The organism is Butyricimonas paravirosa (assembly GCF_032878955.1).
GTDB classification, from domain to species: Bacteria; Bacteroidota; Bacteroidia; order Bacteroidales; family Marinifilaceae; genus Butyricimonas; species Butyricimonas paravirosa.
This window is the reverse complement of sequence record NZ_CP043839.1, coordinates 5,015,481-5,073,151: the sequence shown is the minus strand read 5'-3', so window position 1 is coordinate 5,073,151 and position 57,671 is coordinate 5,015,481. Positions and strand designations below refer to the sequence as shown.

Below are 57,671 nucleotides of genomic sequence, written 5' to 3'. Positions count from 1 at the left end.
CTTTTCGTAATCAATCATTTCGGCAGAATTCATGATCGGTAAGGTATTAAAACGAGGGGAACCGGAAGTCGATACATTCATTCCAAAATTTACGGTTGTTCCCCCTTTACCTTTTTTACCTTTTTTTGTCTCAATAACAATAACCCCATTGGCCGCACGTACCCCCCAGATAGAGGCTGCTGCCGCATCTTTCAAAAAAGTAATCGATTCAACATCGCTGGGATTTATATTCTTCATTTCCATATCCGTGGGGAAACCGTCAACAACCAGTAAAGGCCTTGTTGTGTTCAAAAGAGAACTTTTTCCCCGGATATTCATGGAAATATTCGTCTGCTCATCAACATAACCATCCGTACGATCGGAACCATACAAAAAAGTCATATCCGAATTCTTGACATCCACGTAAACTCCCGGAACAACACCTTCCAAACGATTCATGATATTCGGACTAGGACGTTTTTCCAATTCTTTAGCTGTAACCACGCTAAATGAACCGGTGGCACGCTCTTTCGGCAGACGAGTGTAACCTGTTGAAACAACAACAACCTCATCCAATGCCTCCGTGGCCTCCTTCATTTTGATGTTTAAAGGGGAATCGCTATTAATTGCCACGGTCTGCATCTCGAAACCGACCATCGAGAAAAGCAAAGAATCACCCCGTGAACAAATCGCAGTGAACTTTCCTTCCACGTCTGACACGAATCCTAGCGTGGTTCCTTTGATAATAATATTCACTCCCGGAAGAGGCAGACCTTGTTGATCCGTGATCTTACCTGCCACCGTAAGTTTATTCTCTTGCTGTTGGTTCGTTGATTTCACGGGACTAACCACCACCGTGTTATCCACGATCGAGAAAGTAAGTCCTGAATTCTTTAAACAATACTCTAAAACGGCTTTTACATCCGTATTCGTGAAATCAGGATTCAATCCCGTAATATTACCTACTTTTGCATCATTGTACAAAAAAGTCAACTCCGTTTGCTTTTGAATTTCTTTAGCAACTTGGATAAATGAACTATTCTTCATCTTCACAGTGACATTCTGAGCCACTGCCGTGAATGACGAAAACAATAATAAAACGATCGTCATTCTCATCATTAATCGGTTCTTTATTAACCATAAACCTCCTGGAAGAGACTTATTGCGGTTCTTCTTCATAATGTAATTAATTAATTTAGTTAGTTTTACACACTTGCCTCCCCTCGTGGCCATCGAGGGTTTCACTCTGTAGTTATATATACATCATTTCCATGTAATTCAAATCGCACATCTCCCGTCATCTGCAACATTTTCATCACCTGAGAGAAATCACCGTATCGTTTCAAATTTCCCGACAGAGAAATTCGTTTCGCCCCCTCATCCTTGAATATCACACGAATATCGTACCATCGTTCCAATGTTCTCATTATATCCTCCAACGGTTGTTGTTCAAACACGAAACGCCCGTCTTTCCAACTCGTAAAGCTCTTTACTTCAACCTCCCTCTTTACCATCTCTCCCGACAAAGCGTTCACTTCCACCTGTTCTCCCGGTTTCAACAGCATTGAACTACCGGGGCTGTATATTCTCACGGAACCTTCCGCAAGAGTCGTTTGCGACTGTTTCTCTTCCGGATAAGCACGGATATTAAAGGAAGTTCCCAACACCGTTACCGACGAACTCATAAACTGTACGGTAAAAGGTTTATTCGCATCCTTCGCAACTTCAAAATAAGCCTCTCCCTGCACGAAAACCCGCCGTTCCTTTGCTCCGAAAGCCACCGGATACTGGATAGAAGTTTCCGAGTTCAACCACACCCTTGTTCCATCTGAAAGCGTCAGACAAAACTCTCCCCCGCGAGGTATTTCCAATTTATTATAAACGATCGATTCACTTTCTCCACCACTAGCATATGTTACCCCAGAACCCGAAGCATTAATTTGTGCCCCATCCGTTATAATCGTACTATCCGCAGCCTCCTTGCCTAAAGGAATCATTTGTCCGTTCGCCAGTGTTAACACGGCTTTACTCGTCCCCGGAAGGATATTTGTTGCCAAAGAAGGACGTAACGTTTGTTCTTCATCTCGATTCAACCCGACATAAAGAACGAGTGCAATTATAAACGGTAACGCAACAGCAGCTACCCGAGCCACGTTTATCAGAAATCTCCTTTTACGACGCTGTTGGTATTTCCTTTGCAAGAAACGCCCGTAGGCCACCCGGTAATCATACGTTTCCACCTTCTCCATCTCAACCGTGTAAAAATCTTCTGAAATCATTCGTTGAAAAGCACGTTCATTCTCTCCGGAAGCCTTTCGCCAATCGGATAATTGTCTTTCCTCTGATTCTGAAAGTTGTCCTTTCAAACTCTTCTGAATAATTCGTGCTATTTCAAATGCTTCTTTCATCTTGATTTCTTTTACGACCTAAAAACAACTAAGTCTCGAAAAAGTGTCACGAAAAAATCTTTATTTTGAAATCAACACGTTTTTTTCTAGTTTTGTAAAGCAATAGATATAGTTACCGTGTCAAATAAACAAAAATTATCAGAAACAGATAACCTGTTGGAAAGATTCAATAAACGGGACATCCCTGCTTTCGGAGAAGTCTACTCATTGTACTATGATGATTTGTTCTACTATGCCTTAAAACTATATGAAAACACGAATATCGAACCACAGGATGCTGTACATGACACGTTTCTAAAATTATGGCAGCAATCCGAAACCAAATTTAAAAGTCAGGGTGATTTAAAAGCTTATCTTTTTGTCGTTATCCGTAATGATTTTAACCAGTTCATCCGCCATAATCATTACGTGGAAGAATACAAAAAGTATGAAATACAAAACACGAGAACCATTGAATTTGATATACTGGAAAGTGAATTAAGAGGGAATTGTAAATACATTTTAGGCCTACTACCGGAAGAATGTGCGGAGGTTCTTCGTCTTTTCTTTGAAGGACTGAACACGGAAGAGATTGCATTAAAATTAGGAAAGACAAAACAAACCATCTACAACAAAAAACACGAAGCCATCTCCATTCTTAAAAAGAAAATATCTAAAGAAGACATTTTTCTTATCACGTTGTTTTTAAGCCAATTATAATTATTCATTTTATTTTTTCCAATTCTTTTGAAAAAACTTGAAAAAAGGAAGTAGAATTTTCAAGTTCATGCATTTTATTATTAAAACAGATCGATAAAATGTATGAAAGAATTTAATAAAATCAGATATAATGCCATACACGAGATCGTTGAAGAGATTCTACAAGCGATCAAGACGAAAAAAGATGTAAACTCATGTAAGAAATTACTTGATCTCTTGCAAGATGAGAGTCCCGACCACGAATTTCTGCAAAGAATAAGTTCAGAAAAGATATTCATACAATATTACAATGAACGACAGAAAAGAGACAAACAAAAAGATATAGAACACCTTGTGAATGATTTGAATAATCAGAAAAAGAGGAAACGGGTACACAGGCTTTACGCAGGCCTCACATCTATCGCAGCTGCAGCCATCCTTTTATTCGGAATTTTCATTTGGCAATTTACAGGAAACAAACCTGACGAACTAGCCCATATTCGTCAATTCAAACAAGATATTCAATGTAAACGACCAATCCTGGTTCTGGACAACGGTTCAAAATTAGAACTTCAGAAACTGGACACGCTATTAAATGATAACCAGAACGGTATAACGACAATCACCCGGGAACAAATAGCATACAATACGCAAAAAAGCGACGTTATCAAATACAATACATTAATTATTCCTGCCGGCTATTCTTATCGTGTAAAACTGGCTGACGGATCGGAAGTCATGCTAAATGCGGGAAGTCGCTTAAAATATCCCGTCAGTGGTATGACAGAATACCGGGAAGTAGAACTGGATGGAGAGGCCTTTTTCAAAGTAACGAAATCCAACCATCCTTTTATCGTGAAAACGGGAAAGTCATTTGTAAAAGTATATGGAACCGAGTTTAACGTTAATAATGATCCGGCAGGCGATGTCGAGGTCGTACTTGTTAACGGCAGTGTTGGATTCAACACGGATAACGGTCAAGAATTAATGCTTTGCCCTAACCAAAAATGCGAATATAATTCGACCGACAATAATGTCACGATAAAAGACGTGGATGTTCATTCTTACATCGCCTGGTTAAATAACGAATTCAATTATGACCAAGTCCCGCTGGATTACTTTCTCAAGAAAGTGGCCACGTGGTATGGCGTAGAATTCAAATATGATAAACCCCGGCTTGAATCCATAGAATTTTATATCTCGACCAGTAGAAACACCAGTTTGTCCGACCTACTCCTGTTGATCGAAAAGAGTACTGATTTAAAATTCACACAAGAATCCGATAAAGTATTTATAATTAAATAATCATGAATATGGAATACACGTAAACGAATAAAAAAATAAGAAGCATCCCAGGGACGCTCCTTACATTAGTACCGCTTGTATCAAGATTTGCCGTCACAATACATGGATACTATTTATTAATACATAGTTGTAAGCCCACAACTAAATACCAATTAATTTACTAAATTATGAATAAAAATTCACATCACAAAGGAAGTCTATTAAAAAAAGGAATCAGTTTCCTCTTATTACTGATTATGACTGTTCCCGTGTTGGCTGTTAACAATGCTACATTGTTTCAACAAGTCAAACAAAAAAAAGTTACGATCAACAAGACAGATGCCCCTGTCAAAGAAATCCTGGAAGAGATCAAGCGCCAGACAAACTTTGACTTCGTGATCAACGCAAAATTTATTACAGACTTGGGTAAAAGAACTCTAAAAGTAAATGATGTTACGGTTGACGAGGCGCTTCTTTCACTACTCCAAGGAACAAAATATAAATACCAGATCGTAAATAATCATATCACGTTCGTTCTGGAAAATTCCCCCCAAAAAAATACTGGGAAAGAAATCATTACTATAAAAGGAACGGTAACAGATGCCAACCAAAACACGCTACCCGGAGTAACCATTCTGTTGGAAGGCACCACGATAGGAATTTCAACAAACTTGGAAGGAAGTTACGTGTTAGAAATTCCCCAACAGGAGAAAATAGTCCTTGTATACTCTTTTATGGGAATGAAAACAAAGCGGGTAGAATACAAAGGACAAAATACGATCAACGTGACATTGGAGGAAGATGTTGTAACTTTTGATGAGGTTGTCGTAACTGGTTATGGTAACGTGGACAAAGGAAATTACACTGGAGCAGCAACAAATGTAGACATGAATAATGTCGTGATGCCCGGTGTCCCTTCCATTGATCAAATGTTACAAGGAGTTGTTCCGGGGATGCTCGTAACGAATACGTCCGGGTTGGTAGGAGCTTCTCCTAAAATAAGAGTTCGAGGAACAGCAACATTGTTAGGAACACAAGAACCGGTTTGGGTGGTCGATGGCGTGATTCAACGTGATCCACAACCTTTTAACTCTAGTGATAACACGAATTTCTCTGCCGACATTGATGACATCAAACAACTAGCAGGAAATGCTATTTCTTGGCTGAATCCCAATGATATAGAATCCATCACGGTCTTAAAAGACGCCTCTGCCACAGCCATCTACGGTTCGAAAGCTGCTAATGGAGTGATAGTGGTCACCACCAAAAAAGCCAAAATCGGGAAAATATCGGTAAACTATTCTGGAGACTTTTCCATCGGTCAACGCCCTCGCTATGGCTTGTATGACTTGATGAATTCACAAGAATTCATGCAATTTTCGAAAGAAATATATGAAGAAAGACGCCAATATCCTTCCGGCTCTTCCATACTTCCCATCGGTTTCCAAGGATTATTGGAAAAATATCTATCCAAAGAGATTACATTGGACGAGATGAACCAACAGTACCAATATTTAGCCAGTCAAAATACGGATTGGTTTAAAATACTGTTCCGCAATTCATTCAACCATTCTCACTCCGTTGGAATCAGCGGTGGTTCCGATAAAATACAAAACCGGACCTCGATAAGTTTCACCCAACAAAAAGGAGAGGCAAAAGGAAATGACATGACCTCTTTCCAAGCAAATTCAAATACGACCATCAATTGGGGAGAAAAATTAATTGTCAACCTATTATTAAAAGGAAGCATGCGAGAGGTGGATGGCTTTGCCTATGGAGTTGATCCTTTCAAATATGCTTACAACACATCTCGGGCAATCCCAGCCTATAACGAGGACGGTTCTCTATACTATCACGAGAAATCAGGTCAAAATAGTAAAGCTATATTCAATAAATACATCTACAATTACAATATTTTAAATGAACTGGATCACACCGGGAGTAATAGTAACAGCCGAATTTGGGGCGCCACCATTGACTTGAAATTCAGAATTTTCTATGGATTAGAATATCAAGGGCTTGTCTCATATAATTCTTCATCAGTAGATACAAAACAATATGCTTCGGAACGTTCCTTCTACATTACCCAATACCGGGGATACGAATATGGGAGCGTTCAACCCAATGGAATAGAAACAAAATCTTCTCCTTTACCTATGGGAGGCATCTTGGCAACAAGTCTAACGAACACATCAACAATCACAGTAAGAAATAGTCTGGTATTCGACCGTTTATTCAAAGATAAACATCGGGTAACCTTACAGTTGGGAATTGAAACCAATTCCGTAAAAACCAAAGGACACTCAAGTTCTCGCAATGGATATATGCCAGACCGGGGAGAATCATTTGCAACCCCACCCAGTTCATATCTGGATCATGGTGATCCAGACTACGAAATAGATAACAATAATTACGTACGGGGAAGTTTCAGCGTGGTCAACCGAGTCGAAAATGAACTCAGTGAATACGCCTCTGCCATATATACTTATGATGGCCGCTATGTCTTCAATTTTAGCGGACGTGTAGATGCTTCCAACCGTTTCGGACAGGACAAAAATAAACGTTTCGAACCAACATGGTCTGCCGGATTAAAATGGAGAGTTGCCAGAGAACGTATTTTCGAGGGTTCATGGTGGCTAAACAACCTGGACATCTACAGCTCTTATGGCTATCAAGGGAATGCTGTCAGTTCCGTATCTCCCGAATTAATTGCCACCAATTCATACTCCACGTTAATTCGAGCTTATGTACTAAAAATTAAAACCCTTCCTTACCCGGATTTAGGTTGGGAAAAAACGAAAACATTTAACCTAGGAGTAGATGCCTCTTTCTTGAAAGATCGTATCAATTTCACGTTCAACTATTTCAAAAAAATCAGTAAAGTACTTTCTTCCAAGAGTGTACCATACGAAAATGGCGTAAAAAATGGAATCGTTACCGGATCTACTTTAGAAAACTTCGGTTATGATTTTGTTATCAATGTAGTACCTATTCGCATGAAAGATTTCTCTTGGCAACTTTCTTTAAATACAGCCGTCACCCGTAACAAAATCAAAAAGAACGAACGGGTAAATACATTAAGTGACTACACCAGCGGTTCTTGTATCGTACCCGGTGAACCCTATTCCACGTTCTATTCGTACGAATTTGATCAGTTAAATCCAGCAAACGGACAACCCATGTTTAAAAATATGGACATCGAATATGGCAAGACTCCGGCAGATTATTTAGTGAAAAGCGGTAAATATATTCCGGATTTTTCTGGGGGATTAAATATGCAATTCAAATATAAACGCCTTGCCTTGTATGCCCTATTTGCCATACAATGGGGTGGCAACCGCCGTTTACCCAAATTATACCCGAATGCGACAAGTTCAGATCCTGGTCTTCCCAGACCTGAACAAAATGTCTCAAGAAAACTAGGTAAACGATGGAAAAAACAAGGAGACGAGGCATACACGAACATACCTTCTCTTCCGGGAATTGGAGGTGAATCACAAAAATTACCGGCAACAGAAACCGCAACGTCAACGATCACCACGACTTATTCAATGTATAACTACTCTAATATACGAATTGCTAATACTGATTTCGTACGTTGTCGCTCCTTGTCGTTATCTTACGAATTCAACGAAAAATGGCTAAAACAAATACACGTAAACCGACTATTATTAAAAGCCAGCATGACAAACCCGTTCATGTGGGTACGAGACAAGAAATGGGACGGTCTAGACCCGGAAACCGGAGATTGGCCAACCCGTCGAACAACGTCATTATCATTACAAGTCATGTTTTAAAGATTTACGAGTAATTTAAAAATAACGGAAATATGAAACAATACAACTCAATCATAACAAGTTTGATATGCATGATGCTCATAAGCGCATGCTCTGGTTTTCTGGAAGAGAAATCTCAGGACGAGGTGCTCGTAAGAACTGTCCAAGACTACGATGAACTATTATTAGGATATATGCACAATTCCAACGGTTATCTCATGTTATACGCCTTAGACGATGATATTGGTATCAACGAGGCAAAATTAGGAACAGGAACTACTGAAAATGGCGTTATTTTGGATTATTCCGGATGTCTTACCTGGCAACCCAATATGTGGGAACAAGAAAATAAGATCGACGACGGCTACCAATACACGTATGACAATATCAAGGGACTAAATGCAGTTTTAGACGGGATTGACGAAGTCCACGGTTCTCAACAAGAAAAAGAACTTATAAAAGCGGGAGCTCTTGGAATGAGAGGATTCTGTTATTATATGCTCGTGAATTTGTTCGGGGAGCCCTACAATTATAATAAAAAAGCATTGGGAGTACCCTTAAAATTAACAGCGGGATTGACTGAAAACGGAATTCCCCGTAATACGGTTGAAGAAGTTTATACACAAATCCTAAAAGACTTGAACACATCAGCTACCTTATTCGAAAAATACCCGAAAGAAACGGCAAACTACAAACTCAACGTAACTGTTGTGAACATCTTGCTATCCCGGGTATATCTTCACATGGAACAATGGGAGGATGTCATCAGAACTGCCAACAAAGCTATTGAAACAGCAAAAGGCTTAACCGATTACACCCAAATATCCGCTGATGCGAAATATTATCTCCCTTCGTATGATCTTTCCGAAGTGGAATGGGTCTATGCAAAAAACGCAATAGTACGCCCACTAGGCCCATCCGCTGATTTACTGTCAAAATATAAAGAAGGTGACAGACGTCTGGATTTATGGTTTTCTGCTAATCGTGCCGATGTAACGAAAAAGATTCCAGAGACCCCAACGACCGATCCCACTTCTACCATTCGAATTTCAGAAGCCTACTTGAACCGGGCTGAAGCGTACGCACAAAGCCAAGGATACGCAAAAGAGGCCTTGGCAGACTTAAATCAATTGCGTCGCTACCGTATCGTAGGCTATCAAGACGTTACGATCACGGATTCCAAAACTTTATTGGAAGAAATCCGTTTGGAACGTCGTCTGGAACTATGTTACGAGGGACATCGCTGGTTTGACCTACGTCGTTACGGCATGCCATCCATCTCCCACGATTACAAAACTAGAATTGTAGACCCGTGGATAACTTACACGTTACAGGAAAAGGACCCGCTTTACACGCTACCAATCCCGGAAAAGATGATAAGCAATAATACCAGACTGGAACAAAATGCCTCTGCATACGAACCGGAAAGAACAGGAGTCCTAAAAAACCAATAATAAATAAAACGACTTGTCATGAAAAGATTGAGAATATATATCATTACTCTTTGCTGTCTTTGCTACATGGCCTGTGCAGAAGACAAAGAAATCGGAGAAATTGCACCCCTATCTCCGGATTATACACTGCCACAAGGGAAATCTCCCGCTGACGACCGTATCGTGGAATTGCATAGCCAATATGGAACCTATATTCTGTACGAGTACTCGCAATTAGACTTTGTATATGGTTTTTCAACTAGTTACAGTTATTTATACACGTTGCCGGATCCTCAATACGTAGGAGATATGCTGGATTTACTGGAAAAAATCTGGTTCCAATACTATCCACAAGAATTCCATAAAAAATACATGCCTTATAAAATACTTTTGGCCGATTCGTTAATACTCCAACAATCCGGTCAACTCAAACTGAAGTACTTAAATACAGGAGAAAATGTAATGGCTATCGGTTACTGTTCGGACACATTGAGAAAAATGTCAGCGGCCACGAAACTGGCTTTTAAAAATGAATTACACAAACAACTTTGGAATATCTGGACCTATTCTTCCATGGAATTCCCGGATGAATTCTTTAAAGTAAGCGATTATTCAAGTCCTGCCAGTAAGGATAATACGTCAGAAAATTATGCTCGAGCCAGAGGGTTCATTAAAAACCTCTCAACGGTATTTAACTCGGAATGGAGTACCGCATCTTATTTAACAGATCTAAAAGACTATTTGAAAACGGATTTATACACATTCATGTTGGCCATGACCACCCGAACATCCGAAGCATGGGCTACAGATATAGCATATCCCTTAGTAAAAAAGAAATATGACATCTTACAAGAGTATTTCTTGGAAAAATACAACATCAATCTAAAACAAATCGGGGATGCCACTTACGAATAATCGAACTTTTTTTAAAAAGTTCGATTCTATAAATTCCCATTGATAACCAAACCTTTTCCCCTCCTGCACAAGGAGGGGGTAGGGATGGTAGTCATTTACCACAACAAATTATCTATTAAATAACATTTTAATCATGAAAAATATCATTTTAACCGCAATATTATTAATTGCCAGTTTCACGGTATTCTCTCAGAAAGGCGTGAACTTCGAGGATCTCACGTTCAATGAAGCCTTGGCCAAAGCCAAAGCAGAAAATAAATTAGTTTTCATGGATTGTTGCACGAGATGGTGCGGGGCCTGTATCCAGATTGCAAAAAACCTGTTCCCACTAGAAAGTGTCGGAAAGCTTTTAAACGAAAACTTCATTTGCCTCAAATACGATATGGAGAAAGGAGAAGGACCGGAATTAGGTAAAAGATTTAATGTAAACGTTTATCCCACTTTCTTGATCATCGAGCAAGATGGAAGTATTCGCCATAGATTCATTGGTAACACCAAAGAAAAAGTGTTCATCAAACGAGTAAAAGAAGGGCTTGATGAAAATACGGCATTAAAACCTTTAGCAACCAAATACAATGCCGGGAATCGAGAAAAAGATCTCTTGTTCCAATACGCAAAAAATTTGATTGATTTAAAAGACCCATCGGCCTCAAACGTGGTCAAAGATTTATTTAATGTCACCACGGACAAAGAAAAAACATCCGAAGAATACTGGTTTATTTTCAAAGACGAAAAAATCTGTACTCAGAATTCTGATGTATGGAAATACTTGCATGAACATAGAAAGGAGTTTTACAAAACAATCGGGGTAAAAAAAGTAGATTCTCGTATAGCAGCCAAATTAAACCACGAAATGCAAACAACCATTTCCGGAGAAAATACAAAGATGAACAAAAAAAGACTGGTAGAAATTGGTAAAGAAATAAAAGCCTTGGATTTGGCAACAGAAAAGTCATTATTAGCTTCACTAGCCATCACCAAGGCAGCCTTCACGGGAGATACGGGTAAACTATTATCGACTTGTGAAAAGAAGTTAGGCCAAGTACAAAATGGAAATCAATCAACTTTAATTTACTATATATCCGCTCCTTTTAAAAAAGCTCCGGAATCTCAAAAAACTCGCTGGAAAGAACTTGTAAAGAGCTTGTAAAACATTTATCATGAAAAAACAATTAATCAACTATTAAAATATTTTATATGAAAAAAGGATTTGTATTGTTACTTGTATCACTGTTTCTGATTCCATACCTAGGCTCATCTTACGCCTCTGACAGAAAGAAAAAGAAAAAAGCCCCCATAGAACAAAAAAATGTAACCCCTAAAAAGCCCATATCCAAATACGAAAAACTGTTTAAAGGGAAACAACATCAAGCCTTCCCTGGTAAATTCGCCACGATTCACCGGGTTGGAGACAAAATCTATCTGGAGTACCCGTTAAAATACATGGGACGAGATCTGTTAATCGCCCTAACACCATCTGCCACGAGTGATCCCTCTCTGGTTAACGTGGGGTACAAAAACAAAGGCCTGAAACACGTTCGCTTTGTATTGAAAGACAGTATGATCTTCATGAACGATTGTTCCACGTATACCACCTACGATGATACAGAAGAGATGAAAGAAACTGCCGCATTGAATTTTATGGATGTACGGAAACAGAAATTCAAACTGGAAACCTACAACCGGGACAGCACGGCTGTTATTTTCGAGGCCGGAAAGATTTTTTTAGATGATGCCCAAAGTCCGATCGGGGGATCATACAAAGGTTTACCTATCACGGGAAAGGTGAAGGCGGAACTATCAACCATTGGAAAAATCAAATCGTTCGATGACAATATCTCTGTCGAGACTGAAAATGTATACAGTTGCTCGGCTAAACAGATGTTTTCCACGTTTATGCTCGGAGAGGTTTTAGTAAAAACGGTAAAAACGATGTTCTTATTGCCGGAAGAAAAAATGAAACCAAGAATCTCTGATCCTCGTATCGGTATATTCTTGACCGGGAAACAAAATATCTCTTTGAAAGAAGGTTCTAAAAATTACTCCTATGCCAACCGGTGGCGCTTGGAACCCAAAGATATGCAAGCATGGGAACGAGGGGAATTAGTAGAACCAGTGAAACCTATCGTGTTCTATCTGGACAACACGTTTCCGGAAAACTGGAAAACAGCCTTAAGAAAAGGGACTTTGGATTGGAACAAGGCGTTCGAGGCGATCGGTTTCAAAAATGCGGTACAAGTGAAAGATTTTCCCAAAGATGATCCTAATTTTGATCCCGATAACCTGAAATATTCCTGCATCCGCTATTGTCCTGCGGGGGTTGCAAATGCTATGGGGCCCAGCTGGGTCGATCCGACCACGGGAGAAATCGTGAATGCCTCGGTAATCATCTATAATGATATTATCAAGTTAATCACACAGTGGCGTTTTGTACAAACGGCCCAAGTTGATGAGTCTGTTCGTGGGAAAGAGTTACCGGCTGATGTTTTATACGAGGCCCTTGTCTACGTTGTCGCTCATGAAGTGGGACACACGCTTGGACTGATGCACAACATGGCTGCCTCTCACGCCTACCCTGTTGATTCTTTACGCAACGCAACATTCACACACAAATACGGGACAACCCCGTCTATCATGGATTATGCCCGATTCAATTATGTTGCACAACCCGGAGACAAAGGGTTAAAATTAACGCCTCCCGATCTCGGTGTTTATGACTACTATGCGATTAAATGGCTATACTCTCCCATTGCAGGAAACAAAAGCGTAAAAGAAGAAGCAGAAATCATCCAGCAATGGGTAGACGAAAAAGCCGGAGATCCCTTATACCGCTATGGACAACAACAACTTTACAGCACGTATGACCCAAGTGCTTTAACGGAAGATCTCGGAAACGATCCGATCAAGGCAAGTAACTACGGGATTAAAAACTTGAAATACATTCTTCCTAACGTGAATCAATGGATTTCTGACGATGATTTCTCAGAGTATAGGCTAACCCTATATTCTCAAATATTGAACCAATACTATCGCTATATTTCCAACGTGTTATGTCAAGTTGGCGGAATATACTTAAATCCGGCAAAAGAAGGCACACCCGTGGAACGTTATCAACCGGTTGCCCGCAACATCCAAAAAGCCTCCATGCTATGGACCATTAAACAGTTGCGTGAAAGTGACTGGTTAAATGAAAAAGCCCTGGAACAAAAAATATTTGCTCCTAAATATTCCCTGTTACTGCAAAGTACAGCAGCCAAAACGTTATTTAATCTAGGAGCGAACGTAACGCTTACAGCCCATTTGTCCAAAGATCCTTACACCATAAAAGATTACTACGATGATTTGTACTCCGGAATTTGGAAACCTACAATGCAAGGGAAAAAATTAACCAACGGGGATAAGTTATTACAACGTATGTGTGTCAGCACAATCACGACAAATGTTCGTAAAGTCACGAACCCGAAAGAATTTGCAGATAACTCCGAGGTTATTGACCCTTCTATTGCTTTGTCTATCGATGAAATCATCCGGTACGGGATGGATCAGACCGGATTCATCCGTCGTTTCCGGGATCAGTTCCAAGCATTCGAAATCGAACACGGACAAGGTTTAATAGCAAATCAGATTGCACGGGAAACCATTTCCGCAATCTCTCCCTACACTTGGCAAAAACCAGTAAATATTAGTACGATAGACGAATCTTTAGGTTATAACACCGCCATGCTGAATAAGATTCAAAAATTAGTAGAAAGCCGTATCGCTAATGCAAATACAGCCGACAAAGCCCATTATCAAGGTATTTTACTTCAAATAAAAACACTCTCAAAATAAAACATTCATATAAAGAGGCTCCGCTGGATCGTGGAGCCTCTTTATATTATAAAATTACAATCTTCTATTTCTTGAATATCAGCAATTCGACAGGAATAAAAGGATAGCCGTTATATCTCCTAACCGACTCTTCAATAATTGTTTTCCACGCTTTTTATGTGACTTTACCGAATCTATGGAGAGATTCAGTTTCTCCGCAATTTCCGCATTATCGAAACCTTCCATCACCAGTTGGAACACTTGTCCCGTCTGTTCCGGTAAATCCTGAATAGCCTCTGACAACAAGGCCAGTAACTCCTGCTCCACGATCTGGTTAAAAAAGAAGGTCGTTGTTTCCCGTTCCTTCAAGAAAGACATATACTCCTGCTCGATCCGGGCATGTTTCAAATAATTCAGACATTGATTCTTGGTGACCAGATACAAGTAAGATTTTAAGGCCACCACGACATCAAAAGCCGGTTTATCCGTGTATAATTTGAAAAATATCTCCTGTACAATATCTTCCGCCACGTCCGGGTCATTCACGAAATTAGTGGCAAATGCACAGAGTGAGGCATAATACTTTTCAAACAGGACTTTAAAAGCCCGGTCATCCCCAACTCTTAATCCCTGTAACCATTTTACCTCATCCTGTTCCGACATATTACTATCACGTGTTAACCCATCATTTAGAACTATACAAATATACGAAAAATCAACATAAAACTACTCTTTCACAGAATCATGACGATATACCCGCATGACCCCCTGTATACGTTTCAACCGGGAAATCAGTTGTGACAAATGTTCCGTATCACTAACCAACACGGTGATTTGCCCATCAAATAATCCCTCGCTCGAATTAATGGACAATCCCCGTAACGTGATCTTCGGGTCCTTCGCTATCACCTCGGTAATCTTGGTCACCATTCCCGCATCTTCACGCCCCACGATACTCAACACCGTCTGGTAAGAAGTTGCCCCGGCATTCGTCCAAGCCGCCTGCACGATTCGGTACGGGTAGCGACGCTGCAAATCAAGAGCATTCTTACACTGGGTCCGGTGAATCTTAATCCCCTCACCAATAGAAACGAATCCCAGAATATCATCCCCGAATACCGGGTTACAGCAACGGGCGAACTTGTACACCACGTTATCCACGTTCCGGTCGATCAACAACACATCTTCACTAATCGGGCGGGACGGGGTAACCTGCACCTCTTCTCTTGGGGTAGCAACCGTACGTTCCTCTTCTTTCGGGCGAGTAATGAACTCCTTGATCTCCGCCATATCCAACTTTTCCTCGGCAATCGCCTGGTAAAGATCGATAGCAAACTTGTATTTATAATGTTGTTGCAAACGATGAATCACCTCGTCCGTCAACTCTAACTTCCAATTCTTAAACCGACGAGCCAACATTTCCTTACCCAGCGTGGCCTGAGCCCGCGAATCTTCGGTGAGAAACTGACGAATCTTGTTACGAGCTTTCGAAGTTGTGGCAATATTCAGCCAGTCGGCATTCGGCTGTTGATTATTCGAGGTTAGGATGGATACCTGATCCCCGTTCTTCAACACATAGCGCAAGGTCTCGTTACGTTGGTTTACCTTTCCTCCTACACAACGGGATCCCACGGCCGTGTGGATAGCATAAGCAAAGTCAAGTAACGTCGCACCCGCCGGTAAAGTCTTCAAATCTCCCGCCGGGGTAAACACGTGTACCTCCTTATCTTGCAGGTTAATTTTAATATCGTCCAGCATATCCACGGCTCCGACTTCCGAACTCTCCAATATCTCTCGTAACTCAGTCAGCCACTCCTCGATCGCCTTATCCGCCGTTCCCCCCTTGTACTTCCAGTGAGCCGCGAATCCCTTTTCTGCAATCTCATCCATCCGTTCCGTACGAATCTGCACTTCCACCCATCGGTTATTAGGTCCGAGAACGGTGGTCTGCAATGATTCATAACCATTGGATTTAGGCACTGAAATCCAATCCCGCAATCGCTGCGGGTTAGGCGTGTACTTGTCGGCCACGATCGAATATGCCCTCCAACAATCGGCCTTCTCTTCCGGCCCCCTGCTATCCAGTATAAAACGAACCGCGAATATGTCATAGATTTCCTCGAACTCCACCTGTTTCTTCCGCATCTTGTTCAAGATCGAAGCGATCGTCTTGGTACGCCATTTCACCTTGAATTTAATTCCCCGGTTATTGAATTCTTCCACGATAGGGGCAATAAACTCGTTGATATATTTTTCACGGGCCTCCCGTGTTCCTTCCAGCTTCAAAGAAATCTCCTTGTACACCTCAGGCTCCCCGTAACGCAAAGCGAGGTCCTCCATCTCCGATTTGATATTATACAAACCTAAACGATGGGCAAAAGGAATGTAGATATAACTGGTTTCCCGGGCTAACTCCCGTTGTTGTTCCGGAAGTAAAGTCTCGGCATGTCGTAAATCATACAATTTTTCCGCCAGAAAAATCAACTGCACCCGTACATCTTCAGCAAAACTCAGTAGTAATTTCCGGAAATTTTCGGAATCCACCACCCGGTGAGTAGCGTAGATATGGCTTATATCCCGTAAACCGGCTAATATCTGGGCTACTTTCTCTCCAAATACCGTTTTTATCTGTTCCAATTTCAACGTTCCGGACTCTATTGCCCGATGCAACATCAAACAAATAATAGAAGTCCTCCCCAACCCGATCTCGGACGTGATAATTAATCCGGTATCCAACAAACGATGAATATCTTTCTCGGTAACCGCTCGTGAATTTGCCTCGCTGCTCATTGCCGTGTCGAAAGCTTTTCGCACGAGACGAATATCCTCGGTTGAAATCAAGTTCTTACATGACTTTAATAAAGATCTATATTTTTGTTGTACAGTAATGTATGTCGTAGTTTCTGCCATAACAGGTTAATTTAGTAAATTCCAATTCCTATTAATCATATCAAAAAAAATGCCGTACTCCCCGATTTTCATTCTATTCAAGATGTAATAACAACTAATTATGCAGGACAACGACAATACCCGGCCAAAGGTTACCCGCAAGCCCCTAAAATTAATTTATTTCAAGCTACACAGGATAAAACCGTATCGTTACTGTCGTTCTTTTATGCTATCACCGTGAAAAAATCTGAATTATTTGACTACCGGTTTCACGATAATCTCGAAATTCCGACCATAGTTAATCAAGAACAGCCCCCGATTCTCCAAACCACCAAATCCATTCACCGGATGAAACCGGAAACGGGTAAATGCCCCGCTTATATCCTTTTCCCGCAACACGTTCAAGGTGTTTCCACGTTCCATGTCGACCAAAGGGATAAAGCACATAACAATGTCAAACGCCCGGTTCACCACATTACTTGGCTCCGAATAAAAATAATCCCGGTGTTTCGCGGAAAACTCTTTAGCCACATCACCTTGATAATCCACGTAACTATTCGCCATCATCTTCACGTTCAACTTAAACAACACTTCCTCGTCGATAGAAGTAAATTTCAACCAATCGGGGAAACCAATTACCGTGATCCGGAACTGATCTGCCAGTGCAGACAACACGGGCAACGTCCGACTGGCCGCCGCTTCATTTATAGTTGGAAACAAGATCATATTTTCCATTCCCGGCCTCATAATCTTGCGTAATGAATCCAAATGCATTTGAGGTCGCCATTGACAATTCGTCATATCTTCCATCCCGTTCGCCTGTAAGCGACTCCGTACCAGATCTGTCAAACGACTCTCTTCCCCGGTGCGAACTCCCCCATCGGGAATGATATTTATCAGATGAGCTTGCGTACCGTTCGCGACAATCCAGTCCGCCATCTCTTCTACCAGAGAAACCGTAGACGTATTCAACTGCACGAAATTCGGGAAACGGACTAAATCTCCTCCCCGTGAAGAAAGCGGAAAAATCATCGGAATCGTCCGGTTTCCTAGCTGTTCGGCAACCACCTTATACGTGTTCGCGTACACGGGACCAATAATCAAATCCGGAGATAACAAATTCAATTCCCCTACCAAACGTTGCACGGTATTGGGATCACGTTCCGTGTCATAAACATGCAAATCGATCGTGTATCCCTGCCGTTTCAAACTATCCACGGCCATCAATACCCCCTGATAAAATTGCAGGAAAGGTTCCGTGCGAGAAGATAAACGCCAACGCTCGTTCCGTATATTCACACCCAGCGTGTCCACCGGAATTTCCTCCTCAGATAAGGGCAACTTGTTTTCCTTCACGTACAAAGGCAACATAAGAGCAACTTTCACGTGGCGTTGCTCATGAGCAACTTCAGGAATAATAAACACGGTATCACCCACAACCTGCTGCACCATTCCTTCCAATGAATCGCGGGCAGGCGGGAAAGTATTCGGATGACTTTCCTCATGTTTTTCCATCTCTTCACGCCGAGCTTGTTGAACCTCTTTCGCCTGACGTTTTTCCCAACGTAATTCAGCCTCCAACACAGTCCGATCAATCTGCCTCAATGCCAATTTCACGACAGCACCTTCCGCGATCGGTCGGCTCACGTCGTACTCCGGATTATCTTTCAGAATTCGTTTCATCTTGATATTAAACTTCCGGGAAAGAGAATATAGCGTCTCTTTCGGTTTCATCCGGTGATAATAAAACTTATCATCAATAGATTTAAAGGGTTCGACCACAGGAATTCTCAACACGTCCCCAATCGAAAGAGCATTGTCACTCTTATCATTTAATGCTTTCACTTCATCCACGGAGACACCGTAAGCCTTACATATGGAAAAAAGCGTTTCCTTGGCTTTCACCGTATGGAGATAATAGGACTTTCCCTGATACACGATTTTCTCTGTCGATTTCTCTATCTTGATTTCCTGCGCCCCGACATAACCCGTCAAACCCAGCAACAGGAATACTAAAATGAATCTTACCATCTTTATCACTTCTTATTTTCAAAGCAAAAATAGTAAAATAGTAGTGATAATTGAAAAATCTCTGCTATTTTTGCAAAGTTAAGGTATTTCAATACCAGCACTGCCCGTGTTCAGTAGTGATGAACACGGCAAGTTTTATAAATTTACAAACGTTACACACTCTATGGGTTTCTTTAAAAAAGGACATATCATCGTGTTATTGATCAACATAGCCGTAGCCTGCATCGTGTTGTTCCTGATCGGGTACATCGTGTTGAATCGATTGGAGAAATACACGAATCATGGTTACTATATTACTGTTCCCGAACTCCGGGGACTCACTCCCGACGAGGCGGAACCTTTCGCCAAAGAGAAGAATTTGCAAATCCTTGTCATCGATTCTATCTATGACAATAATGCCAAACCGGGAACTATCGTAGAACAATTCCCGTCACCGAATGCTCACGTGAAGAACAACCGGGCCATTCAACTGACCATCAACGCCAATGCCCCGGAAAAAATCATTTTCCCGAACCTTCGCAACGTGGCCTTCCGTCAATCCTTGCAACGATTGAAGAACTTGGGACTCAACGTTGGAAGAATCGAATACGTTCCTTCCAACTTCAAAAACCTAGTACTTGATTTCAAATACGAGGGCAACATCATCGAACCCAATAGTTTGATACAAAAAGGAGAAACGGTGGATATTGTACTCGGGAACGGGAATACGTCCAATGACCAAGTAGCCATCCCATCGTTAGTGGGGAAGACACTGGCAGAGGCAAAAGCCATGCTATTGCGGGCATTCTTAAACGTGGGTGAAATCCAACCCGACAACACGGTCAAAACCGAGGCGGACCAATCCACGGCAATTATATACCAGCAAGAGCCTGAATTCGAAGAGAACATGACGATGAAGATGGGGGGAGACATCACGCTCTACCTCACGAAAGATAAAGAAAAAATAATGGCACTGGACTCCCTGTCCATTGAGGAGCTACAACCATGATAGAAGAAGAAGTAGAAGATTTAGAAGAACTGGGCGAGGACGAACCGGAACAAGAGCAAGAAATGTATGAACATTTCCGTCTGGAAGTTGATCCCGGCCAAAATTTACTGCGCATTGATCGGTTTCTGGTCGATCGGTTACCCAACGTATCCCGTACAAAAATACAGGAAGCTGCAGAGGCCCAATGTGTACAGGTCAATAACAAACCGGTAAAATCCAATTACCGGGTAAAACCCAAAGACATCGTCACCTTAATGCTCCCCCACCCGAAACGGGAAATACGGGTCATACCGGAAGATATTCCTCTAAACATCGTGTACGAGGACGACTACCTGCTAGTCATTAACAAAGAACCGGGCATGGTGGTACATCCTTCCTACGGGCATTACACGGGGACTCTCGTGAACGCTTTGGCATGGCACTTGAAAGGGAATCCGTTATTCAAAGAAAACGATCCCCGCCCTGGGTTGGTTCACCGGATAGACAAGGACACTTCCGGTCTATTGGTCATTGCCAAAACGGAAGAAGCTAAAACCAAATTGTCTTCCCAATTTTTTCATAAAACCTCCAGTCGGAAATACGTGGCCGTATGCTGGGGGAACTTGGAAAATGACAACGGAACGATTATCGGTAACATCGGAAGGAGTATCTCTAACCGGAAAATCATGGGGGTATTCCCGGAAGGTAGCGACTACGGCAAACATGCCGTGACTCACTATCACGTGCTGGAACGCTTGGGCTACGTGAATGTCGTGGAATGCGTGCTGGAAACCGGACGTACCCACCAAATCCGGGCTCATTTCAAATCAATCAGACATCCGCTATTCAATGATCCGGAATATGGTGGTAATGAAATACTGAAAGGGACCACTTTCACGAAATATAAACAATTCGTGCAAAATTGTTTCGCCCTCTGTCCCCGACAAGCATTACATGCCAAAACCCTTGGTTTTGAACACCCGGGAACAGGCGAATGGATGGACTTCAATTCCGAAATACCACAGGACATTCAACAGCTCATTGAAAAATGGCGGGGCTACGTGGCAAACCGGGAACTGGAAGATATCGAATAACCTAAACAAACACGTATTTCAAAATACACAATATCGAGAGTATATACATCGTGAGATTTAACTCTCGATATTTACCCGCAAACAATTTAAGCAACACGTAAGTCAACAGCCCCAACACAATACCCTCCGCAATCGAATAAGTCAACGGCATCATGATAATAGTCACGAAAGCAGGAAAAGCCTCGGTCATATCATCAAAACGAATTTTCTTCACCGCATCAAACATAAAACTCCCCACGATCACCAATACCCCTGCCGTAGCGATACCCGGAACCAACAAAAAGAACGGGGCAAAAAACAGAGCGACAATGAACAATCCGCTAACAACAGCAGCTGTCAAACCGGAACGCCCACCTTCGGCAATACCGGCAGTACTCTCAGCGTAAGTCGTGGTGGTTGACGTTCCGAGCAAAGCCCCGACCGTTGTTCCCACGGCATCCGCCATCATCGCAGGTTTCAACTTCGGGATACTCCCATCAGGTTTCACCATTCCCACTTTATTTGCCGTACCGACTAATGTTCCTAAAGTATCAAAAATATCCATGAACACGAGCGAGAAAATCGCAATCAACATATTCGGGGACAACAAAGAATGAAAATCCAGCTTGAAAAAGACCGGCTCCAGAGAATGAGGCATCGATACTAAAGAAAAGCCTTCCGGTATCCGGGTAATTCCCAAAGGAATACTTAATAACGTGACTGCCACGATCGCGTAGAAAAGAGCCCCCTTCACTTTCCGAGCAACCAACACTCCCCCGATAATAATTCCTCCCACGGCCAACAACGTCGATGGAGTAAACTCGCCTAAAGAAACAAATGTTGCAGGATTAGCCACGATCAACCCGGCCTTTTGTAATCCTAAAAAAGCAATAAACAAACCAATTCCAACGGATATGGCATGTCTCAACGTTTCGGGAATAGCATTCACGATCAACTCCCGTATATTAAACACCGTCAACAGGATAAACACTAGCCCCTCGATAAAAACGGCAGCCAAGGCACTCTCCCAGGAATATCCCATGCCCTGCACTAACGTAAAGGCAAAAAAAGCGTTCAACCCCATACCCGGAGCCAGGGCAAAAGGTAATTTCGCCAAAATAGCCATTACCAACGTGGCAAAAGATGCTGCCAAAGCTGTAGCCGTGAACACGGCTCCCCGGTCCATCGATGCCGCCGAAAGAATATCCGGATTCACGGCAAGAATATACGACATCGTTAAAAAAGTAGTGACCCCAGCCATGATCTCTGTCTTTACCTTCATCACGCTGGGATCAAATCCAAAAAGTTTTTTTAATATCATCTTTATCCAGGATAAAACTATGCCCTCATTACACGTTAAAACGGAAGTTCATCATATCCCCATCCTGCACCACGTACTCTTTTCCTTCCACCGACATCTTCCCGGCTTCCTTGCATTTTGCCTCGGATCCCAAGGCTATAAAATCCTCGTATTTAATCACTTCCGCACGAATAAACCCTTTTTCGAAATCCGTGTGAATAATCCCAGCCGTCTGCGGGGCTTTCATCCCGTTCTTAAAAGTCCACGCCCTCACCTCCTTCGGGCCTGCCGTAAAATAAGTACGCAAATTCAACAACTTGTAAGCCGTACGAATTAATTTATTCACCCCGGCTTCCTCCAGTCCCAAATCCTGCAAAAACAATTGTTTCTCCTCGTACGTATCCAACTCGGCAATATCCGCCTCGATAGCAGCACCGATCACCAATACTTCTGCCCCCTCGTCCTTCACGGCTTCCCGCACGGCATCCACGTATTTATTTCCCGTCACAACAGAAGCCTCATCCACGTTACAAACGTACAAAATAGGTTTATTCGTCAGCAACATCAACTCTTTCGCAGCCTCCTGCTGTAAATCGTTTAATTGCACGGAACGAGCGGATTTTCCCTGCACCAACGCATCTTTATATAAATGCAACACCTCGACCAGACGTTTCGCCTTTGCATCCCCTCCGGTCTGTGCCTTCTTCTCCTCTTTTGCCAAACGGCTTTCCACCGTTTCCAAGTCTTTCAACTGCAACTCTGTATCAATCGTCTCCTTGTCCCGGATCGGATCGACATTACCATCCACGTGTACGATATTATTATCATCAAAACAACGTAACACGTGAATTATAGCATCCGTTTCCCGGATATTAGACAAAAATTTATTTCCTAAACCTTCACCTTTACTCGCACCTTTCACTAACCCAGCAATATCCACGATCTCTACCACGGCAGGTACCACATTTTGAGGCTGTACCAACTCGACCAATTTATTCAGTCGCTCGTCCGGCACGGTAATCACTCCCACGTTCGGTTCGATCGTGCAAAAAGGGAAATTTGCCGATTGCGCCTTCGCATTACTCAAACAATTAAATAACGTCGATTTCCCCACGTTTGGCAAACCGACTATTCCACATTGTAAACCCATTATATTTTTGTCATTTTAATTATTACCTAACCTGCCAGCACGCCACACTCGTGGAATGCATTTTTTCGGCCGACAAAGATAATGATTCTTTTTAATAATTCCGACACGGGATAATCCATAAAACACGATTCGTCAAGTCAATAAGCAACAGATTAATGCGTGTAATCAAGTACCTGTATATTCTCCCCGACTTTATTGACAATTGCTTTTTTCATCTGTTCTGCATGGGGACATGGGAAACCTATCGGCGTTCCCTTAAAAATGCAAGACGCCAAGGCAATCACTTCTGCTCCCCGATCAACCAACATCTTAGCCCGGGGAATAGCTCTTTTACCGGGACATCCACCGCAGGAAATAATACCCACAATATCGGATGGCCCCACGTTTTCAAAGGCCAATTTACCACTTGATGCACATTTAATACAGGTTGTTCCCGGACAGAGGTCTTCCGTTTGCTGACAACGAATAATACCGACTTTCATAACTTTACAATCTTGATATTACACCACAAAGATACTTGAAACAATCCAAGTTCACGATAAAATTCACCAGAATTTAACAATACATACTCTGCTGTCTCTTATGTGTTTCACCTATATCTCACCCATAACTCTTCGATAAGTTACCGATAAGTTACCGACGCAGAAGGTTAACTTTTCCCAAACTTTACCTTCAGATACAATCCGGACATCAACGAGACACCGGAGAGATTGTAGTACAAGCCAGATTGAGCCTATTACCGGACTATATCAGATCAAATCGTACGACGTTCATATTTTCGGAAAAAAGTTACCAACAAAAGACACCCGACAAATGCAAAAGGCGCACCCACTAGTGCCGGGTAAGAGTAACTCATTCCAGCTTGCAAAGGTAATCCCCCAACATAAGCACCGATCGCATTTCCCAAGTTAAATGCCACCTGTACACTAGCCGCACCTAACATCTCCCCTCCTTTTGAATAACGAATTAGCAACACCTGCTGTGGGCTCGAAACTGCAAACAGACCGGCTGTACACAAACACATCAACCCCACTGCCAACCAAGATATATGAGCGAAGAAAAAAATAAAAAGCAATGCAACACAGATCATTCCTTGTGCAAAAGCAGCCACTCGTCCCGGGGAAAACCGATCGGACAAACGTCCCCCAGCCAGATTTCCCACCACCATTCCAAAACCGGCAAGCACCATAAGAAACGTGATCATACGAGCCGGGAATCCGGCAACATTCGTTAGTAAGGGTGTCACGTAGCTATACCAAGCAAAGGTTCCCCCATTACCCAACAACGTTGCCCCCAGAATCAACCAAGGTGCCGGAGATTTCAAAAAACGGAACTGCCCCCTCAAACCGGTATCCGGCAAATTTTCTACCCGTGGCACCCAACGCCACATATAATAAAGAATAATAACGCCCCAACATCCAACGAGCAAGAAGGTCAAACGCCAGGAAATCGAGGCACTTAAAGCCGTCCCCAGCGGAACCCCGAACAAATTAGCGATCGTCATTCCCGCAATCATGATAGATACCGCCTCTGACCCTCTCCCCTTATCCGCTAACTTCTCGGCGACAATAGATGCCACCCCGAAATAAGCCCCGTGCGGTAATCCCGAAATGAAACGGGCCACAAGCATCACCCAGTAATTAGGAGATAAAGCCGCACAAACATTTCCCAGCATCATTACTCCCACCAAAAACATCAAGATATACTTTAACTGATACCTGCGTGCCAAGATCAACATGGGAGCCCCGACACAAACTCCCAAAGCATAGGCCGAAATCAAATGACCGGCTGTAGCGATACTGATTCCTAAGTCTCGAGCCACATCAGGCAATATTCCCATCATCACAAACTCGGCTATTCCAAGACCAAGCGTACCAAAAGCTAAAGCAATAAGACTCTTCTTCATACACGTTTTTCTTTATCGCCGCAAAAATAAAAAAATAAAGAATAACGTGATACAGAATAAAGTATAAACAATCTTACGATTATGTTATCTCGCTGTAATATGAAAACAACCTTGCTTAAACTCGTAACGAACGTAACATTTCTTTTGCAAACGCAAATCCTGCAACACGTCGGCTAACACACTTTTCAACTTTTCCTCCGGGGCGTCTTTACGCCCGTCTTTTTTGAAACGCGTATATGCCACGTCAAAAGTAGTCCCGTACACGTGAGCGGAATTGGCACTGGCATTTCCATTACTCTTCCGCAATTTCTTCACGCTGGACCCCGTTCGTAACACACTTGTCACGATAATACTATGGGAAGGCAGGCCTTTCTGATACAGGGAGTCTTTAAAATTCCGGGCAATATCAGCCAATAAATCACAGGCCTCCGGTACAAGATAAGGTTCCGAATGTGTTAATTTATCCACCTGAAACAATTTGCAGGATTTAATCTCTTTTAAATTCCGATCTGCCTGACTCAAATCCTCCGACGATTTCAATGGAGTAATACCCAATCGCTTGGCGGATGACAGATGCCTGTCATTTAAATCATTAAAAGTTCTCTGGTAATTTTTAAAATAAACAAAAGGCTTTTTACTCTTTTCGTTTTCCTTACAAGCCCCAACCAATATCAACAACACGCACGCTATCGTGTAATACCACACCGTTCTTCTCATCTATATTATTCATTTTTCACAGGTTCCACATGCACGGCCACGTGAGTACGTGATCCGTATTTAGCCCTCAAACGATTCTCGATCCCGGTAGCAACCACATGAGCTTCCCTGACGGTCATCTCTGGGTGCAAACGGATATGTATCTCTATCGCAAAATCATTCCCGATCCGACGAGTTCTCAAATTATGAGGGTCTTTTATTTGCGAGTCTTCACTTATTATCGTGATGATCTCTTTCTCGATCTCTTCCGGCAAAGAGCGCTCCAATAAATCATTTAAACAAGGGATCAAGAGTTGAATAGATACTTTCACGATGAAAACACTCACGACAACGGCCGCAATCGGGTCAAGCACCCGCCAATCTTTTCCCAGAAAAATCGCCCCGGCAATCCCCAAAGCTGTACCGATAGACGAGAATGCATCCGAACGATGATGCCAAGCATTCGCCACGACAGCTTGGCTTTGCACCTTACGCCCGACGATAACCGAATAACGGTACAGGATTTCTTTCACCACGATCGAAACAAGAGCCGCAACCAAGGCTATTAAATCGGGACTACCCAATTCTTCTCCCCGATAAAAAGCAAGTATCTGATTCAACCCGTTCCAGAAAATCCCTGTTCCAACCATTAACAAAACGATACCGATAATTGCCGTTGCCAGTGTCTCATATTTACCATGCCCGTAATCATGTCCCGCATCCTTCGGTTTAGCAGAAACTTTCACGAAAACCAGCACGATAATATCCGTCACGAAATCTGACAAAGAATGTACGGCATCCGCAATCATAGCACTACTTTGTCCCAATATTCCCGCCACGAACTTAAACACTAACAAAAAGAAATTAGCAATTGAACCGACAATTGTAACCCTATATATTTGCTTTTCCCGACTTTCCTTTTCCATTGACAATAGTTAAACGCTTACAAAGTTACGAGAATTAATGTAATTTTACCGTAGAAATTTAGAACATTTTAAATGTTTAAACGTTCAAACACTTAAATTATAAAACGAATCAGAACATGAAACTTTTAGATGAATTTAAAGCTTTTGCCCTGAAGGGAAATGTAGTCGATATGGCCGTCGGTATCATTATCGGTGGGGCATTCGGGAAAATCGTGTCTTCATTAGTTAGTGACATTATCATGCCTCCCATCGGTATGCTTATCGGTGGTATGAATTTTTCCAATTTACACATCGTGTTACAAAAAGCCCACATGAACGAGGCTACGGGAAAAATGGTCGAAGCCGTCACCCTCAACTATGGTAACTTTATTCAAACAACGATCGACTTTTTGATCATTGCATTCTCAATCTTTATCGCCATCAAATTCATGAATAAATTGAGAACGAAAAAAGAAGAAACCCCGGCTCCGGCAGCCCCTCCCGCCCCGTCGAAAGAAGAGGTACTATTGACTGAAATCCGGGACATCTTGAAAGACAAACATTGATAAAGTTTTAGATTTTAAATTTGAGATTGAATTCTCAAATTTAAAATCTAAAATTTAAAATTAACCTAGCGGATTTCCCCAATCTTACATACCTCAATAAACGAGGCTCCTTTACCATGCCCGAAACTTCCCCCGACAACCACCACGTAGTCATCAGCCTTAATGCCATTCTGCATCAACATTTCCGGCAGATCATTCATAAACTCATCCCGGGACATCGGTTTTTCAGTATAATAGGGATACACCCCGAACGAGAGAGCCAATTCTCGCATAACCCGTTCATTATAGCACCGGGCGTAAACGGGCAAGTCACTCCGGAAAGCCGATAGATAACGAGCTGTACGTCCGGAAAGCGTATCAACCACAATCGCCTTAATCGGTAACATCAATGCAGTTTTCACTGCCGAACGAGCCAACGCTGCCGTAATCTCGTTATTTATACGAACCAGACTTCTCCCCGCATCCGGCGGAACAGTTCCCTCGTTCTCCTCTGCCACTTCACGCATCACGGTTACCGCCTCCTCGGGATATGCTCCGTAAGCCGTTTCCCCGCTTAACATGATCGCATCAGTACCCATGTAAACGGCATTCGCGATATCACTGATTTCCGCACGAGTCGGCCTAGGATGCTCGATCATCGTGTGTAACATCTGCGTGGCAATAATCACGGGTTTCTTACTCTCAATACATTTCTTAACAATATATCGTTGAATCTTAGGGATTTTCTCCGCCTCGATCTCGATCCCCAAATCCCCGCGGGCAACCATCACTCCGTAAGCGTAATCCAGAATCTCGTCAATATTATCCACCCCCTCTTGATTCTCGATCTTGGCAATGACCTTGATCTTACTTCCCCGGGCATCCAGAATAGCCTGTATCGCCATAACATCCTCTTTATTACGCACGAAGGAGTGAGCTATAAAATCCAGATTATTATCTATTGCAAAATCAATAAATGCCCGGTCCTTATCACTTAAAGATTTCAATTTCAAGGAAGCTCCCGGCACGTTCACGCTCTTACGATTCTTGATAACAGCCTCGTTTGTCACCATCATTTCCAAATAATGATCCTTTTTCTCCACAACGACTAGCTCCACATCCCCATCGTCCACCAGCACCTTATCTCCTACTTTTATATCCTCTGCAAAATAAGGGTAGGACACGTGAATTAATTTTCCTTCCATTTTCAACTCCGGATCACCCGTTAAGTAAATCGTTTCTCCCCGGTCCACGTGCATCGGTTCATCCATAAGCATTGTTCTCACCTCCGGCCCTTTCGTGTCGATCAAGATGGCGATATTATCCGAAACTTTCCGAACATTCTCCACCACCTTCAACGCCTGCTCCATATCCTGATGAGCTGTATTCAACCGTACCACGTTCATCCCGGCACGATATAACTTCTCTAAAAACTCTACCTCACATCTTTTGTCAGATATGGTAGCCACAATCTTAGTCTTCTTCATATCATTAATAATAATAGTTATTCTTCGCGTATTTCCCCAACCTGTAACCTGTAACTTGCCAACCTGCAACGCGGCGAAGCCGCTCACATAAAAGCCTGTAACGCCAGTTCGTAGGATTTCAACCCGAAACCGGTAATTACCCCCCGGCAAACAGGAGTTAGGAAAGAAACATGACGGAAAGCTTCCCGTTTTGCCGTGTTAGAAATATGAACCTCGATCACGGGACAGGGAATCGCCGAAATAGCATCCGCGATAGCAATCGAAGTATGCGTGTAGGCTCCAGCATTCAAAATAATCCCGTCATAGGAGAATCCCACTTCATGAATTTTATTGATAAGCTCCCCCTCCACGTTCGACTGGTAATAATCGATCTCGACCATCGTGTAGAAATCTCTCAACCCCGACAAGTACTCCTCGAAAGAGGTTTCCCCGTAAATATTTTTTTCCCTGATTCCCAAAAGATTAAGATTGGGACCGTTTAAAATCAATATCTTCATATTCACCGTTTTTACTGAATACAAAATTAACAAAAAAAACGATGAGACCGGACATTTCAAGCCGGATTTAGGTATTAAATTTCGATTACAAGGTCTAATAATAAAAATTATGAGTGTTAAACTTGACAAAACTGTTACAACTCAAAGAAAAAACTTATACCTTTATCTGGCGAAAATCTATCAGAATACTCTTGAGATAGGTTTAAAGTGGTGAATTAGAATTTGTATTATTTATTTTGTAACACAGCTAAAAATGACTTGGAACGAAGCGATAGATAGTTTTCGGACTTATTTGATTTTAGAAAAATCACTATCAACCAACTCGGTGGAAGCTTATTTGAATGACATCAGAAAGCTGGGAGCCTATTGTGAACAACGGACACCTACATTGAATCCGAAAGAAGTGTCCTATGACGTATTAAACGAGTATATTTCCGCCTTGAAAGACACCGGGGTTACTCCCCGTACTCAAGCTAGAAGTATATCCAGTATCAAATCTTTCTTCAAGTATTTGTTATACGATGGAGCCATCGGACTTAACCCGGCAAACTCGCTTGATGCACCAAAAATCGGACGTACCCTTCCTAGCGTCCTCAGCGTAGAAGAAATTGAAGCCATGATTAACGCTGTGGATCTGACCAAACAAGAAGGACAACGTAATAAAGCAATCCTCGAAACATTATATTCTTGCGGTTTGCGCGTATCTGAACTTGTCAACTTGAAGTTATCACAAATTAACTTCCGAACAGGATACATCAAAATCGAGGGAAAAGGAAACAAGGAACGGATTGTTCCACTGGGAGCGAAAGCAAAAGACGAGATCCGTTGCTATTTGAAAAAAGATCGCGACAGAATGAAAAAAGCGAGAGGATTCGAAGATATTCTCTTTTTAAACAAGATGGGAAAATCTCTTTCCCGCGTGATGATATTCAATATTATCAAGGAAACAGCACTCCGTGCCGGCTTGAATAAAGTGGTATCCCCCCACACCTTCCGTCACTCATTTGCCTCTCACTTGGTAAACGGCGGTGCGGACATCCGCACGGTTCAAGACATGCTGGGACACGAATCTATTCTGACAACGGAAATTTACACGCACCTGGATAACTCATATCTCCGGGATACAATCACAAATTTCCACCCCAGAGCGAAGAAATCCCGCAAATGATCCTTATATTTGTATCCAATACCCGAAAAAGTATTGGATACAAATATTTAGAAACACATGGAAAACAAACAAGATATATTGAAACAGTTGTCCAGCAATGACATGGACATCGTTAGAGGGGCCATCGAACAAATCAAACAAGAAGGTGATATTTCCATCGTCCCCGAATTACTGGACATCCTGTTACAAAGTCAGGACACGAACATCATTACCAACCTCACGGCCTTACTCTCGGACGTGAAAGAATCCGACTTCAAAACGGTCTTGATGGATAAATTGATCAACGCTCCCGAAGGTAGCGGAAAAGCCAATTTATTACGCATATGCTGGGAATCAGCCATCGATTTTTCGGAATATCTGGATGTATTCGTTGATATGTTATTGCATGAAGACTTCATCGCGGCACTAGAAGCCTCCACCGTCATTGAAAACCTACACGGTAACATCCCGGAAGAAAAGATTCACATAGCCATACAACGTTTAAAATCCGAAAGTAATGAAGACAACGCCTTCTTACTGGAAGGCACCATCCCTCATTTAGAAGAAATGCTCCTCAAAGAAGAAGAGGATGAAGAAGAACATCATCACGATCACGGACACGATTGTAGTTGCCATTGTCATGACTAGTTTGCCCGCGACAAGATTATCTATCGCGTGATTTAATGATTTCAGATTAGGTGATTATAGAATCGCTGAATCATTTAATCGGCAATCACTAAATCTTTGAATCATTCAATCTAAAATTTAAAATCTAAAATTAATAAAGCCACTCTTTCACCTGTTCGACCTTCTCATCCAAAGGCATATTTCCATCCAGCCATTTGATCTCGAACCCGTCCCGTTCCATTTTACGGAACCAGGTCATTTGTCGCTTGGCAAACTGGTGAATGGCAATGTTCAGTTGCTCCACCATCTCGTCATAAGTCAACTCTCCGGTAAGATACAAGGTAAGGTATTTATACTCTAACCCGTAATATATCAAGTCTTCCGGTTTTATTCCCCGGTCAAGCAACCCCTTCACCTCATCAATCATTCCCGCCTGCAAGCGGGCGTGTAAACGTTCTGTAATCCGTTGTCGCCGAGCCTCACGATCAAATAGGACCCCGACAATCAAAGATCGGATCTCCGGGAACTCCCCTTTCACGGGTTCATGTGTAGTATAATACTCGGCAATCTCAATAGCCCGAATCGCCCGCTTTACCGTGTCCGTATCTGTCGTGTTGTGCAAGGAACGATAGGAGGACAAGATGTCGGATAATTCCGCCAACGACTTACAGGCCAACCGTTCCCGTAATTCGGGATTTTCCGGAACAGGAGTCATCCGGTAAGCTTTCAATATGGACTCCACGTACAAACCACTTCCCCCACACAACACGGGAAAAATACCCCTACGTTCACAATCCTGCCACACTTTTAAAAACTCCTGCTGATACATGAACAGATTAAAACGAAACCCGGCATCGGCAATATCAATCAAATGATAAGGTACAAGCGTACCCTCGTGGACATACTCGTCCAAGTCCTTCCCCGTACCGAGATCCATACCACGATAAATTTGTCTCGAATCGGCTGAAATAATCTCTCCTTTCAATTCCGCAGCTAAACGTACCGCTAAAGAGGTCTTTCCCGTGGCCGTAGCCCCCAAGATGGTCAGTAAATTATACATGAATATTGCTCTATGATGATACCTGTTTACTTTCCCGACAAAGATAGTTTTAAAAGTGGCAAGATTTATCTCCCGACCTATTTTTTTCTCCATGTTAACACCAACTAATGCCAAAAAGTGTTATATTTGAAAGCGACAAATAATACTACTTATTCGAAAAAAATTATAAAACAGCAACTATGATAAACGATGACATCATTCGCTTAAGAGCTTTAGAACCTGAAGACTTAGAATGTCTGTATCAATGGGAAAATGATATGGATTTATGGGAAGTCAGTGACACGCTTACCCCCTTCTCCCTGTTCACGTTAAAGAAATACATCGAAACTTGTCATCTGGATATATATACCACCAAGCAACTCCGCCTGATGATTGAAAGAGTGGATACAAATGCCCGGATTGGATTAGTTGATCTCTATGATTTCGATCCATATCATCAGCGTGCCGGTATCGGGATTATGATCCACAATACAGAAAACCAAAAACAGGGATACGCGACAGCCGCTATCCGTCTGATGATCGACTATTGCTTCGAAACACTGGGACTGAACCAGATTTACAGTAGCGTACCCAGTGGAAACATTGGTAGTCGCAAACTTTTCGAGAAACTCGGTTTCGTGCAGACCGGGTACCGGAAAAACTGGCTCCGCCGGGGAAACGGCTGGGAAGACATTGTATATTTCCAACTACTAAATCAATAAACCAAATCGAGGGGCTGTAGTTTACAGCCCCTCAAATTTATAAACTAAAACGGTTATGAAACACTCGTTATTATTGGTATGCCTATTTTCGGGATTCTTGACGAAAGCTGCAATCCCGGAGAAAACAATTCAAGCCACCATTACCGACATTCAGGCAAAAGGAGTTACTAACACAACCGCCATCGAAACCGGAGTACGCCAAGTCGCCCACCTTTGGCAATCACAAGATGGCACAGACTCCGAATTTCAAGAATTTTGCGTGAAAAACTATATTACAGACCCGGAACAAAAACAACAGGTATTCCAAAAGGTAAGTCATTACTTCGAGGCCTTATGGGGACATTTTAACGAAATCACGCTCCAACTTCAATTAAACTTGCATCAGGACAACGGTCCTCTTCATGACATCGATCCCATGTTCGGTGCTTACAGTCCCGGCTCTCATTTGATTAACGATTTTTACAACAACAAAATCGGCTTTATCATTGCCCTTAACTTCCCGGAAGTACCTTTACAGGACAAAGAAAAACTAGGTAACGACCGCATGGCTTGGGCCTATGCTCGCCTCGGTGACGTGTTTACCCAACGGGTTCCGGCAGAACTAATTCAAGCTGGAGTGAAAGCGGAAAGTGATGCGGACGTGTATATTTCAAGTTACAACATTTACATGGGACACGTGCTAAACACCAAAGGACAAAAGCTTTTCCCCGAAGATAAAATTTTGCTTACTCATTGGAATTTAAGAGACGAAATCAAGGCCAACTACAACAAAGGGAAAGAAGGTTTGGATAAGCAACGCACCGTTTATGAGGTCATGAAACGGATTATCTCGCAGGAGATCCCCATGCAAGTCATCAATTCCGGAGCTTACGACTGGAATCCTTATACGAACACACTCACTCAAAACGGACAAACTGCCACGGGAACCCCGGAGGCAACAGAACGTTATCAACGTATGTTGAATAACTTCCACGCCATGAAAGCTATCGACCCTTATGCCGGCAAGAATTTCATTGAACGGAAGTTTTCGGGAGAAATGGAAGTATCGGTAGAAGATGTAAAAGCTCTTTTCACCCAATTCCTCACTTCTCCGGAATTGAAAGAAGTCGGCAAGATTATTTCCAAACGTCTAGGCCGCAAACTGGAAGCATACGACATTTGGTACGATGGTTTCAAACCTCGTAGTAATCTGGACGAGGCCAAACTGGATGCCCAGATACAAAAACTTTACCCGAATGCAGAGGCTTTCAAGGCTGGACTCCCCTCCCTGCTCACTCATTTGGGTTTTACCCCCGAAAGAGCAAATGAAATTTGTGATAAAATAGCCGTGGATGCCGCACGAGGATCAGGACACGCATGGGGTGCCGCCATGAAGGGACAACAGTCCCATCTTCGTACCCGTATTCCCGCGGAAGGAATGAATTATAAGGGGTACAATATCGCCGTTCACGAATTCGGCCACAACGTGGAACAAACCATTTCCATGTACAATGTAGACAATTTCATGATGGCCGGAGTTCCCAACACGGCTTTCACGGAAGCACTTGCTTTCGTGTTCCAAAAACGGGATCTGCAATTACTGGGCATTGAAAACAACGACCCGGAAAAGGACAAGATGGACATTCTTGACAAATTTTGGAGCCTGTACGAAATCATGGGAGTCTCCATGCTCGACATCTCCATCTGGGAATGGCTGTACGCAAACCCGAACGCAACGGCAGAACAGCTAAAAGAAGCCTCTATCAGCTTGTCAAAAGAAATATGGAATAAATACTATGCCCCCGTCTTCGGCAAAAAAGACGAAACGGTTTTAGCCATCTATTCCCACATGATCAGTTACCCGCTATACCTGTCCGCTTACGCCTTCGGTCAGATCATCGAATTCCAGCTGGAAGATTACCTCAACGGTAAGAACTTCGCTCAAGAAGTTGATCGTATTTACCGACTGGGACGTCTTACCCCGAACGAGTGGATGATTCAAGCCACGGGAAATGACCTTAGCGTGGAACCCATGATACACGCCTTACAGAAAGTAATCAAAAAATAAATCTTTCTACTTCAATATAAAAAGACAGCCGACTGCAATCAGTCGGCTGTCTTTTTATATTGAAACGATTTCACCTTTACTTATTTTCCTTCTCGGTGATAATCAATTTATCGTTTTCTTTATCATAACCGACATCCAGTTCCGTTCCTTCCGCTATACCTTTAATAATCACCTCGGCCAATTCATCCTCCAGATATTTCTGGATAGCTCGTTTCAGCGGACGGGCCCCGTACTGCGGGTCATATCCTTTCTCGATAATAAAGTCTTTCGCCTCTTTCGAGATCGTGATCACCAAACCGAGATCATTTACCCGCTTGAACAGGCTCTTCAACTCGATATCGATAATCTTGTAAATATCCTCTTTGGTCAAAGGATTAAACATGATAATATCGTCAATACGATTCAGGAACTCCGGCGAGAAGGCATTTTTCAACGCTTTCTGAACAACCCCTCTCGCATACTCGCTATTTCCTTCCATGTTCTGGGAACCGAAACCAATTCCCCGGCCGAAATCTTTCAACTGACGGCTACCGATATTAGAGGTCATAATCACGATCGTGTTCTTGAAATCCACTTTCCGCCCCAGACTATCAGTCAACTGTCCGTCGTCCAACAACTGCAACAGAATATTGAACACGTCCGGATGAGCCTTTTCGATTTCGTCCAGCAACACGACAGAATACGGTTTACGACGTACTTTCTCGGTCAACTGCCCGCCTTCCTCGTATCCCACGTACCCCGGAGGCGCCCCTACCAATCGGGACACGGCGAATTTTTCCATGTATTCACTCATGTCAATCCGGATCAACGCATCCTCGGTATCAAACAAGTAACGGGCCAGCACCTTGGCTAACTGTGTCTTTCCGACACCCGTCGGCCCCAAGAAAATAAATGAACCGATCGGACGATTCGGATCTTTCAGTCCGGCACGATTCCGGTGTATGGCTTTCACGATTTTCTCGATCGCCTCCTTCTGTCCGACAACACTCTCGCTCAATTCATCGTGCATCTGCAACAACTTCATCCCCTCGGTCTTGGCAATACGTTTCACTGGAACCCCGGTCATCATGGCCACCACCTCGGCAATATGCTCTTCGGTCACGGTCACCCGGTTTTCCTGCAAATCCCGCTCCCAATTTACTTTCTCTTCTTCCAATTGTTTCAACAACTGCCGTTCCTTATCCCGGAAAGCGGCTGCCACCTCGAAATTCTGTTGTTTCACGGCCTCCTTCTTCTTCTCCTTCACCTCTTCCACGTCCTTCTCCAACTGTTCGATAATCGGCGGCACATTTATATTGGAAATATGTACTCTCGACCCCGCCTCATCCAAGGCATCAATCGCCTTATCCGGCAAAGCCCGATCGGAGATATAACGGGTTGTTAACTTCACACAGGCCTTGATAGCCTCATCCGTGTAACGCACGTTATGATGATCCTCGTAACGGGACTTAATATTATTCAAAATTTCTACCGTCTCGTCAAACGAGGTCGGTTCCACCAGCACCTTTTGGAAACGACGTTCCAAAGCACCGTCCTTCTCTATATTCTGGCGATACTCGTCTAGCGTCGTAGCCCCGATACATTGAATTTCTCCGCGAGCCAACGCCGGTTTCAACATATTGGCCGCATCCAGATTACCCCCGGAACCTCCGGCCCCGACAATCGTGTGAATCTCATCAATAAACAAAATGATATTCCGGTTCTTCGCCAGCTCGGCAAGAATCGCTTTCATTCGTTCCTCGAATTGACCCCGGTACTTCGTACCTGCCACGATAGAGGCTATATCCAGCGAAATCACCCGCTTGTCAAACAGTACCCGAGACACCTTTTTTTGAACAATACGCAAGGCAAGTCCCTCGGCAATAGCCGATTTACCAACCCCCGGATCACCGATCAACACCGGGTTATTCTTCTTACGGCGACTCAGAATCTGTGCCAGACGTTCGATCTCCCGGTCACGTCCCACGATCGGGTCCAAAGCTCCCTCTTCCGCGGCTTTCGTGATGTCATTTCCGAAATTATCCAGCACGGGAGTATCAGATTTGGAAGAAACAGGACCTCCTTGACGATAAGGATTATACATAGAAGATTCATCGTCTCCGTCCTCCGGATCATCCCCCTCGTCATTAAATTCGGATTGCATCCGCATCTTCTCTTTTAGTACGGCTTCTTTAAAGATGTCGTAATCAATATTCATCGTTTTAAATAGCTTCGTCACAAAGCCAGCTTGATTCCTCAATATTGCCAGCATCACGTGTTCCGAGTCTAATTCGTCATCACCCAGATCCCACGCCTCGTCGGACACGCGTTTCAACACGCTATTCGCCGCCAATGTAAAGTCAAGACTTTCCACCTTGTCGGATTTATAACGTTTCCCCTCCAAGCGTTGCTCTATCTTATCTTTCACCTCGTAAAAATCCAACCCTAAAGACATTAATATATCAATCGCCCTTCCACTTCTCAACTTCAGCAATCCCAAAAACAAATGCTCCGGGTAAATCTTGGAATTCCCCAGTCGTTTTGCTTCTTCTCCTGCCGAAGTCATGATCTGTTTTAGTCGTCTCGTATCTTCTTTTCCCATATTTTCAATGCCGCCCTTCCACGGCTTTACTTGTTACTTTTTATTTATCGTAAAGATAAACTATATACTTTAATATTCAAAATAAGTCCACAAGCATTTACAACGTATAAAATATACCAATCTTTATGAACTCATTAATGTGTTAAACTCTTTTTCGGTCAAAATAGTTACATTTAACTTCTGTGCTTTTTGCATTTTACTCCCGGCATTCTCTCCTGCCAAAAGATAAGTCGTCTTGTTAGACACTGAATCACTGACTTTTCCCCCGGCTTTCAGGATAATTGCCTTAAAATGCTCGCGTGGCAGCGAAAGAGTTCCCGTGATCACGAAGGTTGTTCCGGCCAACTGATCGGATTCTCCCTCTTCTTCCTGTATTGTCCCGCTAATACCATATTGCAAAAAGCGTTCCATCATCTCCCGGTTCTCCGTCCTTTCGAAATAACGGATCACGCTACCAGCCATCTGATCCCCGATATCCTCGACCTCCGTCAACTGTTCAAACGTCGCGTCCATCAACTTCCGGATGTCCTTAAAATGACGGGCCAGATTCCTCGATGCCGTCTCCCCGATATAGCGAATCCCCAGAGCATTAATGAATTCCGGCAAATTCCGTTGTTTCGATTTCTCTATTCCGGCAATAAGATTATCCACCGATTTTTCTTGTAAACGATACACGCTCAACGTGTTCATTTTACGGATAAACTTTTCTTTTCCCTGTAAAAAACGAGACACTCGCTCGGCATCCTCACGTGACATTTCGTCAGTCTCCGCAATCTCATCCAGTGTTGCCGTGTAAAGACGATAAATATAATCGAACTTAACAGACAGTAATTCAGCCTTATGGAAATCAATTCCGGGTATATCCAACGCGTAAATTACCACATCCAACGGTAGCATATCCACCTCACCGGCCTGCTTTAAACGCTCCAGCGACTCGTTGAACGGCATCCGGAAATACTCCAGCATTTTATTGATATTCTTCTCCCGATCACCGGTGAATTGCAGGCTCCCGACAGCCATCAACTCCTCTTTCGAGGCCCCGGCCAATTTCGTCAGGCTACCGAAATGTTCTGCCAAAACATCCGCATTTTTGGCAGATATATTCTTCATCCCGATCTCGAAAGCATAAATCACTTTCCCCAACGGGATACTGGTCATCACGTAACTCTCCGGGTAAAGAATCTTTTCCAACCCGATCAATTCTTCCCGACGGGACGGCAGAGTATAAATATCCGCAACATCCTGAATAAACCCTTTCGTCAGCAATAAATCAATGGTCTCCCCCCCATTCCCTCTATATCCATCGCCTTCCGGCTCACGAAATGTTCCAGTTTCCCGGCTATCTGCGGGGGACAGTGATCCTCGTTCGGGCAATAATGATTTGCCTCCCCTTCATGACGAATCAACGGGGTACCACATTCCGGACAATGCGTGATAAACTCGATTACCGGGGCATCTGCCACTCTCTTTTCCACGTCCACCCCCACGATCTTCGGGATAATCTCTCCCCCTTTCTCCACGTACACCATATCGTGCAGGTGCAAATCCAACTCCCGGATAATATCTTCATTATGCAGTGAGGCCCGTTTCACGGTAGTCCCCGCGATATGAACGGGTTCTAGGTTGGCCACCGGGGTAATCGAACCGGTACGTCCCACCTGGTAATCCACGCTAAGTAACCGGGTCTCCACTCGCTCCGCCTTGAACTTGTAGGCCACCGCCCACCGGGGAGATTTCGCCGTGTATCCCAACTGCAACTGCTGCCTGATACTGTTCACCTTAATCACAATCCCGTCAATCGGCACAGGGAGATTCTTCCGTTCCACATCCCATTTGTGAATAAAATCAAGAATCTCGTCTATATTGTGACATAACCCGATATACGGGGGAATATTAAAACCCCATTCCCTCGCTTTCATCAAATTCCCGTAATGTGTCGGGGTCAACGTGATTTCTCCCGGCACGTAATATAAATAACAATCCAACTGCCGCTTGGCAACAATGGAAGAATTCTGCAACTTCAACGTACCTGCCGCCGCGTTCCGCGGGTTGGCAAATAAAGCCTCTCCCGCCTCCAGTCGTTCCTCGTTCAATCGATTAAACACGGCAAAAGGCATCAGAATTTCCCCCCGAATCTCGAATTCTGCAGGATAATCCTCCCCCTGCATATGCAATGGAACCGTTCGAATAGTCCGTACATTAGTTGTCACGTCATCCCCCTTCACGCCATCACCCCTCGTCACCGCCACCTGCAAATTCCCATCTTCATAGCGCAGGCTGATAGAAGTCCCGTCATACTTTAACTCGCAGACATACTCCACGTCATCCCCCCCGATACCTTTTCGCACCCGTTCATCAAAATCCCGGATCTCCTGCTCGCTATACGTGTTCGCCAATGACATCATGCCATATTTATGCGCCACCTGCACGAACTCATTCGTCGTGTCGTTCCCCACCCGCTGCGTCGGTGAATTCGGATCAAACATTTCCGGATGCTCTGCCTCCAACCGTTCCAGCTCATGCATTAACTCGTCAAACTTCTGATCGGTAATCTCCGGCTCATTCTTCACATAGTACAGGTAGTTGTAATGCTCCAACAACTTTCTCAACTCAACAATTCTATCCATAACAGTTTCAAGTTACAAGTTACAGGTTACAAGTTAAAATCCCAGACGTATTCAGGTCATAACCTGCAATTTACAACCTGTAACTTGTAACCACGATGAAAAAGAGATTCGATCTCTTTTTCATCGTGTACAAAGATAATTGTTCTTGATGGAGATTGTGGGAAAAAATAATTATTTTAGCGGAATAATTTTATAAAAAAATAAACCACAAGCTACTACACATGAGACACAAACATACCTCGTTTTTCTTAAATTCCCTGACAATAGGCATATTACTTATATTCACACTTGTCACTCCCGGTAAAGCCCAATTTGTCGATCTCGGACAAGACCCATGCAGTACACGCTGGCGACAAATCAAAACGGATAACTTCCAGATCATCTACCCTGATTTCTTCGAGGATAATGCGCAATACCTGGCAAATATTTACGAGAAGCTATACGCCCACGCCAATACCCTCGGCATCAAACCCAAAAGAATGTCCATGATCGTGCGGGCGAATGGTGGCGTGTCAAACGGGAACGCGGGCTGGGCTCCCAAGAAGAGTGAACTCTACACGGCTCCCCCGCAGGATGTCAGCGACGCTTGGCTGGAACACTTGTGTATTCATGAATTCCGCCACGTTGTACAGTACGACAAGGTAAACCAAGGTTTCACGAAAGCATTATACTATATCTTCGGAGAACAAATCACGATGGCCGTCATCGGGGTATATGTCCCCATGTGGTTCCTAGAAGGAGATGCCACGGTATTCGAAACCTCCGTCGGAAAAAGCGGTCGGGGACGTTCACCCGAATTTCTTAACGAAATGAAAGCCCAGATCACGGAAAAAGGAATATACACCTACTATAAGGCCGTACTCGGCTCCTATAAAGATTTTGTTCCCAACCACTACGCCCTCGGCTATTACATGGTCGGGAACAGCCGTGTTCACTACGGTCCCGGTATCTGGCAAGATGCCCTCTCCCGGGTTGGAAAACGTCCTTACGGAATCACGCCTTTTGCCCGCAGCCTCAAACTCACGATGAACGAAAAACGAGACTCCATCTGGTCATCCCGTCATTTCCAGTCCCTTTTCGTCAATCCTGACAGCGTGAAACAAGCCAACACCCATTGTGATGCCAAACGCACGCTCTACCGGGATAACTTCAGCGAACTCCAACAAATATGGAAACAAGAGTCCGACCAAGTACCCCACTCATTCGATACCATCACGACCGCAAACAAGATATACACGAACTACCATTACCCGACAGCCACCCCAACCGGACAAATCATTGCCTACAAGGAAGGATTGGCTCAAGAAGGAGCCTTGGTCATCCTACACCCGGACAAAGACGAGATCATCACCCGAACGGGAATCATGTATGATTATAAATTTGCCTATCAGGACGAAACGCTCGTGTGGTCCGAGTACAAATACCATCCCCGTTGGGAACACGGGGGTAAAATGGTACTCGCCAGCTACGATATACGTCACAAGAAATATCACCGTTACCCCACCCGGCAAAACAGGTATGCCCCTTTTGCCGTGGAGGGAAACTGGGGATTCGTGGAAGTTGACAAAGAAGACAACGCCTCCATCGTGATCCTTGACCACACGTTCCAAAAAGAAATATTCCGGGTAAAAGGCTCCGGAGACGAGCTATTCGTGCATCCCTCCTATGACGGGAAAAACAATATCGTCACCGTGGTGGTATCTTCGAAAGGCAAACACCTTGAATCCATCGATATTCACACGGGCAAACGTACCCCGATCACCGCGTTCACCCCTTACGAGATTGACAATCCGGTTACCGTGAACGACCAGATTATATACCGGGGAGCTTTCGATGCCAACAACTCGTTCTACCGGCAAACCCAACCGCAAGAATTCGGAGCGAACATACTTAACTCCAAATTCGGCCTACGCTACCCGATCGTTTCCCCGAACAAAGATTCACTTTTATTCTCGTTCTATACTTCCGACGGGTATAAACCGGGTAAAATTGCCATAAGCCAATTAGAAAACAAAGCAATAGACACCCAGACCTTCCGTATCGCCGACAGCGTGACACGACAGGAAAACTGGCAATTCAAGCTAACCGCCGACTCCACCTACGCCAGTCGGAAATACAATAAAACCTCCCACCTATTCAACTTCCATAGCTGGGGCCCCATCTTCCCGGACGCTGAAGACGTGGACATCGATTTCGGATTAGCCGTCAGCTCGCAAAACAAGCTAAGCACCCTGTTCCTAACCGCAGGATTCGTGAGAGGAAAAGGTTACGAACACGGCAACTGGCAGGTAAAAGCCACCTACAAAGGATTCTGGCCCACCCTGCAACTGGAATTCAAGAGCGGACGCAATGACGATTTCATGCAAGACTACGCAATAAAAACCGTTCAAACCCAAGAAATCGACACGATTCGTTCCATTTATAAATCACAACGCACGAAAGGAACGGCCACTGTACAATTCCCGTTCAACATTTCCCGGAAAAACTATTCCCGTTATATCATCCCTTACGTGAAATATGAAATTCAAGCCATACACTCGATAACACAGAGGCGTTCCTACTTGTTGGACCACAACCGGTGGACCAGCCTGCCTTCCAACAACCCGTATAACTCCGTACTCACCAACCCGGATGATGTAAAACTCCAGATCATACGCTACGGGCTTGTCCTCAATAACCAAACCCGGACAAGTCAACGGGACATCTATCCCCGCTGGGGACAACGCTTGGAAGTCGGGTACGCCCACACGCCATTCGACGGATTGGACTACGGCAACACGAAATGGGCAGAAGGACGTTTGTATCTTCCCGGATTCTGGAAACATCACTCTTGGACGCTCTACTTCGGTCATCAACTGAAATCGGATAAAACAACCAACTACTACGGGAACCAGATTTACTCTCCCCGGGGAGCCTCTCTCTACGGGTACAACCTATCAACGTTGAAAATATCTTACGCCTTGCCGTTCTGGTACCCGGATGCCCACATCGGACCACTTGTCTACATGAAACGGTTCACGGCAGAACCCTTCTTTGATACCGGCTGGGAGAAAAATCGCTATTGGAACAAAACCTATCACTCCTATGGCGTGGAAATTTCAGCCGACACCCATTTCTTCCGTCTCCCGTTCCCCGTAAACATCGGTTTCAGAACCGGATACGAAACAAAAAGCAACTCCATGTTTGTCGATATGCTCTTCTCGGTGGCCTTCACCATTTGATAGATTCAAAATATTCGGATTCCCAAACTTTGAGAATCCGATTTTTTTTGATTACCTTAGGAGCAATCAAAAAACAAACTTATGACTCTAAAGGAAATTGCTGCGTTATCAAATGCCCGGGTGATTCACGAAAACGGCCATCTCGACAAGGTCATCCGTCACGCTTTTGCTGCCGACTTGATGAGCGACGTCCTCCGGTTAGACACCAGCGAGATGATCCTCATCACGGGACTAGCCAACTTACAGGTGATTCGCACGGCAGAAATGTCTGACATCAGTTTCATTCTATTTGTTCGAGGAAAACAAGCCTCCCCCGATATGGTAGAATTAGCCAAAGAGTGTAACATCGCTATCTTACAAAGCAAGCAGAGCATGTTCAAAGTCTGCGGACTTCTGTACGAAGCAGGGCTAGAGCCCATTTATTAAAAACAAGCATTATGGAATTCAACTACAACATCGAAGGAGGAAACTTTTCACGTGCCGGTACTGCCTCAAGCGAGGTAAAAAAGATACTGAAACAACTCAACGTGAACCCCGCCGTACTGAAACGCATCGTGGTTGCCCTCTACGAAGCAGAGGTTAACGTGGTTGCACACGCTTACGAAGGAACCATGCAAGTGTCTATCGATCCCACCGTCATCACCGTCGTCATCAGCGACCGGGGGCCCGGAATACCGGACATAGACCTAGCCATGCAGGAAGGATATTCCACCGCCTCCCCCGAAGTCCGGGAAATGGGATTCGGAGCTGGAATGGGTCTCCCGAATATGCAGAAAAACTGCGACAAACTAACCATCGAATCCAAAGTAAACGAGGGAACAAAAGTCACGATGACTACTTTTTTTTAACCGCACGCGGCAGTTTAAAAAGTTACAGGTTACAAGTTGAGCCTTCGGCTCTAAAAGTTAAAAGACAAAAACTGAAAGATAAAAGAAGTTTAGAATGAAAAAGATTCCGTGATTGCCAATTCGATGATTGGGTGATTAAAATCACTTAATCGAAAATCATTAAATCACTTAATCGATAGGATCTAAAATTTAAAATCTAAAATTAATCATGGAACCGTTTTACCACGCCTTAAAAGTTGCCAGTACAGCCTGCATCGGATGCACGCACTGCATGAGCCTCTGCCCCACGCAGGCCATCCGCATTAAAGGTGGTTTGGCGACGATAAACAAAAATGCTTGCGTCGACTGCGGCAAATGCCTCAAGTCGTGCCCGCAACATGCGATATACGTGGAGCAGGACGATTTCAACCAAATATTCAATTTCAAACACCGGATCATCCTTCTCCCGACAGTCCTTTTCGGACAATTCTCGGAAGAAATCACGGAACAACAAATCTTCGCGGAACTCCACCAGATGGGGTTCACGGAAGTAATCGAGGTGGCACAGGCATCGGGTATCCTAGCAAAAGCCATACAACGTTACATGGAAAAGAACTCTTACGAGCGTCCCTTCATCTCGTCCTTCTGCCCGGCAATCGTCCGCTTGATACAGGTACGTTTTCCCTCGCTGATAGACCATATCGTCCCGTTAAAACAAGCCATGGACCTGGCAGCCATCTTCGCCCGTAAAAAATATCTCGATAAGGGTATTTCGCCGGATGAAGTCGGTATATTCTACGTCACTCCATGCGCCGCAAAAATCGCGGCAGTAAAAAGCCCGGTCGGCGACGATCAATCCAACATCGACGGAGTTATCAACTTGAATTTCATTTATAACAAAATACAACTGGGCCTCACGCAACACCGGGATCAACCCGTGGGAACGGTAACCGAACGCACGTACCTCTCCCCCGAATCCATCGCCTGGGACTTGTCGGAAGGCGAGGCCTCTAAATTTGAAGGTCGCTGCCTGGCCATTGACGAGATCCACAACGTGATCGACATACTCGAAAAAATAGAAAATGATGAACTCACGGACATCGATTTTCTTGAACTACGAGCCTGTGACCACTCCTGCGCCGGCGGTGCGCTTGTCGTGAATAACCGATTCTTGACCATCGAACGCCTGCGCAAACGGATGCAAGCCAGCAAACACGAACAACAGCAACCCGATTTCGATGACATTCAAGAATACGAATCCTACCTTTTCAAACAAGGTAAACTCAGCGGGAAAATCCCACCGCGTTCCATCGAACAACTCGACGAGAATATGCTTGTCGCCATGGAAAAGATGGAAAAATTAAACCGCATCATGCACGTTCTCCCGCAAATCGACTGCGGGGCCTGCGGCGCCCCGGCCTGCCACACGCTGGCAAGGGATGTCGTTCAGGGAAAGGCGAAACTCAATCAATGCGTGTTTATGCAAAAACTCCTGTGCAACGAGGCCTTGATGACACCGGAAGAATCCCTTGAACTTTCAGAAAAAACTTGGGGATTAAAAAGATTTGGAGAATAAACAAGATAAAATATATTCACGAAAACCACAAACTACAAATTATGACAGTACAAGACATTGTTTCCCAGCTAAACCTCACGGTATGTTCCGGACAAGAAGGTTTACAACGAGAAGTTAAAGGCGGCTACACGTCCGACTTGCTAAGTGATGTCATGGGACATGCCCAAGAAGGAGATGTATGGGTTACCCTGCAAACACACAAAAACGTCATGGCTATCGCCTCCTTGAAAGAAATCGCGGCCATCATTCTGGTCAAAGGACACCTCCCGGAAGAAGATACGCTGGAAGAAAGCAATAACGAAAACATCCCCATTCTCTCCAGCCCGTTACAGACTTTCGAAATCACGGGACAATTGTACAAACTACTTCACCCGTAATCACGAATTTCATGGAAATCCGGGCCGATCTACACATACACACCGTGCTGTCACCTTGCGGGGATCTCGACATGAGTCCCGCAAACATCATCGGTATGGCATTACAGAAAGGCCTGTCCCTCATCGGGATTTCCGACCATAACTCCACCCGGCAAGCCCCCGTGATCCAGCAACTGGGCGAACAACAAGGGCTACGGGTTCTTTGTGGGACGGAAGTCAACACGGCGGAAGAAGTTCACGCCCTCGCATACTTCCCCACCTTGGAACGCCTTACCGCATTCCAGCACTTCCTCGATCTCCATCTCCCGAACATAAAAAACAACCCGGACAAATTCGGTTACCAAGTCGTGGTGGATGCCGAAGAACAGATCACATACGAAGAAGAACGACTTCTGATCACGGCCTTGGATGTCGATATAAACACGATCGAACGTACCGTCCATGCGCTGGACGGCATCTTCATCCCGGCCCATATCGACAAATCCCGTTTCAGCATTCTCTCTCAACTCGGATTCGTCCCCAAAGACTTGAAATGCGAGGCTCTTGAACTCAGTCCTCACACGACACGGGAACAATTTCTTCAACAGAACGCATACCTGTCCGGATATAAATTTATCCGCTCTTCCGACGCACATTACGTTGACGACATCGGTAAAGTTTTCACGAGCCTCTCGCTACCGGACTTGTCATTCGATTCCATCCGGGTAGCCATCACCCGTTAATTTAAAATTTGCAGGATTATGTTTTTAGACACCATGTCACCGGAAGCCATCGTCAAAGAGGCAAGACGCGATACCACCGCAATTCTGAACAAGAGGGATTTCTTCATCAACATGCATCGCCGGGAAATCCTGTTCGCCAAGAAATTTCCCGTATCATTTCAAATCGAGTGGAAATCCCCCCTCACGCACAACCAATGGCATATCATCATCGCATGTAACAACAAAAAGGAACGGGAGAACCTGGACGTTTACTATTACTCCACTTACGAGACTTACAGAGGTGCCGGCATCATATTCCCCGTTTACAACATGAGAACCGAAGAACTCGTTTTCAGCAGGTACACGGGACACTTTTTCAGTCGTTACCGCACACGCCACCTAGTACCCAATAATCTCTACACACCCGGTATGGACGTGATCCGGCATTATGTAGATCACAACAGTAGTTACTTTTACCCGCAAACCGATGCGGAAAAAAGATTCACGTGTTGCCTCACGGACGGCATTGCCCTAGGTATTTGCGAGAAAGGTCTCGACACGTTCCGCACTTTCATCTCACACGATATGCTATTCAAAATACAAGAGAGAGTCCTCCATTCCAGCATCGAACACCAACGTCTTCTCGATGATTTCATCAACGACAAACTCCCTGCCTCCTATCAAGAATACAACCTCCAAGGAAGAGTGGGAAGAGTTGCCGGGCCGGAACCCGCCCCCAAACTATCACTCGACGACGTGAAAGATCTATTAAAAAACAAACCCAGAATTCCCCTCTTCTCCCCACCTTGCGGGAAAATCGAACTGGAAGACTAGAAGAAAAAATAATTCCTCAAAACAACTTATCTAACAAAAATCCATTTATGACCTTAAAATATCCCTAAATCCGTGTTTTAACATTCATGAATTTAACGATATTCGATAAAAAATTGATTTTAACTAATGTAAAATAATGTTATCAAAACATCATCATTCTGCTATCATATTGCGAGCCGCTCCCATTCCGCTCCCATTCCTCCCCTATTCCCCCTCTATTCCCCCTCTATTAAAATATAAAATTATTGTAGTATCATAGTAATTATTAACACTAGAATAAGTATCTTATAACAATTTGATCACAGAATAATAACTCTATCAAACAGAAATTCTATCAGAAAACCCATTTTACCGGGACATAACTCCACAAGATTTTTTATAGCAAAAAACGAACGTTTATTAACGTCACAAATATAGGCATTTTTTACTAAAGCAAACCAATATTGCTTATTTTTTAATATTCTATCGATCAGATAGAAAGCAAATCAAACATTAACATTCTCCATTTTATTGATGGTCAGCATTTCAATATAATGAAACGTTCATTTTTTGACACGAAGAACAAACTCCTATGGATAGTCAGAACACATTGCCCATCAAGAAATTACTCGTTGCCGAAGACAACGAAAGTAATTTTCTTTTAGTCATGACTATCCTGAAAAGAGATTACCAGATCATTCATGCCCTCGACGGCTTGGAGGCCATTCAAAAATACCGGCAGTACAGCCCGGACGCCATCCTTATGGATCTTAAAATGCCAAACATGGATGGATTGGAAGCCACTCGTGAAATCCGGAAATTAAATACAGGTATCCCCATCATCGTCGTGAGCGCTTTCGCCTTCGACAGCGACAAACAAGAGGCAAGCAAAGCCGGTTGTACAGACTACCTTACGAAACCGATCGACTCTCGTTTATTAAAAGAAACTCTGAAGAAATACCTTTCCTGAAAATAAAACAAAATTCGCACGAAATAGAGCTATTTTTCGATATACGAATCACAAAAATCAACGAATTGCAATACAGAATAATTTCTACATTAGAAACAATCTATATAATACCAAGTTGATAACAAATCTCTTGTTCCTATTGATAAATTAATTATATTTGGAACGATTTTTCATGCGATTGAAATTAAATCATAGGGAAAAGATAAAAACTATAAGAATGTGTGCTTCTCATTCAAGAAAAAATAGAGTAATTAATACAGGTATTGAATGCAAACGTTATCGGACCATATCTTAGATATTGCCCAAAACTCGATACGAGCCCAAGCCTCTCGTGTTGAAATTGACCTGCAAGAGAATATAACGGAAGATTCTCTTGTCATCACGATCAGAGATAACGGGTGTGGCATGGACGAAAACACGGTTGCAAAAGTTACCGATCCTTTTTTCACGAGTAGAACCGTGCGTAAAGTCGGGCTGGGCATCCCTTTATTCAAACAGAATGCAGAGGCAACAGGAGGAACCTTGAAAATAAAATCAAAACCGGGAAAAGGTACCACAATCGAGGCAAATTTCGGTCTTTCACACTGGGACAGACCACCCATGGGTGATATTGCCGGGAGCATCGTGATTCTCGTGTCGGCAAATCCCGGGATCGACTTTATTTACCGTCATTCCACGGAAAAAGGGAAATACACGTTCGACACGAATGAAGTAAAAGAGATACTGGAGGGAGTACCTCTAAATGACCCGGAAATCGTTATGGCATTAAAACAAATGATCCGGGAAAACATAAAAGAGATTACACAAACAAGTTAAAACAAAATAACCTTAATCATTTTATATGGAAAAAATCAAATCACTCGCGGACCTCAAACGCATCAAAGAAAACGTGCAGACGAAGATTGATCTTCGGGAGAAAAGTGAACAGGTTGAAAGCCTGATCCAGATTAAAGTGGCTATGGCAACTTGCGGAATCGCCGCGGGTAGTAAGGACACCATGAACTACTTTATCGAAAACCTGGAGAAAAACGGGATTGCTGCCGTGGTTACACAAACGGGATGCATGGGGTACTGTTACGCGGAACCGACCGTGGAAATCACAAAACCGGGGAAAGACCCGATCGTGTTCGGACATGTAACGACCGAAAGAGCCGAAGAAATCATTCAGAAATACCTGAAGAATGACGAGCTCGTGGCCGACATCATTCCGGTAAATTTTGAAACAATCTAAAACAAAAAAGGACAGCTAGAACAACTAATCAAAACCTTGAATCTATGAGTTATAAAATGCATATCCTCGTTTGTGGTGGAACGGGATGTAGAGCATCTGCCAGTCACCAGATTATTACCAGACTGGAAGAATGTTTAAAAGAGAAAAACCTGGAAGACGAAGTTCAGGTCATCGCAACCGGTTGTTTCGGTTTCTGTGAAAAAGGACCGATCGTGAAAGTCATGCCTGACAATACCTTCTACGTACAGGTTAAGCCGGATGACGCCGAGGAAATTGTAAATGAACATGTTATCAAAGGACGTAAAGTCGAAAGATTATTATATAAGGATCCGGAAAAGAAAGAAGCGGTAAGCGACTCGAAACACATGGGTTTCTACAAGAAACAACTGCGGATCGCCTTGCGTAACTGCGGATTCATTGACCCGGAAAATATTGAAGAATACATCGCACGTGAAGGATATTCCGCGCTAGCGAAATGTATCAACGAGATGAAACCGGAAGAAGTGATCAACGAGATCAAATTATCCGGACTTCGCGGTCGTGGAGGTGGTGGGTTCCCTACCGGATTGAAATGGGAATTCGCGAGCAAATACCAGGCAGACCAGAAATACGTGGTTTGTAATGCTGACGAAGGAGACCCGGGAGCATTCATGGACCGCTCCATCATGGAAGGCGACCCACATTCAGTGATTGAGGCTATGGCCATCTGCGGGTACAGCATCGGGGCTACCAAAGGATTAGTTTACATCCGCGCCGAATACCCGCTTGCCATTCAACGCCTGAAAACAGCCATCCACCAAGCCGAAGAATTCGGTTTACTGGGTGAAAACATTTTCGGAAGTGATTTCTCGTTCAATATCGAACTACGCTACGGGGCAGGAGCTTTCGTTTGCGGTGAGGAAACAGCATTGATCCACTCCATGGAAGGACACCGTGGAGAACCCACGATGAAACCACCCTTCCCGGCTGAATCAGGTTACCTGAACCGCCCGACCAACGTGAACAACGTAGAAACTTTGGCTAATATCCCGGCGATCATCATGAAGGGAGCTAACTGGTTCAACAAAATCGGAACGGAACGTTCCAAGGGAACCAAGGTATTCGCCCTTGCCGGAAAAATCAATAACGTGGGATTGATCGAGGTTCCCATGGGAACTACCCTTCGTGAAGTGATTTACGAGATCGGTGGCGGTATCAAAAACGGTAAAAAATTCAAAGCCGTGCAAACCGGAGGTCCCTCCGGCGGTTGCTTGACCGAGAAACACTTGGATGTACCGATCGATTTCGACAACCTTCTGGCATCCGGTTCCATGATGGGTTCCGGTGGTATGATCGTGATGGACGAGGACGACTGCATGGTATCTGTTGCTAAATTCTATCTCGAATTCACGGTGGAAGAATCCTGCGGTAAATGTACCCCCTGTCGTATCGGTAACAAACGCCTGCATGACATTCTGGAAAAAATTACCCAAGGTAAGGGAACCATGGAAGACCTGGATATGTTGAAAAACCTGGGTCGCGTGATCAAGGATACCGCTCTTTGTGGTTTAGGACAAACTTCCCCTAACCCGATATTATCAACGATAGACAACTTCTACGACGAGTACCTGGCACACATTAAGGACAAGAAATGCCCGGCAGGAAAATGTAAGGCATTACTGATGTACCACATTGATCCGGAACTCTGTATCGGATGCGGACTCTGCGCCCGCAACTGCCCGGTAGACGCTATCGTCGGAGAACGTAAAGAACCGCATTTCATCAACACGGCAAAATGTATCAAGTGTGGAGCTTGTATGGAGAAATGTAAGTTCAAAGCAGTAAGCACGAGATAATTTAAAATTTAGAATTTAAAATTTAGAATTGCTTCGGCAGTTGAGGAAGTTTTTATTATGAACGAGAATATTACACTAAAAATAGATAACCGAGAGATCAGTGTTCCCAAGGGGACCACGATTCTTGAAGCAGCCCGGGACATGGGTATCGACATACCTACCCTTTGCTACATGAACCTGAAGGATTTGTGCATCAAAAACGCCCCGGCATCCTGCCGTCTTTGCGTGGTTGAGGTTGAAGGCAGAAAGAACCTGGCTCCCTCGTGTGCCACTCGCTGCGAGAACGGCATGAACGTACACACGAACACGATCCGGGTACTGAACGCCCGCAGGACCGTGTTGGAACTCATGTTGTCCGACCACCCGTCAGACTGTCTGGTGTGTGCCAAATCCGGTAATTGCGAATTGCAATCCGTAGCTATTAAATTGGGTATCCGGGAAATTCCTTTCGAGGGAGAGAAAACGGAATTCAGAGTTGACCTGTCCCCTTCTATCCGCCGGGATGCCACGAAATGTATTTATTGCCGTCGTTGCGAGATGATGTGTAATGAAGTGCAGACCGTGGGTGCGCTGGGTGCCGTTAACCGGGGATTCAGCTCCGTCGTGATGCCCGCATTCGACCAGTCACTGCAAGATTCCGAATGTACTTTCTGCGGACAGTGCGTTGCCGTATGTCCCGTGGGAGCCTTGACGGAACTGGATCACACGAACCGCCTGATCAAAGATTTAGCTGATCCGGACAAGACCGTGATCGTGCAAACCGCCCCGGCCGTCCGTGCCGCCTTGGGTGAAGAGTTCGCTCTTCCAGCAGGAACTTCTGTTACCGGAAAAATGGTGGCCGCTTTACGCAAACTGGGCTTTGCCAAGGTATTCGACACCGACTTCGCAGCCGACTTGACCATCATGGAGGAAGGCACCGAATTACTGGGTCGTCTGGGAGCATTCCTGAATGGCGATAAATCGGTGAAATTACCGATCATCACCTCTTGCTGCCCGGGTTGGGTGAATTTCTTCGAGAAACAATTCCCGGATTTACTGGATATGCCGTCAAGTGCCCGTTCACCACAACAAATGTTCGGGTCTATAGCCAAGACATACTGGGCCGAAAAAATGGGTATCAAACGTGAAAACCTCATCGTGGTATCCGTGATGCCTTGTCTGGCCAAGAAATTCGAGTGTGAAAGAGACGAGTTCAAGACAAACGGGGACCCGGATGTAAATTACTCCATCTCTACCCGAGAGTTAGCCGCGTTGATCAAACAGACCAATATCAATTTCATGCAACTGGAAGACGAAGACTTCGACGCACCGCTGGGAGAATCCACGGGTGCTGCCGTAATCTTCGGGGCAACCGGAGGCGTGATGGAGGCCGCCTTACGTACAGCTTACGAAATCCACACGGGTAAAACCTTGGATAACGTGAACTTTGAAGGTGTCAGAGGTATCGAGAATCTGAAAGAAGCCACGATTGATGTCGACGGATTCGAATTGAAAGTAGCCGTGGCACACGGTTTAGGAAATGCCCGCAAGCTCATGAACGAAATCAGAGCCGGTAAATCCAAATACCATGCTATCGAGATTATGGCCTGCCCCGGTGGATGTATCGGTGGTGGAGGTCAGCCCTTGCACCATGGAGATTCTTCTTTGTTGAAAGCACGTACACGGGCTCTTTACACGGAAGACAGCGAAAAATCGCTCCGGAAATCCCACCAGAACCCGTACATCATCTCGTTGTACGAAGAGTTCTTGGGCAAACCCATGAGCGAAAGAGCCCATCATTTGCTGCATACGTGCTACTTTAACAGAGGAAAAGAGATTATTGAACAATAATATTCGAAGTTATCATTATGACACAAATAACATTAGCGAAGTGCAAAGTTGACCAACTGGTAAAACTGTGTGAAGAATTCGGGAACCAACCGGGAGAGTTAATTAACATCTTGCACAAAGCACAAGGCTTGATCGGCTACCTGCCCAGAGAGGTGCAGGAAGTGATCGCCCGTCAACTAGATATACCCGTATCCAAAGTGTACGGGGTGGTGACCTTCTATTCTTTCTTCTCAATGACCCCGAAAGGGGAACACCCGATCTCCGTGTGCATGGGAACCGCTTGCTACGTTCGGGGTGCAGAGAAAGTTCTGGATGAATTCAAACGTATCCTAAAAGTAAATGTCGGAGAGACTACCCCAGACGGGAAGTTCTCTCTAACCAGCTTGCGGTGTGTGGGCGCCTGCGGACTTGCCCCGGTTGTACTGATCGGTGAAAAAGTTTACGGACGGGTTACCCCCGGAGAAGTAGAGAAAATTCTAAAAGAATTTGAATAAGAAACATAAAAGGCGGTCGATTGACCGCCTTTTATGTTAGTTGCAAGTTACAAGTTAACAGGTTACAAGTTCATACGATACCAACCTGTAACTTGTTAATCTGTAACTGATTTGTCTGGAATAAAATCACTTTATCGGAATTGTAAAATTAAAGTTTGAACCGACACCTTCTTCAGAGGTAAACCACAAGCGCCCATGATTTTTGCTCACGAAATCTTTACACAATAATAGGCCCAAACCGGAGCCTTCCTCGCTATTCGTACCAAAGGTCGTGAAATGCGTGGCCTCATTTAACAGTTTTCCTTGATCTTCTTTTTTGATCCCACAGCCTCTATCAGACACGGTGACAAGTACTTCTTTACCATTCCCCTCTCCCGTCTTGTTCTCATCGGCAACATCTTGAATCTTCACGTGTACCATAACAACGGTATCTTTATGACTAAATTTAATCGCATTCGAAATCAAATTACGCACGACGGATTTTATCATCTCGATGTCGACGATAACATTGATAAACTCGACTTCTGAATTCAATTCCAAGGAAATTGACTTGCTCTCCGCTATCGGCTTAAACACCTCAATAACCCCATCAACCAAACCGACCATATCTATCGGTTGCGGAACATTGGATAACTTACCCAACTGACTCTTGGTCCATTTTAACAGATTATCTAATAAAGAAAATACTTCCTCTGCCGTTTTATTGGTCATTTCCAACATCTCGAACACGTCCCCCGGAACGGTTTGCGGGTCGATACTCATCATAATCGTGTTACACAACATCTTGATGGAGGCCATCGGGGAGCGCAGATCATGAGCAATCACGGAATAAAGTTTATCCCTACCGGCTATTGTCTTTCTTAATTCCTCGGTCTGACGTAGAATAATTCGTCTGGCATCCACCAGAGAAAGTTGATGTTCCACCCGGATCAACAGCTCTTCCCGACGAAAAGGTTTCGATATAAAATCATTCGCCCCGAGTTGGAACCCCTTCACAACACTTGCCGAGTCATTCAACGCGGTCAAAAATATAATCGGAATTTCAGCTTGTTCCGGCTCCACCTTCAAACGTCCTGCCACCTCAAACCCGTCCATATCGGGCATCATAACATCCAACAAAATCAAATCCGGATGTTCACTTTTCACTTTTTCCAAAGCTTCCGTCCCGTTCATTGCGTACACGATACCAAACCCCTCACGCCCAAGCAAAGCTTTTAACAACAGCACATTTGACTGAACATCATCCACCACTAATATTTTATATTCAGCAGGATTTATTTTCATACACTTCATTTTTTAATTAACGCACGTAAACGCTGTTACAAATGTACAAACTATAATTTATTTTCGAGACATCTTTCAATCATAGTTTTCAACTTTTCAGCCTCTAACGGTTTGGGCATATATTCGTTACATCCGGCAGCAAGAGCCATTTCACGATCCGTTTCAAAAGCAAAGGCCGTGGTAGCTATAATTGGAATGGTTGGATTCAATTCCCGGATAATCCCAGCCGCAGACAGGCCATCCAATCCCGGCATCCGGACATCCATTAAAATTAAATCCGGTTTACTCGATTCGTATTTTGTCACCACGTCAATCCCGTCATTCGCTCTTAGCACGGAATAGCGCTCTTCCAGTATAGCCTTGACCAACTCGTAGTTACAATCCATATCTTCCGCTACCAATATTAACGGTTTATTCTGTTCTCCTGCAACCGGAAACGTACCATTATAAGGTATTGAAAAATAGAAACAAGACCCGACACCAAGCTCGGATTCTACCCAGATTTCTCCACCCATTTTGTCCAGAATGGATTTACAGATAGACAACCCTAACCCGAAGCCCTGTTTTAACAAATCCAGCTTTTCAAAACGCCCGAATACATTATTCAATTTTTCTGCCGGAATCCCGCTCCCGGTATCTCGCACATATCCTTCCATCATATCTCCCTTCAACTTGTACCCGAGAGTGATTGACCCTTTTTCTGTATATTTTATAGCATTGGAAATCAAATTTGAATAGAGTTGTCTCAAACGGTGAGAATCGGAAACAATCGTCAGAGATGCCACGGGTCGCTTGAAAATTACCTTCACGTCATTCTTTATCCGCATCTGATGCATTTGCCGTAACTCCTCGCACAACTCGTCCATCTGTATATTCTCATCTATAAATTCCATTTTACCGGATTCGATGCGAGATAAATCAAGAATATCATTAATCAGATGCAGCAATAAATTACTATTCGCCTTGACAATATCCAAATATTCTTCCCGTTCACATTCACTTTCCGTGTGAGCAATCACCTCGGAAAAACCGACAATAGCGTTCAACGGAGTCCGAATTTCGTGACTAACATTAGCCAAAAAGGCCGATTTCAAACGATCCGATTCTTCCGCCCGTTGCTTGGCCTCGATTAAAGCCTGTTCATCATCTCTTCTTTTTTGAATATCAGCAATAAAACCCAGAATTTTCGTAACTTTTCCTCGTTCGTCAAATTCCTGAGCCACCCCTTTTAAATCCACCCATTTATACTCCCCGGTATTTAATAAATCTAACCGGAGTTCCAGCCCAATCTTACACGACTCACCCGCCAAAAGACTATTATAAATAGCCTCAAAAATTCCCCGATCATCCGGATAAATACTGGCAATAAAAGTGGTCATACGAAAAAAGTCATCATGAAATTCCTTTCGATCAACGCCGTACGCCTTGAATAATTCATCCCCGATTTCGATTTTCCCGCTGACAATATCTGCAAACCAGGGGAAAACGTTACCGGCCTCTAACATTAACGATAACCTGACCACGTTATCCGCCAAGAACTTTTCTGTTCGTTTCACTACCACATTCTCACATACATCACCTTCATTTTCCCCCTCGCTCTCCCCGTTCTTTGCTTGTTGGAAAATCTCTTCTTGCAATTTCCCGACTTTTCCTTGCAGCTCATGACACAAATTTTCTTGCGCCAACAACTTTCTAACGAGTTCTTCTCTCGTAAGGCTTTCATATACACCCATTCTATATTTCGATTAAAATCGACGAAATGTACAAAAAAAATAAACATTTCTCACATTTACACAAACAAAAATAAGGCTATTTTGTAACAATGTTGTATCTTTGTGCTGTTAAAAGAAGGTGATATATGAGTAAAAACATTCTGATAGTGGATGATAAGCCTGAAATAGCGAAAGTCATCACGATCCAACTATCCAAGGATTATAATGTACATTCGGAAGGAAATCCGATTGAAGCTCTTGCATGGATGCACGCAGGAAAC

The 57,671-nt window shown here is 43.8% G+C and carries 46 protein-coding genes and 1 pseudogene (2 of these 47 cut by a window edge); 28 read left to right on the top strand and 19 right to left on the bottom strand.

Features of this window, described 5'->3' with window-relative positions:
• Together F1644_RS20390 and F1644_RS20385 are read right to left on the bottom strand one after the other, a co-directional pair.
• Nucleotides 1-1,158: the start of a SusC/RagA family TonB-linked outer membrane protein gene (locus F1644_RS20390; protein WP_168044255.1), read on the bottom strand. The gene continues 2,433 nt to the left of window position 1, outside the view; only the first 1,158 of its 3,591 coding nucleotides appear in the window; the start codon lies at nt 1,156-1,158; its stop codon lies off the left edge, out of view.
• Nucleotides 1,159-1,220: 62 nt separating this feature from the next.
• A complete protein-coding gene (locus F1644_RS20385; RefSeq protein WP_168044254.1) occupies nt 1,221-2,387 on the bottom strand; it encodes a FecR family protein in 1,167 nt (388 codons plus the stop codon).
• 117 nt (nt 2,388-2,504) lie between these two features.
• On the opposite strand from F1644_RS20385, the gene F1644_RS20380 reads away from it, so the two are divergent.
• The 7 genes from F1644_RS20380 to F1644_RS20350 all read left to right on the top strand — a co-directional run bounded on the left by F1644_RS20380 (nt 2,505) and on the right by F1644_RS20350 (nt 14,304).
• Nucleotides 2,505-3,086, top strand: a complete 582-nt coding sequence (locus F1644_RS20380; RefSeq protein WP_158571973.1) for an RNA polymerase sigma factor — start codon at nt 2,505-2,507, stop codon at nt 3,084-3,086.
• 102 nt (nt 3,087-3,188) lie between these two features.
• Nucleotides 3,189-4,370, top strand: coding sequence for a FecR family protein (locus tag F1644_RS20375; protein ID WP_118304145.1), 1,182 nt, complete (start codon nt 3,189-3,191; stop codon nt 4,368-4,370).
• Between the two features lie 167 nt (nt 4,371-4,537).
• Nucleotides 4,538-8,146, top strand: coding sequence for a SusC/RagA family TonB-linked outer membrane protein (locus F1644_RS20370; RefSeq protein ID WP_229782413.1), 3,609 nt, complete (start codon nt 4,538-4,540; stop codon nt 8,144-8,146).
• Between the two features lie 32 nt (nt 8,147-8,178).
• Nucleotides 8,179-9,579, top strand: a complete 1,401-nt coding sequence (locus F1644_RS20365) for a RagB/SusD family nutrient uptake outer membrane protein (RefSeq protein ID WP_118304147.1) — start codon at nt 8,179-8,181, stop codon at nt 9,577-9,579.
• A gap of 18 nt (nt 9,580-9,597) precedes the next feature.
• Entirely contained in the window at nt 9,598-10,473 is an 876-nt protein-coding gene (locus F1644_RS20360) for a putative zinc-binding metallopeptidase (RefSeq protein WP_118304149.1), read from the top strand.
• 133 nt (nt 10,474-10,606) lie between these two features.
• Nucleotides 10,607-11,623 (top strand): thioredoxin family protein, encoded by a 1,017-nt coding sequence (locus tag F1644_RS20355; protein ID WP_118304151.1) that lies wholly within the window; start codon nt 10,607-10,609, stop codon nt 11,621-11,623.
• Between the two features lie 47 nt (nt 11,624-11,670).
• Nucleotides 11,671-14,304 carry a zinc-dependent metalloprotease gene (locus F1644_RS20350; protein WP_118304153.1) on the top strand — a complete coding sequence of 878 codons (2,634 nt, stop codon included), beginning with the start codon at nt 11,671-11,673 and terminating at the stop codon, nt 14,302-14,304.
• A 78-nt stretch (nt 14,305-14,382) separates the two neighbouring features.
• Here the strand turns inward: F1644_RS20350 and F1644_RS20345 are convergent, their stop codons facing one another.
• The 3 genes from F1644_RS20345 to F1644_RS20335 form a co-directional block, all read right to left on the bottom strand.
• Entirely contained in the window at nt 14,383-14,946 is a 564-nt protein-coding gene (locus F1644_RS20345) for an RNA polymerase sigma factor (RefSeq protein ID WP_087422348.1), read from the bottom strand.
• Nucleotides 14,947-15,009: 63 nt separating this feature from the next.
• Nucleotides 15,010-17,193 (bottom strand): RelA/SpoT family protein, encoded by a 2,184-nt coding sequence (locus tag F1644_RS20340; RefSeq protein ID WP_087422349.1) that lies wholly within the window; start codon nt 17,191-17,193, stop codon nt 15,010-15,012.
• Between the two features lie 231 nt (nt 17,194-17,424).
• On the bottom strand, nt 17,425-19,203 hold the full coding sequence (locus tag F1644_RS20335; protein WP_118304155.1) for a PBP1 and LysM peptidoglycan-binding domain-containing protein: 1,779 nt from the start codon (nt 19,201-19,203) through the stop codon (nt 17,425-17,427).
• 163 nt (nt 19,204-19,366) lie between these two features.
• Between F1644_RS20335 and F1644_RS20330 the strand changes: the two genes are divergently transcribed.
• Both F1644_RS20330 and F1644_RS20325 read left to right on the top strand, forming a co-directional pair.
• Nucleotides 19,367-20,191 carry a PASTA domain-containing protein gene (locus F1644_RS20330; RefSeq protein ID WP_087422351.1) on the top strand — a complete coding sequence of 275 codons (825 nt, stop codon included), beginning with the start codon at nt 19,367-19,369 and terminating at the stop codon, nt 20,189-20,191.
• Entirely contained in the window at nt 20,188-21,264 is a 1,077-nt protein-coding gene (locus F1644_RS20325) for an RluA family pseudouridine synthase (protein WP_118304157.1), read from the top strand. The genes F1644_RS20330 and F1644_RS20325 overlap by 4 nt, the downstream gene beginning before the upstream one ends.
• 1 nt (nt 21,265) lies before the next feature.
• Here the strand turns inward: F1644_RS20325 and F1644_RS20320 are convergent, their stop codons facing one another.
• The 6 genes from F1644_RS20320 to F1644_RS20295 all read right to left on the bottom strand — a co-directional run bounded on the left by F1644_RS20320 (nt 21,266) and on the right by F1644_RS20295 (nt 27,221).
• Entirely contained in the window at nt 21,266-22,564 is a 1,299-nt protein-coding gene (locus F1644_RS20320) for an NCS2 family permease (RefSeq protein WP_087422352.1), read from the bottom strand.
• Nucleotides 22,565-22,592: 28 nt separating this feature from the next.
• Entirely contained in the window at nt 22,593-23,693 is a 1,101-nt protein-coding gene (ychF, locus tag F1644_RS20315; protein WP_087422353.1) for a redox-regulated ATPase YchF, read from the bottom strand.
• Between the two features lie 152 nt (nt 23,694-23,845).
• Nucleotides 23,846-24,175 carry a CGGC domain-containing protein gene (locus tag F1644_RS20310; protein ID WP_118304159.1) on the bottom strand — a complete coding sequence of 110 codons (330 nt, stop codon included), beginning with the start codon at nt 24,173-24,175 and terminating at the stop codon, nt 23,846-23,848.
• A gap of 272 nt (nt 24,176-24,447) precedes the next feature.
• The gene (gene araJ / locus F1644_RS20305) at nt 24,448-25,599 is read right to left on the bottom strand and encodes an MFS transporter AraJ (protein WP_118304161.1); all 1,152 of its coding nucleotides are present in this window, start codon (nt 25,597-25,599) and stop codon (nt 24,448-24,450) included.
• A gap of 84 nt (nt 25,600-25,683) precedes the next feature.
• Complete coding sequence (locus F1644_RS20300; protein ID WP_118304163.1) at nt 25,684-26,316, bottom strand: DUF5715 family protein; 633 nt, start codon at nt 26,314-26,316, stop codon at nt 25,684-25,686.
• Between the two features lie 5 nt (nt 26,317-26,321).
• Nucleotides 26,322-27,221, bottom strand: a complete 900-nt coding sequence (locus F1644_RS20295; protein ID WP_118304165.1) for a cation diffusion facilitator family transporter — start codon at nt 27,219-27,221, stop codon at nt 26,322-26,324.
• Nucleotides 27,222-27,337: 116 nt separating this feature from the next.
• Between F1644_RS20295 and mscL the strand changes: the two genes are divergently transcribed.
• Nucleotides 27,338-27,766, top strand: a complete 429-nt coding sequence (gene mscL, locus F1644_RS20290; RefSeq protein ID WP_087422357.1) for a large-conductance mechanosensitive channel protein MscL — start codon at nt 27,338-27,340, stop codon at nt 27,764-27,766.
• 65 nt (nt 27,767-27,831) lie between these two features.
• On the opposite strand, the gene pyk is transcribed toward mscL, so the two are convergent.
• Nucleotides 27,832-29,232: a pyruvate kinase gene (gene pyk, locus F1644_RS20285; RefSeq protein ID WP_118304167.1), complete on the bottom strand. Its 1,401-nt coding sequence runs from the start codon at nt 29,230-29,232 to the stop codon at nt 27,832-27,834.
• An 83-nt stretch (nt 29,233-29,315) separates the two neighbouring features.
• A complete protein-coding gene (aroQ, locus tag F1644_RS20280) occupies nt 29,316-29,729 on the bottom strand; it encodes a type II 3-dehydroquinate dehydratase (protein WP_087422359.1) in 414 nt (137 codons plus the stop codon).
• Nucleotides 29,730-29,982: 253 nt separating this feature from the next.
• Here aroQ and xerD point away from each other — a divergent pair, with 253 nt between their 5' ends.
• Together xerD and F1644_RS20270 are read left to right on the top strand one after the other, a co-directional pair.
• Entirely contained in the window at nt 29,983-30,897 is a 915-nt protein-coding gene (gene xerD, locus F1644_RS20275) for a site-specific tyrosine recombinase XerD (protein WP_087422360.1), read from the top strand.
• A gap of 57 nt (nt 30,898-30,954) precedes the next feature.
• On the top strand, nt 30,955-31,524 hold the full coding sequence (locus tag F1644_RS20270) for a hypothetical protein (RefSeq protein ID WP_087422361.1): 570 nt from the start codon (nt 30,955-30,957) through the stop codon (nt 31,522-31,524).
• Nucleotides 31,525-31,654: 130 nt separating this feature from the next.
• Here the strand turns inward: F1644_RS20270 and miaA are convergent, their stop codons facing one another.
• Nucleotides 31,655-32,563, bottom strand: coding sequence for a tRNA (adenosine(37)-N6)-dimethylallyltransferase MiaA (gene miaA, locus F1644_RS20265; protein WP_189021496.1), 909 nt, complete (start codon nt 32,561-32,563; stop codon nt 31,655-31,657).
• Nucleotides 32,564-32,742: 179 nt separating this feature from the next.
• Here miaA and F1644_RS20260 point away from each other — a divergent pair, with 179 nt between their 5' ends.
• Complete coding sequence (locus tag F1644_RS20260; protein WP_087422362.1) at nt 32,743-33,264, top strand: GNAT family N-acetyltransferase; 522 nt, start codon at nt 32,743-32,745, stop codon at nt 33,262-33,264.
• Between the two features lie 55 nt (nt 33,265-33,319).
• A complete protein-coding gene (locus F1644_RS20255; RefSeq protein ID WP_118304169.1) occupies nt 33,320-35,311 on the top strand; it encodes a gluzincin family metallopeptidase in 1,992 nt (663 codons plus the stop codon).
• A gap of 76 nt (nt 35,312-35,387) precedes the next feature.
• On the opposite strand, the gene F1644_RS20250 is transcribed toward F1644_RS20255, so the two are convergent.
• From F1644_RS20250 to ligA, 3 genes and pseudogenes are all read right to left on the bottom strand, one after another.
• The gene (locus F1644_RS20250; protein ID WP_118258399.1) at nt 35,388-37,892 is read right to left on the bottom strand and encodes an ATP-dependent Clp protease ATP-binding subunit; all 2,505 of its coding nucleotides are present in this window, start codon (nt 37,890-37,892) and stop codon (nt 35,388-35,390) included.
• 123 nt (nt 37,893-38,015) lie between these two features.
• Nucleotides 38,016-38,582, bottom strand: coding sequence for a helix-hairpin-helix domain-containing protein (locus tag F1644_RS22790; protein ID WP_458693314.1), 567 nt, complete (start codon nt 38,580-38,582; stop codon nt 38,016-38,018).
• A 489-nt stretch (nt 38,583-39,071) separates the two neighbouring features.
• Nucleotides 39,072-40,519 (bottom strand): annotated as a pseudogene (gene ligA / locus F1644_RS22755) (NAD-dependent DNA ligase LigA); the annotation flags it as partial.
• A gap of 221 nt (nt 40,520-40,740) precedes the next feature.
• Between ligA and F1644_RS20240 the strand changes: the two are divergent.
• From F1644_RS20240 to F1644_RS20180, 13 genes are all read left to right on the top strand, one after another.
• Nucleotides 40,741-43,740, top strand: a complete 3,000-nt coding sequence (locus tag F1644_RS20240; RefSeq protein WP_118304173.1) for a hypothetical protein — start codon at nt 40,741-40,743, stop codon at nt 43,738-43,740.
• Between the two features lie 81 nt (nt 43,741-43,821).
• Complete coding sequence (locus F1644_RS20235; RefSeq protein WP_027199838.1) at nt 43,822-44,166, top strand: DRTGG domain-containing protein; 345 nt, start codon at nt 43,822-43,824, stop codon at nt 44,164-44,166.
• Between the two features lie 11 nt (nt 44,167-44,177).
• Nucleotides 44,178-44,588, top strand: coding sequence for an ATP-binding protein (locus tag F1644_RS20230; RefSeq protein WP_027199839.1), 411 nt, complete (start codon nt 44,178-44,180; stop codon nt 44,586-44,588).
• Between the two features lie 208 nt (nt 44,589-44,796).
• Complete coding sequence (locus F1644_RS20225) at nt 44,797-46,143, top strand: [Fe-Fe] hydrogenase large subunit C-terminal domain-containing protein (protein WP_087422366.1); 1,347 nt, start codon at nt 44,797-44,799, stop codon at nt 46,141-46,143.
• Nucleotides 46,144-46,184: 41 nt separating this feature from the next.
• A complete protein-coding gene (locus tag F1644_RS20220) occupies nt 46,185-46,520 on the top strand; it encodes a DRTGG domain-containing protein (protein ID WP_027199840.1) in 336 nt (111 codons plus the stop codon).
• Between the two features lie 11 nt (nt 46,521-46,531).
• Complete coding sequence (locus F1644_RS20215; protein WP_118304175.1) at nt 46,532-47,242, top strand: PHP domain-containing protein; 711 nt, start codon at nt 46,532-46,534, stop codon at nt 47,240-47,242.
• Nucleotides 47,243-47,260: 18 nt separating this feature from the next.
• Nucleotides 47,261-48,055 carry a hypothetical protein gene (locus F1644_RS20210; protein WP_118304177.1) on the top strand — a complete coding sequence of 265 codons (795 nt, stop codon included), beginning with the start codon at nt 47,261-47,263 and terminating at the stop codon, nt 48,053-48,055.
• 571 nt (nt 48,056-48,626) lie between these two features.
• A complete protein-coding gene (locus tag F1644_RS20205) occupies nt 48,627-49,004 on the top strand; it encodes a response regulator (protein WP_087422369.1) in 378 nt (125 codons plus the stop codon).
• Nucleotides 49,005-49,271: 267 nt separating this feature from the next.
• Nucleotides 49,272-49,820 carry an ATP-binding protein gene (locus F1644_RS20200; protein WP_118304179.1) on the top strand — a complete coding sequence of 183 codons (549 nt, stop codon included), beginning with the start codon at nt 49,272-49,274 and terminating at the stop codon, nt 49,818-49,820.
• Between the two features lie 25 nt (nt 49,821-49,845).
• A complete protein-coding gene (locus F1644_RS20195; protein WP_087422371.1) occupies nt 49,846-50,235 on the top strand; it encodes a (2Fe-2S) ferredoxin domain-containing protein in 390 nt (129 codons plus the stop codon).
• A gap of 44 nt (nt 50,236-50,279) precedes the next feature.
• On the top strand, nt 50,280-52,070 hold the full coding sequence (locus tag F1644_RS20190) for an NADH-quinone oxidoreductase subunit NuoF (protein WP_118304181.1): 1,791 nt from the start codon (nt 50,280-50,282) through the stop codon (nt 52,068-52,070).
• Nucleotides 52,071-52,127: 57 nt separating this feature from the next.
• The gene (locus F1644_RS20185; protein WP_209279514.1) at nt 52,128-53,900 is read left to right on the top strand and encodes an NADH-dependent [FeFe] hydrogenase, group A6; all 1,773 of its coding nucleotides are present in this window, start codon (nt 52,128-52,130) and stop codon (nt 53,898-53,900) included.
• Between the two features lie 17 nt (nt 53,901-53,917).
• Entirely contained in the window at nt 53,918-54,394 is a 477-nt protein-coding gene (locus tag F1644_RS20180; protein ID WP_087422374.1) for an NADH-quinone oxidoreductase subunit NuoE family protein, read from the top strand.
• 126 nt (nt 54,395-54,520) lie between these two features.
• On the opposite strand, the gene F1644_RS20175 is transcribed toward F1644_RS20180, so the two are convergent.
• Nucleotides 54,521-55,678, bottom strand: a complete 1,158-nt coding sequence (locus F1644_RS20175) for a hybrid sensor histidine kinase/response regulator (protein ID WP_118304185.1) — start codon at nt 55,676-55,678, stop codon at nt 54,521-54,523.
• Between the two features lie 50 nt (nt 55,679-55,728).
• Nucleotides 55,729-57,411, bottom strand: coding sequence for a hybrid sensor histidine kinase/response regulator (locus tag F1644_RS20170; protein ID WP_118304187.1), 1,683 nt, complete (start codon nt 57,409-57,411; stop codon nt 55,729-55,731).
• Between the two features lie 125 nt (nt 57,412-57,536).
• Between F1644_RS20170 and F1644_RS20165 the strand changes: the two genes are divergently transcribed.
• Nucleotides 57,537-57,671: the beginning of a response regulator transcription factor gene (locus F1644_RS20165; RefSeq protein ID WP_027199850.1), read on the top strand. Its footprint extends 231 nt past the window's final position; 135 of the gene's 366 nt are visible here — the first part of the coding sequence; it begins with the start codon at nt 57,537-57,539; its stop codon lies beyond the right edge, outside the window.

Bases quoted from the DNA above. Each gene is read 5' to 3' on its own strand.
- F1644_RS20205 (WP_087422369.1), top strand. From the start codon at position 48,627: ATGGATAGTCAGAACACATTGCCCATCAAGAAATTACTCGTTGCCGAA.
- F1644_RS20230 (WP_027199839.1), top strand. From the start codon at position 44,178: ATGGAATTCAACTACAACATCGAAGGAGGAAACTTTTCACGTGCCGGT.
- F1644_RS20300 (WP_118304163.1), bottom strand. From the start codon at position 26,316: ATGAGAAGAACGGTGTGGTATTACACGATAGCGTGCGTGTTGTTGATA.
- pyk (WP_118304167.1), bottom strand. From the start codon at position 29,232: ATGAAGAAGACTAAGATTGTGGCTACCATATCTGACAAAAGATGTGAG.
- F1644_RS20345 (WP_087422348.1), bottom strand. From the start codon at position 14,946: ATGTCGGAACAGGATGAGGTAAAATGGTTACAGGGATTAAGAGTTGGG.
- F1644_RS20220 (WP_027199840.1), top strand. From the start codon at position 46,185: ATGACAGTACAAGACATTGTTTCCCAGCTAAACCTCACGGTATGTTCC.
- F1644_RS20250 (WP_118258399.1), bottom strand. From the start codon at position 37,892: ATGGGAAAAGAAGATACGAGACGACTAAAACAGATCATGACTTCGGCA.
- araJ (WP_118304161.1), bottom strand. From the start codon at position 25,599: ATGAAGAAGAGTCTTATTGCTTTAGCTTTTGGTACGCTTGGTCTTGGA.
- F1644_RS22790 (WP_458693314.1), bottom strand. From the start codon at position 38,582: ATGAACACGTTGAGCGTGTATCGTTTACAAGAAAAATCGGTGGATAAT.
- F1644_RS20195 (WP_087422371.1), top strand. From the start codon at position 49,846: ATGGAAAAAATCAAATCACTCGCGGACCTCAAACGCATCAAAGAAAAC.
- F1644_RS20175 (WP_118304185.1), bottom strand. From the start codon at position 55,678: ATGAAAATAAATCCTGCTGAATATAAAATATTAGTGGTGGATGATGTT.
- ychF (WP_087422353.1), bottom strand. From the start codon at position 23,693: ATGGGTTTACAATGTGGAATAGTCGGTTTGCCAAACGTGGGGAAATCG.
- F1644_RS20225 (WP_087422366.1), top strand. From the start codon at position 44,797: ATGGAACCGTTTTACCACGCCTTAAAAGTTGCCAGTACAGCCTGCATC.
- miaA (WP_189021496.1), bottom strand. From the start codon at position 32,563: ATGTATAATTTACTGACCATCTTGGGGGCTACGGCCACGGGAAAGACC.
- F1644_RS20355 (WP_118304151.1), top strand. From the start codon at position 10,607: ATGAAAAATATCATTTTAACCGCAATATTATTAATTGCCAGTTTCACG.
- F1644_RS20215 (WP_118304175.1), top strand. From the start codon at position 46,532: ATGGAAATCCGGGCCGATCTACACATACACACCGTGCTGTCACCTTGC.
- F1644_RS20170 (WP_118304187.1), bottom strand. From the start codon at position 57,411: ATGGGTGTATATGAAAGCCTTACGAGAGAAGAACTCGTTAGAAAGTTG.
- F1644_RS20335 (WP_118304155.1), bottom strand. From the start codon at position 19,203: ATGGTAAGATTCATTTTAGTATTCCTGTTGCTGGGTTTGACGGGTTAT.
- mscL (WP_087422357.1), top strand. From the start codon at position 27,338: ATGAAACTTTTAGATGAATTTAAAGCTTTTGCCCTGAAGGGAAATGTA.
- F1644_RS20370 (WP_229782413.1), top strand. From the start codon at position 4,538: ATGAATAAAAATTCACATCACAAAGGAAGTCTATTAAAAAAAGGAATC.
- F1644_RS20180 (WP_087422374.1), top strand. From the start codon at position 53,918: ATGACACAAATAACATTAGCGAAGTGCAAAGTTGACCAACTGGTAAAA.
- F1644_RS20320 (WP_087422352.1), bottom strand. From the start codon at position 22,564: ATGATATTAAAAAAACTTTTTGGATTTGATCCCAGCGTGATGAAGGTA.
- F1644_RS20310 (WP_118304159.1), bottom strand. From the start codon at position 24,175: ATGAAAGTCGGTATTATTCGTTGTCAGCAAACGGAAGACCTCTGTCCG.
- F1644_RS20340 (WP_087422349.1), bottom strand. From the start codon at position 17,193: ATGGCAGAAACTACGACATACATTACTGTACAACAAAAATATAGATCT.
- F1644_RS20365 (WP_118304147.1), top strand. From the start codon at position 8,179: ATGAAACAATACAACTCAATCATAACAAGTTTGATATGCATGATGCTC.
- F1644_RS20375 (WP_118304145.1), top strand. From the start codon at position 3,189: ATGAAAGAATTTAATAAAATCAGATATAATGCCATACACGAGATCGTT.
- F1644_RS20210 (WP_118304177.1), top strand. From the start codon at position 47,261: ATGTTTTTAGACACCATGTCACCGGAAGCCATCGTCAAAGAGGCAAGA.
- F1644_RS20240 (WP_118304173.1), top strand. From the start codon at position 40,741: ATGAGACACAAACATACCTCGTTTTTCTTAAATTCCCTGACAATAGGC.
- F1644_RS20260 (WP_087422362.1), top strand. From the start codon at position 32,743: ATGATAAACGATGACATCATTCGCTTAAGAGCTTTAGAACCTGAAGAC.
- F1644_RS20255 (WP_118304169.1), top strand. From the start codon at position 33,320: ATGAAACACTCGTTATTATTGGTATGCCTATTTTCGGGATTCTTGACG.
- F1644_RS20185 (WP_209279514.1), top strand. From the start codon at position 52,128: ATGAACGAGAATATTACACTAAAAATAGATAACCGAGAGATCAGTGTT.
- F1644_RS20360 (WP_118304149.1), top strand. From the start codon at position 9,598: ATGAAAAGATTGAGAATATATATCATTACTCTTTGCTGTCTTTGCTAC.
- F1644_RS20325 (WP_118304157.1), top strand. From the start codon at position 20,188: ATGATAGAAGAAGAAGTAGAAGATTTAGAAGAACTGGGCGAGGACGAA.
- aroQ (WP_087422359.1), bottom strand. From the start codon at position 29,729: ATGAAGATATTGATTTTAAACGGTCCCAATCTTAATCTTTTGGGAATC.
- F1644_RS20350 (WP_118304153.1), top strand. From the start codon at position 11,671: ATGAAAAAAGGATTTGTATTGTTACTTGTATCACTGTTTCTGATTCCA.
- F1644_RS20270 (WP_087422361.1), top strand. From the start codon at position 30,955: ATGGAAAACAAACAAGATATATTGAAACAGTTGTCCAGCAATGACATG.
- F1644_RS20295 (WP_118304165.1), bottom strand. From the start codon at position 27,221: ATGGAAAAGGAAAGTCGGGAAAAGCAAATATATAGGGTTACAATTGTC.
- F1644_RS20190 (WP_118304181.1), top strand. From the start codon at position 50,280: ATGAGTTATAAAATGCATATCCTCGTTTGTGGTGGAACGGGATGTAGA.
- F1644_RS20330 (WP_087422351.1), top strand. From the start codon at position 19,367: ATGGGTTTCTTTAAAAAAGGACATATCATCGTGTTATTGATCAACATA.
- F1644_RS20385 (WP_168044254.1), bottom strand. From the start codon at position 2,387: ATGAAAGAAGCATTTGAAATAGCACGAATTATTCAGAAGAGTTTGAAA.
- xerD (WP_087422360.1), top strand. From the start codon at position 29,983: ATGACTTGGAACGAAGCGATAGATAGTTTTCGGACTTATTTGATTTTA.
- F1644_RS20235 (WP_027199838.1), top strand. From the start codon at position 43,822: ATGACTCTAAAGGAAATTGCTGCGTTATCAAATGCCCGGGTGATTCAC.
- F1644_RS20200 (WP_118304179.1), top strand. From the start codon at position 49,272: ATGCAAACGTTATCGGACCATATCTTAGATATTGCCCAAAACTCGATA.